Origin of the sequence: Clostridium sp. C8, assembly GCF_001010885.1 — a bacterium.
Lineage (GTDB): Bacteria > Bacillota > Clostridia > Clostridiales > Clostridiaceae > Clostridium > Clostridium sartagoforme.
The window spans coordinates 1-57,671 of the sequence record NZ_LBMX01000102.1 but is presented as its reverse complement, the minus strand read 5'-3'; the positions used below and the strand labels follow the sequence as shown (position 1 = coordinate 57,671).

41 protein-coding genes and 3 pseudogenes (1 of these 44 running past the window's edge) are annotated in these 57,671 nt (G+C 28.8%); 39 read left to right on the top strand and 5 right to left on the bottom strand.

Annotated features, from left to right (window positions below; all coding sequences use genetic code 11):
* The 16 genes and pseudogenes from AAT22_RS16385 to AAT22_RS16315 all read left to right on the top strand — a co-directional run.
* Positions 1–218 carry the final stretch of a CotH kinase family protein gene (locus tag AAT22_RS16385; protein WP_172655031.1) on the top strand. The gene continues 1,387 nt to the left of window position 1, outside the view, so only the last 218 of its 1,605 coding nucleotides appear in the window; its start codon lies off the left edge, out of view; it ends in the stop codon at positions 216–218.
* Between the two features lie 13 nt (positions 219–231).
* Complete coding sequence (locus tag AAT22_RS16380) at positions 232–2,424, top strand: glycosyltransferase family 2 protein (protein WP_047002032.1); 2,193 nt, start codon at positions 232–234, stop codon at positions 2,422–2,424.
* A gap of 264 nt (positions 2,425–2,688) precedes the next feature.
* Entirely contained in the window at positions 2,689–6,750 is a 4,062-nt protein-coding gene (locus AAT22_RS16375; RefSeq protein WP_047002031.1) for an immunoglobulin-like domain-containing protein, read from the top strand.
* 365 nt (positions 6,751–7,115) lie between these two features.
* Entirely contained in the window at positions 7,116–8,060 is a 945-nt protein-coding gene (locus tag AAT22_RS16370) for a conserved phage C-terminal domain-containing protein (protein WP_047002030.1), read from the top strand.
* 196 nt (positions 8,061–8,256) lie between these two features.
* Positions 8,257–8,847, top strand: coding sequence for a hypothetical protein (locus AAT22_RS19480; protein WP_047002029.1), 591 nt, complete (start codon positions 8,257–8,259; stop codon positions 8,845–8,847).
* 121 nt (positions 8,848–8,968) lie between these two features.
* Positions 8,969–9,199, top strand: a complete 231-nt coding sequence (locus AAT22_RS19475; protein ID WP_047002040.1) for a DUF4351 domain-containing protein — start codon at positions 8,969–8,971, stop codon at positions 9,197–9,199.
* Between the two features lie 177 nt (positions 9,200–9,376).
* Positions 9,377–9,514: pseudogene (locus AAT22_RS19605) on the top strand (transposase); the annotation flags it as partial.
* Positions 9,515–9,627: 113 nt separating this feature from the next.
* Entirely contained in the window at positions 9,628–10,413 is a 786-nt protein-coding gene (locus tag AAT22_RS16355; RefSeq protein ID WP_016208854.1) for a MurR/RpiR family transcriptional regulator, read from the top strand.
* A 162-nt stretch (positions 10,414–10,575) separates the two neighbouring features.
* Positions 10,576–11,175: pseudogene (locus tag AAT22_RS16350) on the top strand (PTS transporter subunit EIIC); the annotation flags it as partial.
* A 96-nt stretch (positions 11,176–11,271) separates the two neighbouring features.
* Positions 11,272–12,027, top strand: a pseudogene (locus AAT22_RS16345) (6-phospho-alpha-glucosidase); the annotation flags it as partial.
* Between the two features lie 18 nt (positions 12,028–12,045).
* The gene (locus tag AAT22_RS16340; RefSeq protein ID WP_016208851.1) at positions 12,046–12,522 is read left to right on the top strand and encodes a hypothetical protein; all 477 of its coding nucleotides are present in this window, start codon (positions 12,046–12,048) and stop codon (positions 12,520–12,522) included.
* Between the two features lie 11 nt (positions 12,523–12,533).
* Entirely contained in the window at positions 12,534–13,025 is a 492-nt protein-coding gene (locus AAT22_RS16335; RefSeq protein ID WP_047002028.1) for a PTS glucose transporter subunit IIA, read from the top strand.
* Entirely contained in the window at positions 13,018–14,187 is a 1,170-nt protein-coding gene (locus tag AAT22_RS16330) for an MFS transporter (RefSeq protein WP_047002027.1), read from the top strand. The genes AAT22_RS16335 and AAT22_RS16330 overlap by 8 nt, the downstream gene beginning before the upstream one ends.
* Before the next feature lie 304 nt (positions 14,188–14,491).
* The gene (locus tag AAT22_RS16325) at positions 14,492–15,196 is read left to right on the top strand and encodes an HD domain-containing protein (RefSeq protein WP_047002026.1); all 705 of its coding nucleotides are present in this window, start codon (positions 14,492–14,494) and stop codon (positions 15,194–15,196) included.
* A 332-nt stretch (positions 15,197–15,528) separates the two neighbouring features.
* Positions 15,529–16,698, top strand: a complete 1,170-nt coding sequence (gene nifS / locus AAT22_RS16320; protein WP_047002038.1) for a cysteine desulfurase NifS — start codon at positions 15,529–15,531, stop codon at positions 16,696–16,698.
* A gap of 99 nt (positions 16,699–16,797) precedes the next feature.
* Positions 16,798–17,868 carry an XdhC/CoxI family protein gene (locus AAT22_RS16315; RefSeq protein ID WP_047002025.1) on the top strand — a complete coding sequence of 357 codons (1,071 nt, stop codon included), beginning with the start codon at positions 16,798–16,800 and terminating at the stop codon, positions 17,866–17,868.
* A 115-nt stretch (positions 17,869–17,983) separates the two neighbouring features.
* On the opposite strand, the gene AAT22_RS16310 is transcribed toward AAT22_RS16315, so the two are convergent.
* From AAT22_RS16310 to AAT22_RS16295, 4 genes are all read right to left on the bottom strand, one after another.
* Positions 17,984–18,994: an SIS domain-containing protein gene (locus AAT22_RS16310; protein WP_047002024.1), complete on the bottom strand. Its 1,011-nt coding sequence runs from the start codon at positions 18,992–18,994 to the stop codon at positions 17,984–17,986.
* 63 nt (positions 18,995–19,057) lie between these two features.
* The gene (locus AAT22_RS16305) at positions 19,058–19,915 is read right to left on the bottom strand and encodes a TIM barrel protein (RefSeq protein ID WP_047002023.1); all 858 of its coding nucleotides are present in this window, start codon (positions 19,913–19,915) and stop codon (positions 19,058–19,060) included.
* A 4-nt stretch (positions 19,916–19,919) separates the two neighbouring features.
* Complete coding sequence (locus tag AAT22_RS16300; protein ID WP_047002022.1) at positions 19,920–20,720, bottom strand: HAD-IIB family hydrolase; 801 nt, start codon at positions 20,718–20,720, stop codon at positions 19,920–19,922.
* 276 nt (positions 20,721–20,996) lie between these two features.
* Positions 20,997–22,544, bottom strand: coding sequence for an amidohydrolase family protein (locus AAT22_RS16295; protein ID WP_047002021.1), 1,548 nt, complete (start codon positions 22,542–22,544; stop codon positions 20,997–20,999).
* A gap of 486 nt (positions 22,545–23,030) precedes the next feature.
* Between AAT22_RS16295 and frlD (AAT22_RS16290) the strand changes: the two genes are divergently transcribed.
* From frlD (AAT22_RS16290) to AAT22_RS16240, 11 genes are all read left to right on the top strand, one after another.
* Entirely contained in the window at positions 23,031–23,822 is a 792-nt protein-coding gene (gene frlD, locus AAT22_RS16290; protein WP_047002020.1) for a fructoselysine 6-kinase, read from the top strand.
* A 97-nt stretch (positions 23,823–23,919) separates the two neighbouring features.
* Positions 23,920–24,741: a fructoselysine 3-epimerase gene (gene frlC / locus AAT22_RS16285; RefSeq protein WP_047002019.1), complete on the top strand. Its 822-nt coding sequence runs from the start codon at positions 23,920–23,922 to the stop codon at positions 24,739–24,741.
* A gap of 53 nt (positions 24,742–24,794) precedes the next feature.
* Positions 24,795–25,643: an amidohydrolase family protein gene (locus tag AAT22_RS16280; RefSeq protein ID WP_047002018.1), complete on the top strand. Its 849-nt coding sequence runs from the start codon at positions 24,795–24,797 to the stop codon at positions 25,641–25,643.
* 14 nt (positions 25,644–25,657) lie between these two features.
* Positions 25,658–26,086, top strand: a complete 429-nt coding sequence (locus tag AAT22_RS16275) for a secondary thiamine-phosphate synthase enzyme YjbQ (RefSeq protein WP_047002017.1) — start codon at positions 25,658–25,660, stop codon at positions 26,084–26,086.
* A gap of 188 nt (positions 26,087–26,274) precedes the next feature.
* Positions 26,275–27,627: an amino acid permease gene (locus tag AAT22_RS16270; protein WP_047002016.1), complete on the top strand. Its 1,353-nt coding sequence runs from the start codon at positions 26,275–26,277 to the stop codon at positions 27,625–27,627.
* Positions 27,628–27,807: 180 nt separating this feature from the next.
* The gene (locus tag AAT22_RS16265) at positions 27,808–28,539 is read left to right on the top strand and encodes a GntR family transcriptional regulator (protein ID WP_052953991.1); all 732 of its coding nucleotides are present in this window, start codon (positions 27,808–27,810) and stop codon (positions 28,537–28,539) included.
* A gap of 4 nt (positions 28,540–28,543) precedes the next feature.
* Entirely contained in the window at positions 28,544–29,329 is a 786-nt protein-coding gene (gene frlD / locus AAT22_RS16260) for a fructoselysine 6-kinase (protein ID WP_047002014.1), read from the top strand.
* An 89-nt stretch (positions 29,330–29,418) separates the two neighbouring features.
* Positions 29,419–30,150, top strand: coding sequence for a GntR family transcriptional regulator (locus tag AAT22_RS16255; RefSeq protein ID WP_047002013.1), 732 nt, complete (start codon positions 29,419–29,421; stop codon positions 30,148–30,150).
* Between the two features lie 39 nt (positions 30,151–30,189).
* Positions 30,190–30,990, top strand: a complete 801-nt coding sequence (locus tag AAT22_RS16250) for an alpha/beta hydrolase family protein (protein WP_047002012.1) — start codon at positions 30,190–30,192, stop codon at positions 30,988–30,990.
* A gap of 35 nt (positions 30,991–31,025) precedes the next feature.
* Complete coding sequence (locus AAT22_RS16245) at positions 31,026–31,838, top strand: BtpA/SgcQ family protein (RefSeq protein ID WP_047002011.1); 813 nt, start codon at positions 31,026–31,028, stop codon at positions 31,836–31,838.
* A 154-nt stretch (positions 31,839–31,992) separates the two neighbouring features.
* Positions 31,993–33,510 (top strand): FGGY-family carbohydrate kinase, encoded by a 1,518-nt coding sequence (locus tag AAT22_RS16240; RefSeq protein WP_047002010.1) that lies wholly within the window; start codon positions 31,993–31,995, stop codon positions 33,508–33,510.
* A 54-nt stretch (positions 33,511–33,564) separates the two neighbouring features.
* On the opposite strand, the gene AAT22_RS16235 is transcribed toward AAT22_RS16240, so the two are convergent.
* Positions 33,565–34,350: an N-acetylmuramoyl-L-alanine amidase gene (locus AAT22_RS16235; RefSeq protein WP_052953990.1), complete on the bottom strand. Its 786-nt coding sequence runs from the start codon at positions 34,348–34,350 to the stop codon at positions 33,565–33,567.
* A 400-nt stretch (positions 34,351–34,750) separates the two neighbouring features.
* On the opposite strand from AAT22_RS16235, the gene AAT22_RS16230 reads away from it, so the two are divergent.
* The 12 genes from AAT22_RS16230 (at position 34,751) to AAT22_RS16175 (ending at position 57,482) form a co-directional block, all read left to right on the top strand.
* Positions 34,751–35,470 (top strand): transaldolase, encoded by a 720-nt coding sequence (locus AAT22_RS16230; RefSeq protein WP_047002009.1) that lies wholly within the window; start codon positions 34,751–34,753, stop codon positions 35,468–35,470.
* Positions 35,471–35,518: 48 nt separating this feature from the next.
* The gene (locus tag AAT22_RS16225; protein WP_047002008.1) at positions 35,519–35,977 is read left to right on the top strand and encodes a PTS sugar transporter subunit IIA; all 459 of its coding nucleotides are present in this window, start codon (positions 35,519–35,521) and stop codon (positions 35,975–35,977) included.
* A gap of 16 nt (positions 35,978–35,993) precedes the next feature.
* Positions 35,994–36,275, top strand: a complete 282-nt coding sequence (locus tag AAT22_RS16220; RefSeq protein ID WP_016208842.1) for a PTS sugar transporter subunit IIB — start codon at positions 35,994–35,996, stop codon at positions 36,273–36,275.
* 103 nt (positions 36,276–36,378) lie between these two features.
* A complete protein-coding gene (locus tag AAT22_RS16215) occupies positions 36,379–37,758 on the top strand; it encodes a PTS ascorbate transporter subunit IIC (protein ID WP_047002007.1) in 1,380 nt (459 codons plus the stop codon).
* 127 nt (positions 37,759–37,885) lie between these two features.
* The gene (locus AAT22_RS16210; protein ID WP_047002006.1) at positions 37,886–40,408 is read left to right on the top strand and encodes a PTS sugar transporter subunit IIA; all 2,523 of its coding nucleotides are present in this window, start codon (positions 37,886–37,888) and stop codon (positions 40,406–40,408) included.
* Positions 40,409–40,550: 142 nt separating this feature from the next.
* Positions 40,551–41,255: a transposase gene (locus tag AAT22_RS18650; RefSeq protein WP_052953989.1), complete on the top strand. Its 705-nt coding sequence runs from the start codon at positions 40,551–40,553 to the stop codon at positions 41,253–41,255.
* Between the two features lie 50 nt (positions 41,256–41,305).
* Complete coding sequence (locus AAT22_RS16200; protein ID WP_156174349.1) at positions 41,306–42,136, top strand: MurR/RpiR family transcriptional regulator; 831 nt, start codon at positions 41,306–41,308, stop codon at positions 42,134–42,136.
* A gap of 196 nt (positions 42,137–42,332) precedes the next feature.
* Complete coding sequence (locus tag AAT22_RS16195; protein WP_047002004.1) at positions 42,333–43,961, top strand: PTS transporter subunit EIIC; 1,629 nt, start codon at positions 42,333–42,335, stop codon at positions 43,959–43,961.
* 2 nt (positions 43,962–43,963) lie between these two features.
* Positions 43,964–45,358, top strand: a complete 1,395-nt coding sequence (locus AAT22_RS16190; protein ID WP_052953988.1) for an FAD-dependent oxidoreductase — start codon at positions 43,964–43,966, stop codon at positions 45,356–45,358.
* Positions 45,359–45,363: 5 nt separating this feature from the next.
* Positions 45,364–46,686, top strand: a complete 1,323-nt coding sequence (locus tag AAT22_RS16185; protein WP_047002003.1) for a 6-phospho-alpha-glucosidase — start codon at positions 45,364–45,366, stop codon at positions 46,684–46,686.
* A gap of 213 nt (positions 46,687–46,899) precedes the next feature.
* The gene (locus tag AAT22_RS16180) at positions 46,900–51,948 is read left to right on the top strand and encodes a beta-N-acetylglucosaminidase domain-containing protein (protein ID WP_047002002.1); all 5,049 of its coding nucleotides are present in this window, start codon (positions 46,900–46,902) and stop codon (positions 51,946–51,948) included.
* Positions 51,949–52,079: 131 nt separating this feature from the next.
* Complete coding sequence (locus tag AAT22_RS16175) at positions 52,080–57,482, top strand: glycoside hydrolase family 2 TIM barrel-domain containing protein (RefSeq protein WP_172655030.1); 5,403 nt, start codon at positions 52,080–52,082, stop codon at positions 57,480–57,482.
* The last annotated feature ends 189 nt before the right edge of the window (positions 57,483–57,671 follow it).

Here is a 57,671-nt window from a genome sequence, read left to right as displayed (position 1 = left end):
AAGATAATATTATAAATCATGGTAAGTGGTTAGATGAAGATATAGATTCCTTATATCAGTTTGCTACCTTTACTAAAGATTATAGTATATGGAATGAACTTGGTTATTTTGAAAAAACTATATTGGGAAATAATAAGGAAACTTTTGTTAAAAATATATTAGCTATAATATATATATTTATTTTTATTGCTTCTATTGTATATATTTCTAGAGAATAATAGGAGGTTTTTTATGAATAATAAAAGTTTAACTAACAAGAAGTTACTACTAATTTTAACCACAATAACTACAGTGATTTATATTTTATGGCGTATATTTTTTACTATACCCTTTGAGAGAGGAATAGTATCTTTAATAGCAGGGATAGCACTTGTCCTAGCTGAAACTATTGGTGCTATAGAAGCATTTTCTCATTATAAAAATTTAAGTTCAATAAAATATCCCAAATTACCTAAGATCGAAGAAGATTTATATCCAGAAGTAGATGTTTTTGTAGCTACTCATAGTGAGTCAGTAGAGCTTTTATATAAAACTATAAATGGATGTATTAATATGGATTACCCAGACAAAAGTAAGGTTCATGTATATATTTGTGATGATTCTAATAGGTCAGAAATGAGAAAGTTAGCAGAAAGTTTGAAAGTTGGGTATTTGGGTTTATCTGATAATAAGGATGCAAAGGCTGGGAATATAAATAATGCAATAAAAAATACTAATTCTCCTTTAATTGTAACCTTTGATGCAGATATGATTCCAAGGCGAGACTTTTTGATGGAAACAGTACCTTATTTCTTTTTAAAGGATTCTAATGGGGAATATGAAAAAGTCGGCTTTATTCAAACACCGCAGAGCTTTTATAATCCAGATTTATTTCAATTTAATTTGTATTTAGAAAATAACATCCCTAATGAACAAGATTATTTTTTCAAAGAAGTAAATATAGGACGCAATAGAACTAATACCCCAATTTATGCTGGTTCTAATACTGTTATATCAAGAAGAGCTTTAGAGGATGTAGGAGGAATTACTACAGGAACAATAACGGAAGATTTTGCAACGGGAATAAAAATTCAAGCTAAAGGATATAAGTGTTATTCTATACCAAAGGTTTTAGCAAATGGATTAGCTCCAAATGATTTTAAGAGTTTAATAAAGCAAAGGCAAAGATGGGGAAGAGGATGTGTCCAAACTATAAGAAATAAAGACTTCTTATTTAGTGATTTATCTTTAAGAGGAAAGCTTAGCTATGTGACATGCTTACTTTATTGGTGGACATTCCTAAGGCGATTTATTTATATTTTATCTCCAATTTTGTTTATTGTCTTTGGAATTGTAGTTGTTGAATGTTCATTAAAAGAAATTTTGTTTATTTGGTTACCATCGTATATTTTATATAATATGTCATTAAGAATATTATCAAGTAATATAAGAAATCAAAAATGGAGCAATATAGTTGATACTATAATTTTTCCTTATATGATAATACCAATATTTTTAGAAAGTATAGGTATTAGATTAAATAAGTTTACTGTTACTCCTAAGAACTCATTAATAAAAAGAAATAGTGAAATTAAGTATTCTATTCCTCATTTTATATTAATTATAACAAGTTTAATTGCATTAGTATTTTGCTTTAAGGATGTTGTTATAAATAAAAATGTAGGTAGTATAGTTTTATTATACTGGTTAGTTTTAAATTTATATTTCTTGATTATGGCTGTTTTCTTTATGATAGGTAGAATAAACTTTAGAGATGAAGAGAGGTTTTATTCTAATATTAATGTAAAGATATTATTAGATGAAAATGAAATAGAAGGTATAATATCAGATATATCTGAAAATGGTATGGCAATAATATTAGATAAACCTGAATATATACCTTATGATAAAGAGACATATATTAAGATTGAATATATAGGTGAAAGTATTATTGTTAAAGGTAATGTTTTGCACGTAGATAAAGTAAATAACAAGTGGAAATATGGAATTAAAATTTCTTTTGATTCGAATAGCTATGATGCTGTAGATGATGATATTAGAATGAAATATTATCATTTAGTTTATGATAGGGAACATAGCTTACCTAAAAATCTTACTTCTACAACTATTAAAGAACTATATAATAATATTATAAGAAGAAATAAAAATAATAAACTTTCTAAGAGAAAGCTTCCAAGATTAGAAATTAACAAGATTATAAAAGATTTAAATACTAATGAAGATATTGAAGTTATTAATTACAATTATGAATATATACTTATTAAAAACACAGGAAAAGAGAAGAATGAATTATTAATTAACTTGGGAGAAATTATAAATGATGAAACAAGTAATAATATAATAATGAAGTGTGAAATCTTTAAAAAGAATAAATTAGGAATACTATACAAAACATATCCTGGCACAATTTGTTCTGAAAGATAAAGTATAAATAAAGAAATAACAATATTTGCTCTTTAGCTTAATATGTGGAGTGTCCAAATTTGGGCACTCTTTTTAGTTTGAAAAATAAGAATAAAAAATAGTAAAGTTAAAAATATTTAAAGAAAGTTAAGAATTTATAGTTATTGTTAATAAAGATTTACACTAATTTACATTGGTGTGATATTAGGTAAATTTCTCCTATGATATACTTTTTCACAGGTAGAGTTTTAGAACTGTGATAACAGTATATTAAGGGAGGATATTATGATTAGAAAAAAACTATATAAAAGTAAGTTACTTTCTTTAGGGTTAACAACTCTAATGCTTGCAAAACCAATGGAGGTTATGGCAGCAAGCACAAAGACATTATTAGCAACAGAATATATAGCTGAAGAAAATGTTAAAATAAATGAAATTCAAATTCCAGAGTTATTAATTACAGAAATATTACCAGACTCTAAAAATGTTAATGGCTCTGATGCTTATGAATTTATAGAAGTTTATAATAATTCAAATGTAGAATTAAACTTAAATGACTATAAGTTATATTATAACTATCCTGATAATGGAGATGCTAGTGATACATTATGGGTAGATATTAATAAAGATATTAAAATTCAACCTAAAGCAACCATAGTTTTTTGGATAAAAAATGGTAATAATAATCAACTAACATTAGAGGATTTTAATAATAATTTTAAGACTAATTTAGAACTAAATGTAAATTTATTTGAACTATACAATGGGGGAATGGCAAATAGTGGGGCAAGGGCTCTTAGACTTACTACCAGTATAAAAGAGCAAGTTGATTTTATTTCTTATAATATGAATGGGGTAAAAGATACATCAGCAGACAAATCAATAAAGTATCGATATGATGAAAGTAGTAGTAAAAGTATTATGACTACTAATAAATCAGATCCTGATCCAGGTACTGTTAAAGATAGTGATAAACCTGTACAAGCTAATATCACTATTCTACAAAATGAAGCAGTAACAGAGGATATAACAGCTGGAAACTTTACTATTGAAGATGGTTTAATATTTAAAGTAAAGGCAAGTTCTAATGAAACTAATATTAAAACAGTTAAATTAAGTTATAAAAATAATAAGATGAATGATTATGAAACATATAATTTATTAAAAGGTGATGGAGACATATTTTCAAAGGAAATTTATAAATATGATTTAATAGGAAAAGCTTACTTTGATTATTATTTTGAAGTTAGTGATGGATTTAAAGTAGTAAAAACTAAAGTTAATAGGATTACAAATACTGAAGTTGATACTTCAAATATTAAATTTAATATAGATGAAAATAAGTATTTATCTAAGATAGATAATCTAATAACAACTGGGGATAAGCTTTTCCTAGATGGAGAAGATAAAACTTTTGAAGCTATTCCATCTATAGAAAATAAGGCTAAAATAGTAGTTGATATTAAAGACACAGATACCTTTTTTAAAAATGCAGTTGCAATTGGCGATACTGTACTTGGAATATTCAATGAAGGAACTTATGATAACTGGGATACGATAGCTTATGATGTAGATCCAATTTATTTTAATAAGGGTGAAAAAATTCAAATTGATATTCATGCAGGTAATAAGGCAAATCCATTAGAGCATAACTGGGAAAATAATGATGACTTTGTTGTTAAAAATATTAGATTGATATTACCAGATGGAAGTATATTACGTCCACAAGGATTTGAGAATCCAGAAGAAGTAATAAAAATGGGAGATTCAGCAGGAAAGATTGAAATATTAAATGCTATATTTACCCCAAGTGATGATTTATTTAATGCAATAAGATATAAAATAGATACCACAAAGCTTACAGATGGGGAGCATATGTTAACTGGTAAATTAACTTTATCTAATGAAAGTAAAGATGTTAAGTTTATTGTAGATAATACTGCACCTGAAATAATCACAAATATTAAGGACAATGAAATATACAAAGGAACAAATGAAATTAATGTAGATTTTATTGATAAACTTTCTGGTGTTAAATCTACAGCAGTAAAATTAGATGGCAAAAAGATTGAATTGCCATATACCTTTAGATCATTAGAGTTAACCCCTGGGGTCCATAATTTTACAATTAATGCAATTGATAACTGTAATAATGAATATACAAAAGAAGTTAAATTTATTATTCCAGAAGAAAATGCAAAATTAGGTTTAGAAATTAAGCCAGGTGCTGGAGCAATATTAAATTCAGACCCAATATTTTCAATAGAAGCAAAGGATAGTACAAATGATATTATGACTGTAGCTTTTAAAAGAGGAGAAAGATATATTTTAGGGGATTACAATATATCTAAAACAAAAGGAGTTAGTCAGACTTCAGGAAGTGGTGGACAAGCATTTAGCGAGAATTCTAATAATGGATTTCCTTATGAAGAATTTGATATAGAGTTAAGTGATAAAGTAAATGAAAATTCTATAATTCAAGTGGATTGGAAGGGAAAATCAAATAATTTAAAGACAAAAATGTATGTATATAATTATAAAACAGGTGCTTTTGATGCTGTTAAGGCAGAGATGGAAGAAAATAAAGATGAAATAAAATTAACTGGATCAATTTCTTTAAAGGAACATTTAAAGGATAACAAAGTAAAAGTTATGGTTCAAAATGGAGAAGGATATACTCCAACACAATATGAAGAAGGTACTCCAGCTGTTCCTTCTGCAAATACTAATATTAAAACAAGTAATGAAAATGATATAGATAGAAATTCTTATGATTTTACTTTTGCTATTGAAAGTGATACACAATATTATAATGAAGATACAGCAGATAATCCTAATATTGTTGGAAAGTATGAACATCAATTAAACATACATGATTGGATACTTGCAAATAGACCAAGAATGAATATACAATATTTATTTCATGATGGAGATATTATAGATGATGCAGAAATGATTTCTCAGTGGGAAAATGCAGATGCAGCTTATAAAAAGTTGGATGATGCTAGCTTACCTTATGGAGTACTTGCAGGTAATCATGATGTGGATCATTTAACACAAGATTATACAAATTACAGTACTTACTTTGGACAAAGTAGATTTGAAAAAAATCCATGGTATGGAGAAAGTTATAAGAATAATAGAGCTCATTATGATTTAATAACTGTAGGTGGAATTGACTTTATAATGATGTATGTAGGTTGGGGAGTTGGCGATGAAGAAATAGAGTGGATGAATAATATCCTTAAGAAATATCCAGAAAGAAAAGCTATTTTAAACTTTCATGAATATTTACTTGCAAGTGGAGGCCTTGGAGAAGAGCCACAAAGAATTTTTAATGAAGTAGTTTCTAAGAATTCAAATGTATGTATGGTTTTCTCAGGACATTATCATAATGCACAAACAATAATAAATGAATTTGATGATGATGGCGATGGAGTAAATGATAGAAAAGTTTATCAAATGTTATTTGATTATCAAGGGCTACCTGAAGGTGGTATGGGATATATGAGATTAATGCATTTTGATTTAAAGGGTGAGAAAGTTTTATTTAGAACTTATTCTCCTTCCTTAGATGATTACAATGCAAAAGATACAGTTACAGGTGCAGATACTATTTTAGGAGAAGAAGACTTTGAAATATCCTTTTCCGATTTAGGTATAAAGTCAAGCCAAAAGACAATTGAAACAACTGACTTAAATGTAAATGTCTATAGTGATGAAGTCTTTGGAATAGTAAATAATGTTACTAATGATAGTAATATAGCTTATACATTAAAGAATGCAGAAAATGGTGTATATGGTTGGTATGCAGAAGTTACAGATGAATTTGGTGGATTAGCAAGAACAGATGTAAACTACTTTACAGTAGATAAAGATATTGCAAAGCCAATTATAAAATTACCAGGAAATAATTTAGTTAAATTAGGTACTGATTTTGATCCTATGGATGGAGTAAGTGCAAATGATGATAGAGATGGAGATTTAACTTCTAAAATAATTGTATTAGGAACTATTGATACAGCAAAAGAAGGAGAATACACAATTACCTATAAAGTATCTGATAATGCTGGAAATACAGAAATAGTATCAAGAATTATAGTAGTAAAGAAAATAGGAAATTCTACTGAAGAAAATAATAATAATGATAATAGTGGAAACAATAATAATAATGGTAGCAACAGTAATAACAATGGAAATACAAATACTATAGACAATGGAAATAATTTACCGGAGACTGGAGATGAATCAGTTATATATATTATGGTAGCATCAGTCCTATTAATTATAGCTGGAACACTTTTAATGAAGAAATACAATAAAAAATATAGCAAGCACACCTCTTAATTATATAAAAAGTTAATATGAAGAGTGTCCAATGGATTAGATTGGGCACTCTTTTGGCTTAATATTTTATGTTGCTAACAACTACACATTAATATTTGTTTGTAATCTGCACCTTGTTCCAACACAAATAGATTCACAAGTAGCAATTAAATCAGTACTGTCACTTATGACCTCTCTTACTAAAAATAAGCTATCATTATTTGTGATAGCTAATAACTTCAATTCATCGTCATTTGCATTATACACTTGTATTTTCTGTTTTTGAAAAGTCTAAAAGAAATTTAAAAATATTTTTCTCAAAAAATAAAACTCAGGGGTATTTATTAATTGAAGTACAAAGTATTTATTTTAGGGGGAAAAGGTTTATGCAATATTCATTTTTAGGATTTTCAGTTTCTATGATAAAAAAGTTAAATTTAGATATAAAGGATGTAGCTATTCTTAGATATTTTATTGATTTTAAAGATAGTGGAAGAATGAATTGTGAGATTATTGAGGGCGAAAAGTATTACTGGGTTAGCTATCAAAGTTTTGCTAATGAAATGCCTTATTTAGCTTTAGAAAAAAGATCAATTATGGCTAGAATGCTTAAATTAAGAGATTTAGGAATATTAAATCATTATACCAAAAAAGAAGGAGGCACTTTTTCTTACTTTAAATTAGGTGAAAAGTTTTATGAAGACTTTAAAAATGCTGATGATGAGAATGTTAAGAATAGTGATAAAAATAATGATGCAAAAAATAATGTCCATGGTGTCCTTAAAAATGATGGCTCTAGCAGTAGTTTAGTAGAGGAAAAACATCATTGTGATGAGGTTCACCGTAAAAATGATAATGGGGTATCTACAGAAATGTCCAAGGGTAGTACATTAAAATGTTCAACAAAGACTAATCTATTAAATAACTCATCTACTATAGACACTAATATATATAAATATAAAAGAGAAGTTAATGAAATACTTCAATACCTAAATTCAAAACTTGGAACTAGGTATAAAGAAAATAATAAGATTACCATAATGTTAATTAATAATAAGCTTGAAGAAGGCTATAGTGTTGATGACTTTAAAATTGTTATTGATAAAAAGCTTAAGACTTGGAAAGATACCCAATTTGAGCAGTACTTAAACCCAAAAACTTTATTTGGAGATAAGTTTGAAATTTATTTAAATCAAAATATTATAAAACAAGATAAAAATAACAAAAGCTATGAAAATTACAGAGAGCCTAAGAAATTAAGATTTAATAATTTTAAAGGTCGTGATTATGATTATGATATCCTAGAGAAAAAGCTTTTAGGATGGGCGTAGTTTTGATGGATAATTGATAATGGGTAATTAATAAGGAATTGAAAGTTGTTTTAATTTGGGGGTTGATTTGTTGTTTGTAGATTATAACAGGTTTTCAAAAATATCATAGATAAAAACAAAAGAACGTATATTCGTATAAGGTTTTTTTATTTGGGAATAATAAGTAATAAGAAATAACTAGAAAGAGGAGATACTTATGGATTATAATAAGGTTGAGGATGCTGTTTTAAAAAAGGCTATGGAGTTTTTTAAGGATAACGCCGTAAAGTTTTTTGGTATTGATACTAAAATAATTAGTGCAGCAGAAACTGAAATCAAAAATATAGAAATAAGAACTAATTATACAGACTATTTATTTTATACGGAAGATGGCTCTTATTTGCATTTTGAGTTTCAGACTACTAATAAAAAAGATGATATAAAAAGATTTTTATATTATGATGCATCTTTATATTATAAAGAGAAAAGAAAAGTAAGGACTATTGTTATATATTCTGCTGATATAGAAAATGTAGAAACATACATAGATGCAGGAACAATAAAATATAATATAGAAGCCTTTTATATGAGAAAATTAGATGGGGATGAAAAATTAAAATACTTAAGAAATAAAATCTCGAAGGGTGAAAAACTAACAGGAGAAGATATATTAACTTTAACATTTATTCCTCTAATGGGAAGTAAAGAAAATAGGAGTAAAAGAACGTTAGATAGCATAGAACTTGCAGATAAAATATCTGAGAGTAATGAAAAACTACAATGTTTAACTTTATTATATGCTGCTTAATATGTAACTCCTTCTCATATTCATTGGAAGGAGTAAGTTCCACTAGCTAAATCATAGATTTAGAGTGTCACTTAAATTTGGAGATGAAATATCAAAGGGAAAATTTAAGGAGGTAGTTAGTATGACTGAAATAGGAAAGATGATAAGAGACGAAGCTATAAAAGAAGGAATAAAAGAAGGAATAGCAGAAGGAAAGGCAGAGATTCTTATAAAACAACTTATTAAAAAGTTTAAGTCTGTACCAGATGAATATAAGAAAAAAATAAAGAAATTATCAGAAGAAACTATAGATATAATAGCTACAGATATTTTTGATATAGAAAAAGTTGAAGATGTAGAGAAATATTTTTGAACCTCTCTAAATCATTTACAAATATAAAATAAGTTTAAACATTATATACAATTAATATTTATTAATTTAAAAACAGCAAACAGCCGAAAGGCTGTTTTTGTATTTAGAATACCACAGGTTATACCAAGGGTTCTGGAAAGCTTCTAGAGGTGAGTAAAAATAAAAAAACTTTATTGTAAAGTTATAGAAGCAAAGGCATGTAAAGCTTATATACATATGCTTGTTAGTATATCATAAAAATTAAGTGTTTTATAGTTTATGGGATACTTTAAAGTAAAAAGTTCTGTGATTATATTTGATAGGCATATAAATTTAGCTCTTATAATCAAAATATAAACGATGTACATTAATCTTAAGGAGGGGGAACTATCTTTTCTTATAAAAGTTTGATAAAATAAAAGATATGCAATAAAAAGGGAGTTAATAGTATGCAGCTAGAAGAATTAGTTTATAAAAATTATTCGAGTTTAAATAGCACAGATTTATTTATTTGGAAGTATATTTCTCTAAACAAAAAGGACAGTAGTACTCAAACTATAGATGAATTAGCTTTAAATTGTAATGTATCAAGAACAACAATTACAAGATTCGTAAGAAAGCTTGGATTAAAGGGGTATAGCGAATTTAAGGTATTATTAAGTTGGGAAGTAAAGGAAAAGGATATATTAAGCGATGAAGCATACTATACAGCATGTGATTCTATTATTCACTTTATTGAAAGCCAAAGAGAAAAGGATTACGATAAAATTTGCAAAATGATATATGAATCTACTCACGTTTATGTATATGGATCAGGAGATATACAAAGTTCCGTTGCAAAACAAATAAAGAGAATGTTTTTATCATGCCAAGAAAAAATATATGATTTTGGAGGGACAACCTTTGATAAATCATTCTATAATATGGTTGGAGCAAATGATGTAGTTATATTAATATCATTAAGTGGATCAAGTGAAAAAATAATTAGTATTGCAAGAAATCTAAAGCTTAGAGGATGTAAGATTATTGCAATTACAGAATTAAAGGATAATGAATTATCAAATATAAGTGATGAAGTAATGTACATATCAGCAGCTAAAATATCTATTTTAGAATTACATCCATCATACCAAATGACCATGCTATATTTTGTATTAGCAGAACTACTATTTATTAAGTACAGTATATATAAGAAACATAGAATGTTAAGTGAAGGATTAGAGTGCACGCTCTAATCCTTTTTTATGTGAATTTTTCACATGAGCTGTGCATATTTTTCATCTAATAGTTCAAATTTCTTTAAGGCTTTAAAGCAATTGTAGACTTCTTTTTACTATGCTAATATGAAAATGTCGAAGGCCTTAAGACATATTTTTAATAAGGGGGAAAATAATTTTATGATGAAGAAAATTCAAAGGTTTGGTGGAGCAATGTTTACTCCAACATTATTATTTGCCTTTGCTGGTATTATGGTTGGTTTTTCTATTGTTTTCATGAACGAACAGATTATGGGATCACTTGCTTCTCCTAATAGTTTATGGTATCAAATGTGGGATGTTGTTTCTGCAGGAGCATGGATGGTATTTAGTCAGTTACCATTACTTTTTGCACTAGCGCTACCAATTGCATTAGCAAAAAAACAACAAGCTAGAGCTTGTTTGGAATCTGTTGCAACTTATTTAACATTCAATTATTTCATTGGAAAAATGCTACAACACTGGGGTAGTAATTTTGGAGTTGATTTTGCAGCAGATGTTGTAACAGGAAATGGACTAGCTAATATTGCTGGAATAAAAACCTTAGATACAGGAATGGTAGGAGCATTACTTATTGCAGGGATTGTAATTTGGGCTCATAATCGCTTTTTTGATGCAGAACTTCCAGACATGATAGGAATATTTAGAGGATCATCATTAGTTGTAGCTATATGTTTCTTTATTATGATACCTACTGCATTATTAACATGTATTGTTTGGCCGAAAGTGCAAATAGGAATGACTCATTTGCAAACGTTGTATTTACATTCATGATCAAAAAGTTTGATTTAAAAACGCCAGGTCGTGAATCTGATGATGAAGAAATGAAATTATTCAATTGATGTTAGCTATTATGGATTAAATCATTTTGGATGGTGGACTAGCATAAAGGATAAGGATGGAAAAGATTTAATGCCTGAACTAAAGAAATACTGCTCAGAGCATGGATATGAAGAGTTTACTCCACAAGGACAACACAAAGAAACAAGTTGGCTTGCAACTATGAGAGCAGCTAAAAACTTATTAGAAATAGAACCAGAAACTTTACCTAATACTTACTTAAAGTATTATTTAATGGGTGATGAAACTGTAGAACATGAAAATCCTAATTACACTAGAGCAAATGAAATAATGGATAGAAGAGAAAAAGATACATTTGAAGAATGTGAAAGAATAGCAACTAGTGGAACAGCTAAAGGAACATGGTTTGCCCCAAGTGAGCATAGTAGATTTATTGTAGAATTAGCATGTGCATTAGCATTTAATACTAAGGAAAGATTCTTATTAATTGTAGAAAATAATGGTGCAATAGAAAACTTTGATCCAAGAGCAATGGTAGAGATTCCATGTATTGTAGGAAAAGATAGTGTAGAACCTATAAGTATAGGAAAAATCCCAACATTCCAAAAAGGATTAATGGAACAACAAGTTGCATCTGAAAAGTTAGCAGTTGAAGGATTTATTGAAAATAGCTATCAAAAATTATGGCAATCATTAGCTATGAATAAGACAGTTCCAAGTGTTAAAGTTGCAAAGCTTATCTTAGATGATTTGATTGAAGCTAATAAAGATTTTTGGCCAAATTTAAAATAATATAGTGTGGTGGATATAATGATTAATTTAATGAGTATAAGAAATGATGAAAGTAAGGTATTGAATTGTATTTTAATAATGTTTATTATTCTTCCAATGTTGTATGGAGTTAATATCATTATATTATCAAATTCATTGCAAGTAAATTTTATGAATATATTTACAAGTAGTATAACAGAAACAATAAATTTGATGGTTTATTCAGCATGTTTTCTAGGTGCATATGTAGTTAAAGAATATCAAGGTAATAAAGAATCTTTTGCAAATCGAATATCCCTAGGAATAACTTTAATATCTAATATAATCTTTATGAATTTCTTAGCTAGCATTGCTTTAATATATTATATCCACAAATTTATAGGATTTAAAAATATCTTTGTGAAGGATAAAGTGAAGGAGAAAAAAGAAATTAAAGCTCTTATAGTATCAATACTAATTTTCATTGTTTCACTTATTGTTATTATAACTAAACTTAGATTACAAATTCTATTTTAGAAGGAGAAGTTATGCTATCGATATTTAAGAAAAAAATCAATCAAGAGGAGTTAGTAGCTTATGCATCAGGAGAAGCTATTTCTATAGAAAGTGTAGATGATGCTGTATTTTCAACAAAATCTATGGGAGATGGAATGGCAATTGTGATCTTGGAAAACAAAATTGTAGCACCTGGAAATGCAAAAGTTAATTTTATCTCAGAGACTAATCATGCTATAGGATTAATTTTAGATAATGATATGCAGATATTAATTCATATTGGTCTTGATTCGGCTAAGAATGATAAAAATATATTTAGAGCAGAAGTAAACTTAAATGATAAAGTAAAACAAGGGCAAGAGCTAGTTGTAATTGATGAAAGTTTTTTAGAACGTGAAAAGGAAATAGTTGTGCCATTGGTTATATTAGAAAATCCAAAAAATATTTCTTATTTGTTTAATAACATAGATAGTAAAGTTATTAAAGGAAAGACTTCAATTTTGAGATATAAAAATTATGAATAACATAGCACCTAATAAGTATTTTAGATTATTTTATTTTATATCTTATTTAAGTTTTGCTTTTGTAATGACTAACTATACCCCGTTTTTGTCGGGGTTAGGATATGATGAAATGCAAAGAGGCATATTACTATCTTCTTATGCAATTACTACAATACTTTTTCAAGTGATTTTTGGAGTTATCTCAGACATAAAGCAATCTGTAAAAAGAATAATTATAATTTCAATTGGATTATATACATTGACAGCATGTCTACTATATAATCAGACAGAAAAATTACTTGGATTACATATTTTGTTAATTGCTTTATCAGGGGGATTATTAAATGCAAATTGCGGAATGTTTGACACTTGGGTAATAAATATAAGTGAGGAATATAAAAAATCTTTATCTTTTATTAAAGCATTTGGATCTATAGGCTGGGCTCTAGGAAGTGTAGGCGCTTCATATATAATTAGCATTATAAGTTATAAGGGGATGGCATTAGCACTATTAGCCTTATCAGTTCTTATGTTTTTTAATATGAAGATTCTTCCGGATATAGATAAGGTTGAAAAAAAGAAAAAAGTATCATTAGGTGAAATATTAAAAATATTTTCTAATAAAAAATATACTTTACTTGTATTTATTTTATTGTTAATGTACTCAGTTGTTGTAGCTAACAATTGTACTGTAGTTGATAAGCTTATTAAATTAGGTGCAAGCAGAGGAGAAATTTCATTAAAATGGTTTACTCAATCACTTGTAGAAATACCAACATATATTATGGGAGGAATAATACTAAAAAGATTTAATTCTTATAATATATTAAAAATAAGTTGTTTAGCTATTACTATACAATTCATACTATTTAGTGTTTCTAACAATGTTAGAGATATGATTATATTAAATATTTTTCAATTATTTTCTACTCCTCTAATTCTTATTTCCTCAAAAAAAATTATAGATGAGATAAGTGATAAAAATATAAAGGGAAGTAGTCAATTAATAGCAATGAGTATATTTACTGGGCTATCATCAATGATTGTTCCAGCCATAGCAGGAACTTTAACCATGAAAGTAGGAATAGATTTAACTTTACTTTTAGAAGGATTATTAGGAGTTATTGCTTTTGTTTTGATATATGTACTTAAAAAAATAAATAACAAGCAAGTTTCTGTATAAAATGCTTTCACCTCAGGGGTCCAATTTTTTGGACCCCTGAGGTCCAGAAAACTGGAAATTTTAAAATGCACTACGCAAAAGTAGTGCATTTTTTACTTCAAATTTTTACACAATTTTAATAAGCCTTTAAAATATTCATGTTAATATAATTAATATAAAAAGTTAATAATAAATAAACTGAAACTTATATAAAAGTTAAAACAACAAAGCTATAAAACTATAAAACTACATGCTTTCGACTTTTACATCATATTCAAGTAAGGGTATTAATTTAAATATGTAATATGAAAGGAAAATAAATAATATGACAAACAAAAACACTGAAAATGAAAACATTAGGAATAAGAATATTATTTCATATGAAGATATAAGAAGTAATAAGGAAATTCAAACATATATAAACTCTGCAGATAAAATATTAGGCATTTCAGGATATACAAAACATGATCTAGGACATGTTGGAAAGGTTGCAGAAACGGCTGCATATATTTTAAGGGAGCTTGGCTATGAAGGAAGGGAAATAGAACTTGCTAAAATAGCAGGCTTTATGCACGATATAGGAAATATGATTAATCGTCATGAGCATGCACAAACAGGAGCAGTTCTTGCTTTTAAAATATTAAAAGACATAGGGATGGATCCAGAAGAAATTTTTATGGTAACATCTGCTATTGGAAATCATGATGAGGGAACAGGTCAGCCAGTTAGTAATATTTCTTCAGCCTTAATATTAGCAGATAAAGTAGATGTAAGAAGAAGTCGTGTAAGAAATTCTGATTTTGCTACCTTTGATATTCATGATAGAGTAAATTATGCTGTGGAAAAAGCTGATGTTTATGTTAATAAAGATGAAAAATCAATACAATTAAACTTAACTATTGATACTAAGATATGCTCATTAATGGAGTATTTTGAGATATTTTTAAATAGAATGATGCTTTGTAGAAAAGCTACAGAATTTTTAAATACTAGGTTCGAACTAATTATGAATAATACAAAGGTACTCTAGTAAGTTAATAATATCAAAAATTTAAGCTTATAAAATTAATTTATAGGCTTAAATAATATATACAAATAAATGCAATACATAATATTTATTTGAACTAAATACAATATATGTTAAAATAGACATAAAGGAACTTCCTAAGGTTTAATAATTAATAAAGTTTAAATAGTAATATAATATAGAAATATTTAGAGTATATCAGTAATAAAAATTATCATGATAATTGAAGATATAGGAGTATTGTTAGCAAATGGAATTATAAAATTGGAGGTGAATTTTTGGAAGAACATATTATTGAAGAAGACAATATAAAAAATGATATTTTAGGAAAAAAGATGATATATCTAGATCATGCAGCAACAACAGCTATTAATAAGTATGTACTTAAGGAAATGATGCCTTATCTTATGAATCAGTATGGAAATCCATCTTCTATTTATAGTTTTGGTAGAAAAAGTAGAAAGGCAATAGAAAATTCAAGACAGCAAGTAGCAACTGCTATAAATGCTAAGAAAAGTGAAATCTACTTTACAAGTGGAGGAACAGAAGCTGATAATTGGGCAATTAAAGGTATTGCGCAGTATTATAAAAAGAAGGGTAAGCATATAATTACTACATCTATAGAGCATCATGCAGTTCTTAATAGTTGTAAACGATTAGAAAAAGAGGGCTTTGAAATAAGCTATCTACCAGTTGATAATGATGGAAAAATATCAATTGAAGATTTAAGAAAAGCTATAAGAAGCGACACTATTTTAATAAGCATAATGATGGCAAATAATGAAATTGGAACTTTAGAGCCTATTGCAGAAATAGGAAAAATAGCTAGAGAAAGAAATATAATTTTTCATACAGATGCAATACAAGCTGTAGGATCAATTACTATAGATGTTGAAGAGTTGCAAGTTGATTTACTATCCATATCTGCACATAAATTTTATGGCCCAAAAGGCGTAGGAGCTTTATATATTAAAAAAGGTACAGGCATTAAGGCACTTATGGATGGAGGAGAACAGGAAAAAGGTAAAAGGGCAAGTACAGAAAATGTTTCAGCTATTGTTGGAATGGGAAAAGCTATTGAAATCGCAAATAAAGGTTTAATACAATATCAAAAGCAAATGTGTTATTTGAGAGATAAAGCAATTGAAGAAATTTTAAAAAGTATACCTAATGCTAAACTGAATGGACATGCGGTTGATAGACTACCTGGAAATGTTAATATTGCATTTAATGGAATGGAAGCAGAAGCAATGATATTAAAATTAGATAAAATGGGGTTTGCAGTATCAAGTGGATCAGCATGTGCTTCAGGATCACCAGAACCATCACATGTACTTAAAGCAATAGGGTTATCACATGAAATGGCACAATGCTCACTTAGATTTACCTTTGGAGCAGAAAATAATATAAGGGATGTAGAAGAGCTGGTAAAAGCATTAAAGAAAATTTATTCAGTGCACAGTGAAAGAGGCACAGTTCACAGTTGTTTCTCAGTTGGAAATTGAGAGCTTTGGACGAAATTATTGTGAATTGTGAACTGTGAACTAATAACTGTGAACTGTGAATTGTGAACTGTGAACTGAAAAAAGGATTAGGAGAGAAATATGGTGAATAATTACAAACAACTTATTAATAAATTAGAAGAGAATCATAGCATGGTAATGCTAACAAAGCTTTCGTCTAAAAGTGGAAATAAAATAGAGAAAGAATTAATAGATTTAAATAAAGAAGATTTGTTACATATTGATGAAGAAATGAAAAATGCAATAAATAAATCAATAGATAGAAAACTTCCAGAACTTATTAAAGATAATGAGGGAAAGGAAATTTTAATAGAGTCTTTTTTTCCAGAAGCTAGATTAATAGTTTTTGGAGGAGGAAATATCTCAGAGCATCTTGTTGATTTAGGAGCTAAAATAGGATTTAAGGTTACAGTTATAGACGATAGATTATCTTATGCAAATAAAGAAAGATTCCCATTAGCAACAGAAGTCATATGTGAGAGTTTCGAAAATGTTTTTGAACAAATAAAGGTAAATAAAAATGATTATGTAGTTATTGTTACAAGAGGTCATAAATATGATAAAGAATGTCTTAGAGCAGTTTTAAATATAAAGCCAGAATATTTAGGAATGATAGGTTCCACAAGAAGGGTTAGGGGAATTAAAGAGCAATTTATAGAAGAAGGATATAGTGCAGAGTTATTAGATAAAATATGTTCGCCTATAGGATTTAGAATTGGAGGAATTACACCTTTAGAAATTGCAATATCTATTATTTCTCAAATTATTGCACAAAAAAGGCTTGGTACACCAGATATGATAGCTTGTGCAAATGCTAAAAAGAGAAAAAATTATTCTGATATAGATATTAAGGTTTTAGAAAACCTTGCAAAAGAGGATGAAGAAAAGAAAGCTATTGTTACAGTAACATCTACCAAGGGCTCTACACCAAGGGGGGCAGGAGCAAAAATGATTGTTTGGCCAGATGGAAGAATACTTGGAAGCATAGGTGGCGGTTGCAGTGAAGGGGAAGTAATTCTTGCGGCAAGGGACTTAATGGAGGATGAAGAAGAAAGTTTTATAACAATGCAAGTTGATATGACAGGAGATGTAGCTGAAGATGAAGGTATGGTTTGTGGTGGAGTAATGAATGTACTTGTAGAATTAATATAATTTTAAGCACCCCTGGGGTCCAGAAAAATGGAAATTTTAGTTTCCAATTTTTTGGACCCCAGGGGTGGTTTTAAAAGAGGCCTATTATTGTTGATTTTCCTGTTGAAATAAAGTTTTAATAATCGAATTGACGGTAATAGCGACGAATGTCTAATGAATGTTTTGTGTTATTCTCAAAGTGAGTAGCTAAACGATCTACAAGCAGTGTAGAAGAAATTGTTGGTGCAACAATCCAACGATATTTACTGTCAATACCTTCAAGAGGGTAGTCAACAGTATCGATAACTATTAATTTATCGGTATGCTCTTTTAAAAACTTTTCAGCTCTTTCATCAAGAATTCTACCTTTTCCTTCACCTTTTATTAAATAAACAGGAACATCTTTTTCAACTAGTTCCAAAGTTCCGTGGAAAAATTCAGAAGATGATACAGCTTTTGTTCTAAGCCATTGCATTTCTTCTAATATGCACATAGTAAATAGATAAGTTTCACCCCACATTTCATTTCCACCAACCCAAATCATATATGGCTCTTTATAGTATTTTTTTGCAATTTCAGCAGCTTTAGGATCAAATGATTCTTTTGCTTTAAGTAAGTTTTCAGGTAAAAGCATTAATTGATCTGCAAATTCATTATAATCATCAAAATCACCATTATTTTTTAGAATACGGAAGAATAGCCAAAATAATAACATATACTCATATTCAACTCCATTTTCATGTCTCATTGGAACAACCCAGTTGCTATTTAATCCGAGAGGAGAATTAGAATTTTTAGTTAATGCAACAACTCTTATATTATGTTCTTTACAGTATTTTGCTATTGCAACAGTTTCTTTAGTATCCCCTGACTTAGATAAAGTAACTACTATTGAATCTTTATCAAGATTTTTATTTCCTCTAATTAGTAATTCAGCAGCTTGTTCAATAAACACTGGAATAGTTGTTATTTGTTTAGCTATTTCTCCAATTGCCATCATAGGAGATATGCTTCCTCCAACAGCAGTAAAGAATATATTCTTATAACCTTCTTTAGCAACAGCATCTGCAACAGTTTCAGCTACTTTTCTTGATTCTCTTGTAAGATCAGCTCCATTTTTATATTCATCATAATTAAATTTTAACATAAATCTCTCTCCTTTTTTATTTAAAATACTTAAATACTTTTAATAAGATTAACAATGCTTGTCTTAGTTTTCAGGTAAAAATGATCTCAAATAATCAGCAGAACGTTTTAGTGAAGTATGAGGGTCTTGCCAATATATTGAGTCATTAATTTCTAAATCTATATATGAATTATAATCATACTTTTCTAATGTAGTTATATATTCTTTTAGTGGTAAATTTCCATCACCTAATATATAATGTCCGGAAGGATTACCATCGGCATAATGTATCCATTGGATTGATTCACTATTAAGAGTAGAGTAAAATTGTTCCAAATTATCTTCTACAACTTCCATAGCAACTAAATCAATACATGCTTTTAAATTATCAATATTCACTTCCTTTAACATTCTTGACATATCATTACAAGTAGTTAAAAGATTTGATTCATAAGGTTGCAGCTGTTCTATTATCATTGTTATTCCCTGTTTTTTAGCTCGGTTTGATATTATTTTTATATTTTCAACAGCTCTTTTCCATGAATCCTCTCTTGGAGTGTCTAAGAGTCCACAGCCTGTATTTATAAAAACTCTATTAGTACCTAAAGCTAAAGCATCTTCAAAGGCTTTGTCAAAATAGTCAATAGTTTGATTGCAGATAGCTTTTTCCGAAGATGAAAGGCTGAAAGGATAGGCTAAAGTTTCAGGTGTATAAATAACAACCTTCATGCCTTTATCATCAATTTCCTTTTTTATTTCTTTGATTTTACTTAGAGCTTCTATAGAAGTGGAGTAGTGTAATCTGCAATAATGAGGAGAGCCTCCCCAAAAATCTATATTTCTTATTTTACATTTTTCCATGGAATCTAAAAAATAAGAAAAACTATAGTGGCAGTATTGAACACTCATAACAGAGACTTTATCCATTGTAATCTTTGACATAAAATCACCTCTCAAATATTATGAATTTTTCTAAAACCTCTTTTACTGGATTTTCATTATTATTTGACTTAGTAATATAATTGGCTACATTTTTTAAGTCATCTATAGCATTAGCAACTGCGACACCAATACCAGATTTTTCAATCATTTCTATATCATTGCCGTGATTGCCAACTGAGATAACATCAAGTGGATCAATATCTAAAATGTTTAATATACTTTTTATTGAATCCCATTTACTACAATTTGAAGGAATTATATCAATACAATTATCTTCAGATCGGAAGCAAAAAAAGGGAAGATTTTTATTTTTAATAAATTCAATAGCTGATTCTCCAGTGTTGTTTATCATAAAACCATCAATTATACTTAATGGAATTTCCTCTAAACTAGAATATTGAATTAAATTTAAATTCAAACTATTAGCATATTCAATAGCTGTTGAAGTAATTACATTTATCCCAAGGAAATTTTCACCTGTAACATATAAAAGTATATTGTTATCTAAGCAATAATTTATAAGAAGTTTAGCACTATCAATATTTATAGATATATTTTTTAATATTGAATTATTTGAAATATCAATAATCTTTGAGCCATTATTTAAAATTAGATAATCAACTTTTTCGCAGAATGCCTTAATAGGTGCAATATCTATATCTCGTCTACCAGTAACCAAGCAAACTTTAATTTTATAGGATTTAACTAATTCAATACTTTTTATTATTTCATCAGATATAATTCCAGAGTCATTTGCTATAGTTCCGTCTATATCTAAAGCTAGTAATTTTACAATAACAATCACCTCAACTTATATACATGTTTATTAAAATATATACCACTTATTAATTATTATAACCTTTTAGTAAAGAATGGTCAATAATAAATGCTAAAAAAGTATAATTATTCCAAAGAGTAATAAAGAATCATATATATAGTTAAAAAAAAACAAAATAAAAGGGAAAAGCAATTTATAAATCAATCAATACAAGATTTTTAATACAAGATTTATATACCAATTTCCAGCTGGTAGCCTTTTCTATACTACTTTTCGATTTTAAATTTTCGTTCTAGTTTTTTGTTATAAATTTTTGTAAACTATTTTTCCGTTAACTATAGTTAAACAAACTTTAGTCTCAGATATTAATTCTAATGGGGTGTTGAAAATATTTTTGTTAAGAACCACTATATCAGCTAATTTACCACTTTCCAGTGTGCCTAACTTATTTTCGTTAAAGAGATTGTATTGTCCATTTTTTGTCCAAGATATTAAAAGTTCTGGAATGCTAATAGTATTAGATTTATTAAATGGCTTACCACCATCTTTAAAATATCCACCCACGGAATTATATATAGATTCAGGAATATCTGGAATTAGAAGTGGTAAATCTGTACCACAAGATACAATTACATTAGAATCTATCATTTTTCTTCTGTTCCAATAGTTTTCAGAGCGTAAACCTATTTTCTCATTTATCATTTTTGTTTTATCATCATAGTTAGCTAAAGATTGTATTTGTGGATAAATTTCAGCTATAACACCAAGTTGCCCCATAGTTTTTAAATCCGATGGATCTGAAAACTCTAAATCGGTTATAGCATGTCTATTTATTAATTTCCCATTAGTATCTTGTTTGCAACATTTGTAAATATTAAGAACCTTTTCTATAGCTGCATCACCTTGTGCATGAAGAGAAAATCTGAAATTTTCTTTATCAGCAGCAAGAGTTTCGGTCTTTATAAGTTCATAATCTATAAATTGGTTACAATTTGTATTTTCACAGTTGTATGGACTTTTTAAATCACCACATAATTCTGAAATTGAACCATCAGTCATACGATTATATCCGGAAAATTTTATGAAGTCAGAATTGAATTTTTCGCGCATTTCTTTTCCAAATTCTAAATTTAAAGGATAGCCTACTGGTTGAGACATAAATGAAACACGTAAAGTCAGTTGGTTTTTATCTTCTAATTCTTGAAGAATATCTGTAAATCCGTAAAAATTATCAAATCCCATTTCTTTAATAGCTGTTATTCCATGAGAATTTAACATCTTCATATAATTTTTAAAGTTATTAGTGATTAAAGGTTTATCACTTAATATGTCAATGAACAATTTCCAAATAGCTTCTGGATAACATTTGTTAGGAGTGAACCCATAGTTTTCAATAGCACATGTATTCATCCAACAACTCTCACAGTTAGTTGAAAATAAAACTACAGGTATATTAGGAAAATGATAATCTAGAAAATCCAAGTGATTTGTGTTTAAAAGAGATGTATTTAAATTATGTCCTAAAATAACTTTGGGATTCTTAAGAGATAATGAATATTCTTTAATTAAATTAATAACCTCATCTTTATTTTTAGCATTAAGCAAATCTTGTCCTACAAAATTTAAGTTGTAACCAGTAAAGAAACAGTGTACGTCTACGAAACCAGGACATATTACATTATCATCGAAATCAAAAATTTCAGTATTTTCACCAATATATTTATTTAATAAGTTCAAGTCTTCTATAGCAATAATCTTATTGTCTTTTATAGCTATAAAGCCATTGAATAAATTTTTTGATGTACTGGTAAAGATATTGGTTGATTTTAAAATAATAGATGCATTTGTCATAATAAACCTCCTAAATATAAATTTAAATATTGAATTACTAGGTATAAATCAAAATAGGTAACTTTTAATTAGCTAAAATAGTGGAATATGTTTGTAAATGTTTACTTAAATCATTAAAACAGCTATTATAATACATATACATAAACAATAAAAAATATACCAAATATAAAATTAGCATCTTAACTTTAAATATAGTGTTGATTTTAACATAGAAAAATGTAATTATCAATAAAATTATATGAAAAAAAAGGAAATAAAACTTAATTGTATAAATATATATATAATAAATATGAGATTATCATTAAATCAACCTAATAAAAGATATACCAGTTTTTGAGCCGCAACAAAGGGTGAATTAAGGGAAATATGCCTAAAACAACAAAAAAACATGTAAAAATATTGAATTTATGGATTGACTGGGAAAAATATAAGTGATATATTAAAAGTGGTTTAAAAAATAAAAAACATGTATATGGAGGTGATGAAATGAAGGTTGCTGTAATTGGTGATAATTGTATTGATTACTACAAAAGTTTAAATAGGAGCTATTCAACTGGAAATGTTGTTGATACAGGTGTTAATTTGAAAAAACTTGGTATAGATACTTCTATAATCTCTACTACAGGCTCTGATGAAAATGGAAAGATTATGCTAGATACATTAAATAGAGAAGGTTTGGATACATCGCACTTAAAAATTGGGAATGGACAAACGGCTATAACATATATGGAGTTAGATGGGCTGGAACGTATTCATGGTGAGTATATTGAGGGAGTCCTAGAGAATATTACTTTTGATAAAGAGGATATTGAATTTGCAGCTTCTCATGATTTGGTTCATAGTGCTTTTTGGGGTAAGGCTGATAAGGTTCTAAATAAAATAAAAGAAAAAGGAGCTTTAGTAAGTTTTGATTATGCAACAAAGTATGATTCGGATCTGGTAGATAATACATCGTATTATGTTGATTTTGGTTTTTTTTCTTTTAAAGAAGATAATGATTTTGTAAGAAGTTTTTTAAAAAAGATGGTTACAACGGGAATGAAAATTGCAGTTGCCACTTTTGGTGAAGATGGAAGCTTAGCTTGGGATGGAAAAGAGTTCTATAGGTGTGGAATTTATCAAACAAAGGTTGTAAATACAGTAGGAGCTGGCGATTCTTTTATAGCAGGATTTCTTTATGGGGTTTTATTGGGAAAATCAGTTGATGAATGTTTAAAAGAAGGAGCAAAGATTTCGGCTAAAGTAGTTTCAGTTTTTGAGCCATGGGTAATAGAATGATATTTTATAAAAGATATTTTGGAGTTTGATATAAAAGTTAGTTTATGTTTGACTTTGAGAAATATTATAAGAGTATTTTGAATAAGGGGGAAATAAAGTGAAAATTGGTATGTTCACATCTGGATACCAAAGAAATGAATTAGAAGATATTTTTAGAGATGCTAAAAGATTTGGTTATGATTACATTGAACTTTGGGGAGCAAGACCTCATGCATATCCATTTGATTTAGAAAAAGGAGGAGTAGAGGAAATTAAAAGGTTAATAAAAAAGTATGATATTCCTGTTTTGGGATTTACTCCTGAAATGAATGCTTATCCCTTTAACATGATGATTGGATCTGAAGAAATGAGAAAAGAATCTGTTGAATATGTAAAATTATCAATGGATATGGCAAAGGAAATGGGAGCAGAATTTACATTAATATCTGCAGCACATGCTGGATATAGTGCTACAACACAAGAAATATGGGAAAGATTAATAAAATGCATGAAGGAAATTATAGAATATGCTGATAAAATAAATCACAAAGTTGTATTAGAAGCATTAACACCGTATGAATCAAATGTTGTTAAAAGTGCTAATGATTTAGCAGAATTATTTAGAATTATTCCATCTGATAATTTGCTTGGTATGTGTGATATAGTGCCTCCTTTTGTACAGCATGAAAGTATAATGTCTTATTTTGATAAATTAGGGGATAAGATGTATCATATGCATATTGTTGATAGTGATGCTTCAAGTGATACACATATCATGCCAGGAGAAGGGGTTTTGCCTATGCAGGAGCTACTTCTTGAGCTAAAAGAAATGGATTATAAGGGAACAGCAACAATAGAACTTGTAACAGCATATATAAATGAACCAAGATTTTATGCAAGAAGAGCAATAAATAATGTTAGAGGAATGTTAGAGGAATAGATTACAAATTTAAATTAGTTAATAATATAGGTGAATAAAGAAGGAGATAAATAATGAATATTGACATTCATGTACATCCAGCTTTTTATGAAGCGATAAATAAGGATGCAGATAAAGAAGAATATCGACATAGCGTATTAGATGTTCATAAAAATGGAATAGCATCATTGCAGCATATTTTTAACCAAATGAAGTGCGCTAACTTGGACAAGCTTGTATTATTACCAGAAGATTATACTTCTTGTGAAGGAGATGTGGTTGTATCTAATTATGAAATAAAGTCAATTGTTGATTTAGCACCTGAAAAGTTTATAGGTTTTGCATCGATAGATCCATTTAGAGAAGATGCTTTGGAAGAACTTGAAAAGGCATTTAAGGAATATAACCTTAAGGGGCTAAAATTGCATCTAGGAAGACTAAAAATATATCCTATGAATGAAAGATTAAAGTCCATTTATGAGTTATGTATACGATATAACAAACCTATAATTTTTCACACAGGTTTTTCTTGGGAACCAAATTCAATTAGTAAATATACACATCCTCTTGAATTTGAAGAAGTTGCAATTAATTATCCAAGGCTTAGAATTTGTTTAGCTCATTTTGGATGGCCGTGGGTAAAAGAAACAAGTATGCTTATGTTGAAATATCCAAATGTATATGCAGATACAGGAATATTATATTTTGACTCTGCAAGGGAATTTTATAATCAAGTATTTACTAAAGATATTCCTATTACATGGATTGAGAGGAGTTTGCGTCATCAAATAATGTTTGGTTCTAATAACCCAAGATTCGAACAAATAAGAATGGTTGAAGCCTTAAAAGAACTAGGTTTAAGCAAGAATTCACTAGAGCTTATTATGGGCGAAAATGCAATTAGATTTATAGAAGGCTTATAGTAATAGGAGGACTTATGGTTTATTATGATACTTTTACGATTTTAACTGATAAGTATAATAAGTTTATACTAATAACTGATCAGATTATTGATATAGTGAAAAAAAGTGGTATAAGCAATGGAATAGTTATAACTATGTCTAAACACACTACAACAGGAATAACGGTTAATGAGTCACTGGAATGTTTGGAAACTGATTTGGATAACTTTTTGAAAAGATTAGTTCCAGAAGATTTTCCTTATAATCATGCAAGAATGCTTAGAGATTATGGCTCTACAGCAGGAAATCCAACAGGGCATTTAAAGTCACATATTACAGGCAATAATTGTATTTTTCCTATAGCTAATGGAGAAGTGATAAGAGGAGGAGCACAGGAAGTATATTTTTGTGAATTTGACGGACCAGCAAGTAGAACAATTTCGGTGTCAATTATAGGTGAATGATAAAGAACAGATAAAAACATAGATAATAGTAGAGCTAAAACTACCAAAATACACCTCTTTATGTAAACGATATAATATAATTTTATATTGTAATGATAAGAAATAACAAATGATATATTACTTGTTAAATTAGGGTTTTATCAAGTAAATATGTATTAAAAAATATTAGAGAAAGAAGGGTGAGGTTTATGTCAACAAATTTAGTTCAAGGCGAAGAACACGTACAATTAAAAAGAAAATTAGGGTTAAGTGCAGCAATTGCATTAGGAGTTGGGACCACTGTTGGATCAGGAATATTTTCTTCAGTAGGAGAGGTTTCATCAGCAGCAGGATGTGCCATATTTACTATTTTAGCATTTTTCATTGGGGGTATAATTAATATTCCAGCAAATTTAGTTTATGCAGAACTTGCTACAGCATATCCAGAAGATGGAGGACAATATATATATTTTAAAGAAGCAGGTTCAAAACCTTTAGCATTCTTATGTGGATGGATAAGCTTCTGGGCAACTGATCCTCCATCAATTTCAATTATGGCTTTAGCAATAGCTAACTATTTAGCATTCTTTACTGGATTTTCAGGAATAGTAGTTAAATTAGTTGCTACAGCATTAGTTTTAATATTCATGATGGTTCATTTACGCTCTGTTGAAGGAGGTGGAAAGTTCCAAACATTTATAACTGCATTTAAAATAATTCCTTTCATAATATTAATAGGAATAGGATTGTTTTATATGAAAGGGGATCTAATAGCAACTCCAGCACTTCAAGCAGCTCCAACTGGAATTATGGCATTACTTGCAGGTATTTCGGCAACTACATGGTCTTATGATGGAATGGGTGCTGTATGTTATATGACAGGAGAAATTAAAGAACCTAAAAAAACAATGCCTAGAGCACTAATTGCAACAGTTTTAATAGTTATTGTTTTATATACTGCATTAACATTTGTAATAACAGGATTATTACCATTTGAAACCCTAATGTCTTCAGAAGCACCAGTTGCAGAGGCTGCATCTATGATCCCACTAATAGGAAATGCAGCAGGTAAGTTAACAGCAATAATGGCAATTATAGTAATTATAGGTTCTTTATCTAGCTGTATAATGTTCCAACCTCGTATAGAATATGCTATGGCAAAGGATGGGTTATTCTTTAAACAATTTGCAAAAGTTCATCCAAAATGGGAAACACCGTATTTCTCAATATTAGTTCAATGTGCTGTTGCAATTGTATTGATTTTTGCTTCTAATATAAGTGATTTATTAGGATACTTTACATTAGTTGCTTTGGTTAAAAATTTCTTAACATTTGGAACAGTATTTGTACATCGTAAAAAAGCTACTTATAATCCTTTATGGAAGATGCCTTGTTGGAGATTAATGGCGTCAGTAGCAATGTTTATGACATTTACATTAATTGTTTCTACTTTTCTATGGGCACCAATACAAGGTATAGTTTGTGCAGTAATTATAGTAGGTACAGGATTACCAGTATATCATTTCTGGAATAAAAAGAATCAACAAAAGCAAGTAAGTTAACAACATCAATAATTGTTCATTTTTAATTATCAATTTTTAATTAGGCTGTCTTTGCGACAGCCCCATTTAAATTATGGATATATAGGTGTTTATTGTTATTTATGTAATATGATATACTTATATTTAAAATCAGCTTTAAAATTATAATAAAATTGACTTTAAAATATAGGGGGAATTTCTTTGAATAACAATAAAAATCGCTCTCGTGGAGAAGCTGTTGAAGAAATAGAATATTATATACTTAAAAATAAATTACCAGCTCATACAAAGTTACCTTCAGAAAGAACAATGTCTGAAATGTGGGGATTTAATAGAATTACATTAAGATCTGCTATACAAAGACTTATTCTGGAGGGAAAGCTATATAATAAAAGAGGTTCAGGGACTTATGTAGCGAATGAAAAAATAGAGAGAAATTTGCAAGATCTTGAATCACCTACAAAATTTATAAGCAATCTTGGAAAATCATTAAAAAATAAGATTATTTCAGCAAAAATAATAGAAAGTAATAAACAAACTACACAAAAGCTACATTTACCACTAGGGCATAAGATAGCACTTTTTGAACGTATAAGATTTATTGAAGATGAACCAGTAATGTTAGAAACTAGCTTTTTAAATTATAATTTGTTTACTGAAATTGAAAAACATAATTTTGAGTTAGAATCTTTATATGAAGTTATAGAAAAGCAATATGGATATAAAATTTTAAAAGGGGAACAAAATATTAGCATTGCATATGCAACAAGTTATGAAGCAGAACTACTGCATATTAACGAAGGAGATGAAGTATTTTACGTATCTGGAACTGTATATAATGAAAAAGAAGTTCCAATGGAATATTTTAAATCTATATGTAGAGCTGATAAAATGCGATTTGTAAGCATTCTAAAACGGGGAAAGGTGGAATGAGATTATGAGAATAGCAACAGTTGGAGATAATTGTATAGATGTATATGAAAATTTAGGTGAAGCATTTCCAGGTGGAAATCCTGTAAATGTTGCAGTATATTTAGTTAGGTTAGGAGAACAAGCATCCTATACAGGTGTGGTAGGGAACGATAAGTATGGAGATGTTATGATAGATTCACTCAATAACAAAGGAGTAGATACTTCTCATATAAAAAAAGTTCATGGAAACACTGCAATAACAAAAGTAGAATTAGTTAATGGAGAACGTGTTTTTGGTGATTATGATGAAGGAGTGTTAGCGCATTTTAAATTAACTCAAGACGATATTGATTTTTTATCTACACATGATTTAGTAGTAACTGGGCTATGGGGAAAAATAGAAAGTGACCTCTGGAAAATTAAAGCTAATAAAGTTCCAATAGCATTTGATTTTGCAACAAAATTTGATGATCCAGTAGTTAATATAGCAATTTCAAATGTAGATTATGCATTTTTTGCATACGATGAAGAAGAATCAGAAAGTTTGAGGTCCTTTATGAAAGAAATGCATAGTAAAGGCCCTAAGATGGTTGTAATAACCTTAGGTGAAAAAGGAAGTATTTGTTATGATGGAAAAGATTTTCATAGATATGGTATTGTAAATTGTAATGTGGTAGATACCATGGGAGCTGGGGATTCATATATAGCTGGGTTTTTAAGAGGAATTATTATGGGAAAAAAAATAGATGAATGTATGAGATTAGGAGCAGAAAATTCATCAGTTACACTACAATATAAAGGTGCATGGTAAAATGAGTAAGGTATCTATGGTATATTGAAGTAAAGAAAACGTTTATGAGATGGTAAAATAATAAAAGATTATTATATGGAGGTAAAAAAGTGCAAGAAGGAAAAATTGATTATCAATCACCAATATATTTGCAACTTAGAGAAGTTATTAGAAATAAAATTGAAGATGGGGAGTATCTTCCTGGAACGGCAATTCCTTCTGAAAATGAACTATCAGAAAAATATAAAATTAATAGGATGACAGTCAGGAATGCAATAGATGTATTAGTAAAAGAAGGTACATTAATTAGAGTTGCTGGAAAAGGAGTTTTTGTTGTTGGTAAAAGAGTAGAACGTGATTTAGAAGTTTTAAACGGATTTACTCAAGTCATGGTTGAAAAAAAATTAAAGCCATCGATAAAAGTTCTAAATAAATTAGTAAGAAAAGCCGGTGAAAAATATGCACTGATTTTTGATATAAATCCTGATGATGAAATTCACTATATAAAAAGGTTGTGCTTAGCAGGAGGGGAACCAATAGCAATAGAAGAAATTTATATACCAAAAGATATTATCCCAGAGTTAGTGGATGTTGATTTGGGTGTATTTTCCCTATTTGAAGTATATAATTTTTATAATATAAATATGGTGAAAGCTAGGCAAACTATTGATTTAGTAAGGCTTGGTGCAAAAGAAGCAAAATTATTAAATATTGAACAGAATAGAGCAGTGATGTTATTTGAATGTATAAGTTATGATGATAATAATAAAGTTATGGAAGTATCAAGAAGTTATACACGTGGAGATAAATGCTCATTTAATGTTCACTTTAATGCAAACTAATACAAATAAAAAATGTAGTAAGGTAGTGAGAGGTAAAATATGGGAGTGTTTAGTGGAGAGTTTTATTCGAAGAATCTTGATATGACAACACATATTAATATTATCTTTCCTGATATATCAAATGATGTAACACCTATAATTTATGGAGAGCCAAAGGTTTTATATCTTTTACATGGATTATCGGCAAATTCAGGAGAGTGGCTAAGATTTTCTAAAATAGAATATTATGCAAAAAAATATAATTTCATTGTAATCATGCCTGAAGTACAAAGAAGTTTTTATACAAATACTGCTTATGGAGTAAAATACTTTGACTATATTGCAGAGGAGCTATCAGAAATATGCAATAAGTGGTTTAATATACCACAAGATAAAAATAATACTTTTATTTGTGGAGAATCCATGGGGGGATACGGAGCTGTAAAGGTAGCCTTAAATTACCCAGATAAATTTGAAGGTGTAGGAACATTATCAGGAGTATTAGATATTCAAAGGTTAATTGATAGTGTTTTAGAAGGAAAAGAAAATCTAATTGCAGTAAAAGAAATAATTAGTATATTTGGAGAAAATAAAAAAGTAGATGATAAATGTAATCTAATAAAGTTAATTAAAGAAGTAGCTAAAAAAGATAATAAACCTAAACTGATTCAAATTTGTGGATTAGATGATTTTTTATACCAAGATAATTTAAAATTTAAAAGCGTTGCTGAATATTCAGGGTATGGTCACACATATATGGAGTGGAGCGGAGATCATGAATGGCCATTTTGGGATGTTGCAATACAAAAAGTGTTTCAGTTTTTTTGTAATATGGATATAAATAAGAGTACTATTTTTTAATAAATTTAAAAATATTTTATGGAGGGGGGAATTTTATGTTATGGACTGAGGAAATGTTTGGTGTAAAAAAGCCAATTATAGCGATGCTACATCTTAAACCTTTACCAGGAGATCCTATGTTTAAAAAGGGAGATACTGTGAAGTCTATTGTAAATCAAGCAAGAAAAGATTTAAAAGCTTTACAAGATGGTGGAGTAGATGGAATATTGATTAGTAATGAGTTTAGCTTACCATATGAAAGAAATATGAGTTTTGTTACACCTGCAACAATGGCCCGTGTGATAGGAGAGTTAATGAGTGATATTAGAGTTCCATTTGGAGTTGATTGTATTTCAGATGGACGTGCAACTATAGAGTTAGCAGCAGCAGTAGAAGCTGACTTTGTAAGAGGAACTTTTTGTGGAGTTTATGTAGGAGATGGAGGATTATATAATAATGACTTTTCTAAGCTATTAAGAAGAAAAGCAGAGCTTCAATTAGACAATTTAAAAATGCTTTATTTTATAAATCCAGAATCTGATAGAAACCTAGATACACGGCCTTTAGTAGATATAGCAAAATCTGTAATATTTAAAGCTCATCCATCTGGTTTATGTATATCAGCAGCTGGAGCAGGATTAGATGTTGATAATGAACTAATTAATAGTGTAAAATCAGGAGCTCCGGAAGTAGTAGTTTTATGCAATACAGGTTGTAGAGTAGATACAATAGAAGAAAAATTAAACTATTCAGATGCAGCAATAGTTGGAACAACATTTAAAGAAAATGGAGATTTTTATAAGTATATAGATAAGAATAGAGTACAAAAGTTTATGGAAGTAGTAAAAAAATACAGAGATAAAATTTAAAAACAAGATATAAAGATAAGGTTTGAAAATAGAATCTAAAAATAAAATAATAGATATAATAAAAACTCAGTATAGACATAATTTAGTTATAAAACAACTATTCAAAATTTGCTTATACTGAGTTTTTATATTAAAGTTTGTGAGGGTGGTTATAATGAATAAGAAATTTTTTATGGGTATAGATACTGGAACTTTTGAAAGTAAGGGTGTTATAATTGATACTTTAGGAAATATAATTACCACTTATGCAGTAGCACATGGAATAGAAAATCCAAGGCCAAATTACTTTGAACATGATGCGGAAGAAGTATGGTGGAAGGATTTTTGTGAAATAAGCAATAAATTAGTTACAAAGAGTGGGATTGATCCAGAGGATATTTTAGCTATTGGAGCAAGTGCTTTAGGAGCTGATTGCCTACCTGTGGATAAGGAATGTAAACCATTGCGAAAAGCTATACTATATGGTATAGATGCAAGAGCAGTAGAAGAAATGAAGTGGCTTACAGAATACTATGGAGAAGAACAAATAAAAAAATGGTATGGTAGACCTCTTTGTTCTTCAGATATAATGCCTAAAATTCTTTGGATTAAAAATAATGAGCCAGAAGTATATAAAAAAACATATAAATTCTTAACAGGTTCTAGTTATATAACTGCAAAATTAACAGGAAATTACACAGTAGATAGATTTTTAGGTTTAGCAAGTTTTAATCCATTATATAATAAGGATGGAAGTGCAAATGAATTGACTTGTAAACCTATATGCAGACCAGATCAACTTGCACATGTTATGAATACAATAGATATAGCAGGATATGTAACAAAGCGAGCTTCTTGTGAGACAGGATTAAAAGAAGGAACCCCGGTTATAGTAGGTACAGATGATTCGGGAGCTGAAGCTATAAGCACTGGAGTTTTACAACCTGGAGATATGATGTTGCAAATTGGATCATCTGTCTATATGATTTTATGTACTGATAAATTAATAGATGATGATAGAATATGGAGAGAGGAATTTATAATTCCTGAGACATATGATGTTTCAGCAGGAACAAATACTGCAGGTACATTAACAAAATGGTATAGAGATAATATTTTTAGAGAATGTGTTGAATTACAAGGTAAAAGCGGTATAAATGCATACACTAATATGATGGACGGTATTGAAGATATAGAAGTTGGTAGTGAAGGATTAATTACGTTGCCATACTTTGCAGGAGAAAGAACACCTATAAATGATCCTTTAGCAAAAGGAATGATATTTGGATTAACACTTTCTCATAATAAAAAACATTTATATAAATCAGCATTAGAAGGTGTAGGATATTCTATTAATCAGCATTTTAATATCTTTGAAGAGAATAATATTAAAATAAATAAAATTATGGCTGTAGGTGGAGGAACTAAGAATTCAATATGGATGCAGATAATAGCGGATATTACAGGAAGAGCAATATGTACATCAGATATTACTATAGGAGCTAGTTTTGGAGATGCACTGATGGCAGCAATGGGAATAAAGTACTATAATAATTTTGATGAAATATCCCAAATAATAAAACAAGGAACTTGTTATACTCCTAATATGGAAAATCATAAAAAGTATAAAAAGTATCAAAAGATTTTTGATGAACTTTATAAAATAAATAAAGATTTAATGCATAAATTATAAAAAATACTTATTGATCTTAACACATCACCCCTGGGGTCCAGAAAAATGGAAATTTTAGTTTCCAATTTTTTGGACCTCAGGGGTGCTTATTATTTTAGACCAATCAAATAGTGATCCAGGATCAGTTTTTTCAGGATTGTATTCATCATGACCTATTATATGTTCCCTATCTTTTTGTATAAAAACATGTCTATTAAGAATATCATCTATTAATAAATTTAATGATTCATATTGAGCATCTGTATATCCTAATAATGAAGGATCTATTAAGTTAAATCTTTCAGCTGTAATAATAGGGATCATTTCTTCTTTTGTGCCCATAGCAAGTATCTCTATTCCTATTGAATAATTATTTAGCTTGTTTTCATATTTAGGATAATTAGAAAGTTTTCCTGATCCTGCATGATAAGCAATTCTATCTTCAGGTGTGAAAAGATATATCTCACCATCTCTTCCAATAGCATAATGTGCAGATAATTTATATTCTTTCAAAATTGAATATATATCATTAATTTCATATGGATTTTTTTGATCATTATAAGCATTACTTATAAAGTGTAAAACAATATGAGTAGGCAGCTCATGTCTTGGTTTTGAGTTTTTATTCGGCAAAAGCATATCAATTGTATTAAGGTCTGAATTCCAGTTTATTTTTGGCTTATTACCAATTTCAACTTCCTCTGATTTAGAAGCATATATACTATCTTTTGTGGCACTATCAATATAATTTAATATAGTTAAGGTTAAAAAGATAATCAATGCTGAAAGTATAATTAAGATCCAATTATAAGAGTTTAGAAAATTAATTTTTTTAAAATTGTTCATTATATTTTTTATCATATGATCTCCTAGTTAAGTTTTAAAGTCAAAAATTTATATGATATTTTAATAGTAAGTATAAAATTGTTTATAGTTAAATTTCTATAAAATAGTATTTTCTTATTTTATAGTATATATTTATTTTTTTCTATACTTTTTATCATTGGAATAAAATTGGTTATCTTTTTTCAATTGTTTTTGAGGTTTAATTATTTCCTTTTCAAAGGGAAATAATCAGATATTCTTTAAAAGAGATTCTTATTATATTATTATATTAAGAACAGAAGAGAAGTAAGACCAATAAAGAAAATGAGTAAGAAAATCAAGAAAAAAGGATAAGTAAGGTTATGAGTCAGGTAAAGTGTTAATGTAAGAAGAGTTATAAGCTAATAATAAAAAATAACATAAAGGGGAGAGAGAAATGGTACAAGATTTAAAAGTAAAAATTTATGCAGATGGGGCAGATTTAGGTTCAATGCTTAAGGAGTATGAAAAGGGAATAGTTAGTGGTTTTACTACAAACCCTTCATTAATGAAGATTGCAGGAATAAAGAGTTATAAGGCGTTTGGAAAAGAGGTTTTAGAAAACATTAAGGATATGCCAATTTCTTTTGAGGTTTTTGGTGATGATAAAGAAACAATGTTAGAAGAAGCTAGAGAAATTTATACCTGGGGTGAAAACGTTTATGTAAAGATTCCTGTGGTTAATACAAAAGGCGAATTAAACAGAGAAGTCATTAAAGAGTTAGCAGATAGCAATGTAAAACTTAATATAACAGCAATTTTCACTATCAATCAAGTAAAAGATGTTTTAGAATCTTTAAATAAAGAAACTCCAGCAATTATATCAATTTTTGCAGGAAGAATAGCAGATGCAGGAGTAGATCCAATAGAAATAGTAGAAGAAGCAGTAGAGATAGCTCGAGAATATCCAAATGTAGAAATACTATGGGCAAGTTGCAGAGAACTTTATAATATAGTTCAAGCGGATAAAATAGGTTGTCACATAATAACTGTACAAAATAGCATATTAAACAAAATGAACTTGTTTGGAAAGGATTTAACACAATATTCAATAGAAACAGTTAGAGATTTCTTTAAGGATGCAAAAAGCTTAGGATTTTCAATTCTAAATTCTTAAATATTATGTGTGTTTAAATCAGTAAATATATTTGGAGAGGTTAAGACTATGATAGAACAATTATTAACTGAAGAATTAGTAGATGTAAAGGTCAAAGCAAGTAATTGGGAAGAAGCTGTAATGTCAGCAGGAAAGATATTATTAAAAAATAAAAAAATTGAAGAAAGATATATACAAGCTATGATAGAAACTGTAAAGGACATGGGACCTTATATAGTTATGGCTCCAGGAATAGCAATGCCTCATGGTAGACCAAGTTGTGGTGTTAATGAAATTGGTGTTGCAGTTATATCATTAGAGTCACCTGTAGAATTTGGAAGTGAAGAGTTTGATCCTGTAAAAGTAATAATTGCTATATGTTCAAAGGAAAATAAAGCTCATATAGATATGCTTCAGGATTTAACTTACATTCTTAATGATGAAGAGCTTATAGAAAAGGTTGATTCATGTAACAATAAAAAAGAATTATTAAATTTAATTTTAGATAGTTACAAAAATAATAAATAGAAGGGAAGGTTGTTTCATGAAAATAATAACAGTTTGTGGTAATGGTATAGGCAGTAGTTTAATGCTTGCTATGAAGATACAAGAATTATGTGATGAGGAGGGGATAAAAGCAGAAGTAGAATCTTGTGATGTAAGTGCAGCTGTAGGGAAAAATTGTGATTTATTCGTTACAGTAAAAGAACTGGCACCAAACTTCAATAAGGATAAAACTCTTATAGTAAGAAGTTATATAAACAAGAAGAAGATAAAAGAAGATATACTAGAGAAGATAAAAGACAAATATGCACAATTAAAGTAGTACACAATTAAGATTCAAATGGTTAATACGAGAAATTTTATTTAGTAAGATTAAATTAAGGTTTCATTTTAAATTATTATTATTATAAAGGGGAAATGGTATTATGGAAGGTATTTTAGCGTTTTTTAGAGATTTCTTAAAAGAACCAGCATTATTAATGGGATTAATGGCTTTTGTAGGATTAGTAGCTTTGAGAAAACCAGCACATAAAGTTATGTCAGGAACATTAAAGCCTATTTTAGGATATTTAATGCTTGGAGCAGGAGCAGATTTTATAGTTTCTAACTTAAATCCATTAGGAGAAATGATTCAAAAAGGATTTAATATAAGTGGAGTTATACCAAACAATGAAGCAATAGTTTCAGTAGCTCAAAAGGTTTTAGGCGTTGAAACAATGTCTATACTTGTTGTAGGACTTATTGCCAATCTTTTAGTAGCTAGATTTACTAAATTTAAGTATATATTCTTAACAGGACATCATAGCTTTTTCATGGCATGCCTATTATCAGCAGTATTACAAACAGCAGGATTTGAAGGATGGACATTAATACTTATTGGTGGAGCGTTCTTAGGATTAATAAGTGCAATATTACCAGCAATAGGTCAAAAATATACATTAAAGGTTACTGATGGTGACGAAGTTGCAATGGGTCACTTTGGAAGTTTAGCATATTATGCTTCAGCTTGGATAGGTGGAAAAGTTGGTAATCCAGATAATAGTACAGAAAAGATGGAGATTCCAGAAAAATGGAGCTTCTTAAGAGATACAACTATATCAACAGCACTAACTATGATGGTATTTTATTTAATTGCAGCTATAGCATCAGGATCAGAGTTCGTTGCAACTTTATCTGGTGGACAAAACATGATATTATTTGCACTAATGTCAGCAATGAAATTTGCAGTAGGAGTTACTGTAGTTTATGCAGGTGTTAGAATGATTTTAGGAGATTTATTACCAGCATTCCAAGGTATAGCAACAAAAGTTATACCAGATGCAATTCCAGCAGTTGATTGTGCAGTGTTCTTCACATATGCTCCAACAGCAGTAGTTATAGGATTTGTATCTAGCTTTATTGGAGGAGTAATTGGTATGTTACTTTTAGGGGTAGCAGGTGGAGTTCTAATTATACCAGGACTTGTACCGCATTTCTTCTGTGGAGCAACAGCAGGTATTTATGGTAATGCAACAGGTGGAAAGAGGGGAGCTGCAGTAGGTGCTTTTGTAAATGGATTATTAATAACATTTATCCCAGCATTATTACTTCCTGTACTTGGAGATTTAGGTTTCCAAAATACTACCTTTGGTGACTTTGATTTTGGTATAATAGGTATAGCAATAGGAAAATTATATGAATTCTTAGGTAGCACTGGAGTAATTGCTTTATTAGCATTATTAGTGATAGCAGTAATAGTTCCAAGTCTTATGAAAACCAAATCAAAGGTTATAAATAATGCCTATGATGATGGAGAAGCAATGTAATATAATATGATTTATTCTCCTCTGGGGTTCAAATAATTGACCCCAGAGGTTAATTAAATTTTGTGTAGCTGCCTTAGACAGCTTCATTTTTCATGGTGCGACAGCACTTTAATAGGGGGGCGTTTTTTTGAACACAAGATGTGTTGAAATCTTAAATTTATTTATAAATTCTAATGGGGAACAAAATGTTGAAGATTTAGCAAAAAGATTTAATATTTCAAAGAGAATGATTAGATATGATATTGATGAAATAAATAGTTTCTTAAAAGAAAATAAGGTTAAAGAAATAGATAAAAAGCCTAACTCTCCATTAAGATTCATTTTAAATGAAAAGGAAAAATCAACTATAAATAAGCTTATAAGTAATATGAATACGGGAAATTATATTTTTTCCACAGAGGAAAGGGTAGGAATTTTATTATATGAATTATTAAGCTCAACTAAAGAGTGTAATTATAATGTCTTACAAGAAAAATTGCTTATAAGTAAGACAACATTAGTAAATGATATAAGAAAGGTAAAGCTTTGGCTAAGTAAATTTGATATAAGTATTATAAAGGTTTCTAACAAGGGTTTTAAAATTCAAGCAGAAGAAATTAATATTAGAAAAGCAATGACGAATTTACTTATAGAAAATAATAAATATAATATTATAGAAACTTTAGAAAAAATATATAATAATGAAAATAAAAAAATAATAAGTAATATAAAAAAATTTAGTATAAATAAAGAAAATATGGCTTATATAAAAGAATTAATAAAAGATGTTGAAAAAGAGTTCGGAATATTTTCGGAAGAAGATTTTATGAATTTAGTTATAGATGTTCTTGTAATAGTAAATAGGGCTTCAAAAAATGGTAATAAAGATTATAAGGAAGATATGTATAAAAATTATATTGAAGATGAACAAAGGGACAAGAATCATGAGGAAAGTATACAATTGGATAAGAATTATGATTTCCTCAAATCTTTAGAAAGAATTCCTTTAAAACCAGCTGAAACTAAATCATCACAATTAGTGAAAGAAGTATTTTCACAGGGGCGAGAATCACAAAAAGAATTTTTAATAAAAAAATTAATTAAGGATTCTTTAGAAAAGAAATATGAAGAGAAATATCCTAAAAATAAATTAAATATTAATGTTGAATTTAATAAAGTATCTTTAAATGGAAATAAACTAAGTAGTAATAATCTAAAGGAAGTATATAAAAAAGAATATAATGCAGCTGTAAAACTTTCAAATAAATTAAAAGATAAGTATTTCATTGATATAATGGATGATGAAATAAATATTATAGCAAGCAGAATTTTATCTGGTAGTAAAAATGACAACGATATTTTTGATTCAATAGATTATTTTGATGCTTGTTATATTGCAGATAAATTAATTGAAAATGCAAAAAGTACTTTAAATAAGGACTTTAAAATGGATAATAAATTGTTTGAGGGCTTAATAAATCATCTTAAAAGTTTAATATTTAGGCTTAAATACAAAATTGTTAGTGAAAATCCTATATTAGAAACTATAATAAATAATTATAAAAATGAGTTTGCATTAGTTAAAAAGTCAGCTGAATTTATTGGAGAGAAATTTAGTTGTGAATTAAGTGATGATGAAATAGGATATTTAGTCATGTATATAGAAGCATTTATAGAAAAAAGCAAAGAGGAAGAAAAGGATAAAGTAAAAGATATATTAATAGTTTGTTCAGCAGGCTTTGCAACAGGAAGAATGCTTGAAGCTAAAATAAAAAATTCCTTTATAGTAAATGTTGTTGGAGTAACCTCTGTTCATAATATAAGTAGATATATAAAAAATACTAAAAGTAAATTAAATGACAAGCTATATGTAGATTACATTATTTCATCAGTTGATATAGAAGAAGAATATAATATTCCAACTATAAAAGTTTCCCCTATATTAAAAGAAGAAGATTTAAAAAGACTAAAAGGGATATTTCCACAAAGGCAATCTTTAAATTTAGAAGAGGATCATAGAGAAAAAGAAATAAAAAATACAAAATCACAAAACAAATTAAATAAAAGATATACAGAAGATAATTTAACTATAGAATCAGAAAGTTATACGTCATCAATTTCCTCTATACATAATAGTATTTCTAGGAGGAACGCTGATCTTACTAGTAATGTCAATGCTATTGTAGATATTAATAATCTGATAGAAATCATTGAGAAAAACTGTGAAATATTGAATAAGGAAACTTTAATTAATGATTTAGAAGGGTATCTTAATATTAATAAAAAAGAAGAAAATGATATTTATGAATATATTAAGCCAGAAAATATACAACTTGATTTAGAAGCTAGTAATTGGCAGGAAGCAATAAGTCTTAGTGCAATGCCACTACTTAAAAGTGGTGATATTACTGAAGAATATGTAAAAGCAATGATTGATAATGTAAATAAATTTGGGGCTTATATTGTAGTAGATGATGGAATAGCAATACCACATGCCAAACCAGGAGATTATGTTAAAAGTTTCGGAATAACAATAAGTACTTTCAAAACTCCAATTACAATAGGAGAGCATAAGGATATTAAGATTTTTATAACTATAGCAAGTGTTGATAGTAAAAAACATATTGAAATGATAACACAAATAATGAAATTAATAGATGGAATAGTATAAAAAAATGAGCCCAAAAGGCTCATTTTTATTTCCAGTTTTTACACCCCTGGGGTCCAATTATTTTCCAATTCATATGAGTAAGATATACAGTAGTTGGTTATACTTTCAGATAAAATAAAAGAGTTTTAAGGAGATTATTATTATGCCAACACCTAAAATAATATGGCAGGAGGGGGCCATATATCATATTACAACAAGAGGAAATCACAAAGAAGCTATCTTCAAGGATGAAGATGATTTTGAAGCATATTTAGAACATATTGATGAGAATTTAAGGTATTACAGTCATTTAAATTATGAATTAATTGCTTATTGTTTGATGAGTAATCATGTGCATCTTATGATTAAAACAGAGAAAGAGCCATTAACAAGTATAATGAGAAGATTGAACTCAAAATATACTAAATATTTTAATAAGAAGTATGATTATGTAGGACATTTATTTCAAGGAAGATATTTTGCCGAAATAATAAATAATCGTGAGCATTTGTTAGATGTAAGCAGATATATTCATTTAAATCCAGTAAAAGCTAAAATAGTAAGTAATCCAAAAGACTACAAGTGGTCCAGTTATTCTAGATTTGTAGAAACTTATGATAATAGAAATAATGAAAATAAAGATAGAAATACTGATGATAAAAATAAAGGTAGATATGGTGATAAAAAATATAAGGATGATGTAATCAAATATAAAAGCAATGAAGTTAAGGATAAAAATATTACAAAGAAGGGCCAGAACAGTAATATTAAATTAAATAAAAATAATATAGTAAATCCCAATATAGTTCTAGATTATTTTTCTTGCAAGGAAAGATATAAGGAATTTGTAGAGCTTTCACTTAAATAAAATTAAGTATATAATAAGAGAGAGTACCCCTGGGGTCCAAAAAATTGGAAATGGGAGCAAGTAAATTAATGATGTCTAATAAAAAACTTTTTTTAAAGAAAATATTAATGGAATTGGACGAAGATATCAATGATTCAGAATATAATATTTTAAATGACTTAATAGATAATATTGATATAATACAGAAATACAGCATAAGAGAGGCTGCAAAAAATAATTTTATTTCAACTGCTAGTATTTCTAGACTTTGCTATAAATTTGGATTGAGTGGATATAGTGAGCTGAAATTTTTTCTTAAATCAGAATATGAAAAATTTATAGAAAAAACTTATAACGATAATCTATCATTAAAAAATAAATTATATTTAATTATTAATTCTTTTGAAGATAATTATAAAAAGACAATTGATTATATTAACGAAAATGAATTAAAGGAATTTTTAAAATTGATTTATGAAAACAAGGGAATTTCTGTTTGTGGAAGTGGTTTATCAGAAGTTATGGCTATGTATTTTTCTCAAAGATTCCAGATGGCTGGCAAAAGGGTAAACTTTATTAATCTTAATGCTCCAAGTGAAATTTATGTAAATCAATTAAAGGAAAGTTCATCAATAATAGTTTTTTCGAAATCAGGGAATATGCAAAATATAAGTAATAAGCTTAATATTGCAAGAAAAAATAATGTTAAGGTGATTTTAATTACTAGTCAAAAAAAATCAAAGATTTTGGATGAAGCTGATATAACAATAGAGATTTATGGGAATAATAAAAGCAGAGATAAGAATGATAAGATATCATCATACAATTCAAATGTAATTATTCTTATAGATATATTAGTAGAATTATATATTGAAAATATTAAGGAACAAGCAATAGATTAATGTCAAGTAATTTATTGCTTGTTTAATTTTTTGTAACATGTTACAGATAAAATTTGTCTGTGTAAACATTTTCTAAGATTTGCAGTGTTGATTATTTTAGGTGATATTATAATCTTAGTTAATAAATATATATTTATAGCACAAGAAATTATTATTGTCATCAAAATTATTATTAGAAAATTAGGGGGAAAAACTTATGAAAAGCAAAGTTCAAAATTATTTTTCTAATTTAGGTAAGTCTTTTATTCCAGGTGTAGCAGTGATGTCCTTTTTTGGATTATTACTATCTTTAGGAGCTGTACTTAAAAATCCAAACTTTGTTTCAAAATCAGCCATATTACAAAATCAAGTAGTTCAATTTATAGCAAATGTACTAAATCAATCAGGATTGGTAGTAATTAATTTTATGCCATTAGTATTTTGCGTATCTATAGCTATGGGAATGGCTGATAAGGGCAAAAAGGAAACAGCAGCATTTTCATCTATAATAGGTTATTTATTTATGCTAGTTTTTTCAGGGTTAATTCTTAATCTTTTTGGAATGGCATTAGCACCAAATGTTTCAGTAAATGATAAGAATTTAGTAAGTATTTCTCAAACACTAGATATGAGAAAAGCAATGCAGAATTTTATCTTAGGAATACAAACAGTAGATACAGGTGTTCTAGGTGGCGTTATTATAGGTACATTATCAGCAGCTATTACAAATAGATTTAGTAAAAAATCTTTACCTCTTATATTTAGCTTTTACCAAGGAAAACATCTTCCACCAATTTTATCAGGATTAGCTGGACTTGTTTTGGGTGTAATAATACCTTTCATATGGCCATATATAGGTGGAGGAATTTATAGTGCAGCAGAAATTGTAACAGGAGCTGGTGTAGTAGGATCTTTCTTATTTGGATTTATAGAGAGATTACTTATCCCAACAGGTTTACATCATATTTGGTATTCTTTAGCACACTTTACTCCAGTTGGAGGAACATTAGAAATTGGAGGCCAAGTTTATGTTGGTACAAAGGCAATAACAACAGCAGCTTTAGGAAATCCAGATTTTACAGATAATATTTCACAAATAACTAGAGTATGGTTAGGACAAGGCGCTACACCAATAAAGGTATTTGGTATAGTTGGGGCATTAGTTGGAATGTATCTAGCAGCTAAAGATAAAAATAGAGCTAAGGTTGTAGCAATAGCAGCAGCAACTGCATCAATCTTTGCAGGGGTAACAGAACCTTTCGAATTCATGTTTATGTTCTTAGCTCCTCCACTATTTTTAATACACTCAGCTTTATCAGGTTTGTCTTTTGCAATATTAGATATAGTTAATGCTTCTTATTTAGGTGGAAATAACATTATAGAACTTATATTTAATGGAGTACTACAAGGACATAAATCTACATGGATACCAATAGTATTAGTAGGTATAGGAATGTTCTTTGCTTACATGATAATCTTTAAGTGGTATATAGAAAAGTTTAATGTAATGACACCAGGTAGAGAAAGTTTAGAAGATACAGATGAAGCAAAAAGAGCAGAAATAGAAGCTTCAAAGTTATTAAGACAAAAAGCTAATAAAGAAGACGTAGCCAAAGAAATATTAGAAAAAGTTGGTGGGAAAGAAAATATTAAAGATTATACTAACTGTATATCAAGACTTAGAATATTTGTAAAAGATCCAGATAAGGTTGATAAAATTGGAATAAAACATATTACAGATTCTTTAGGAGTAGCTAACCCATCAGCAGAAGAATATCACATTGTATTTGGTATTAAAGTTTCAGAATATAGAGATGCTTTTGATCAGGTAGTAGAAGGTGAATAGTAGTGAAGGAAATAATATATAACAAAAGAAAAATTCAGTTACTTGAGGATTATGACTGTTGTGTTATAGGGGGAGGAACATCAGGATCTATTGCAGGAATAGCTTCAGCAAAGCAAAAACTAAAAACTATTGTCATTGAAAAATACAGTATATTAGGAGGAACTGCAACTGCAGGACTTGTTACTCCAATGATGCCCTCTTATGTAGATGAAATGGAAATTGAAAAGGAAATAAATTTAGAATTACAAAAACATGGAGACAAATTATATTCTCCAGAGTACAAGGAATTAGAAAATTATAGTAAAGAAGACAGGCCAGAAGAGCCAATTTCTTTAACATGGTTTGATCCAGATAAATTAGCTGTGGTTTTAGAAAAAACATTATTAAAGTATGGTGGGGAAATTCTTTATGATGGAACATTATGTGATGTTTTAATTGAAGACAAAAAGATTAAGTATGTAATTATAATGACTTCAGAAGGACTAATTGCCATTGAAAGTAAATGTTTTGTAGATGCAAGTGGTGATGCACTTTTATCAAGACTTGCAGGAGTAGAAGTTTATACTGGTGATGAAAATAATAAAAATCAGCCTGTTTCTCTTAGATTTGAGTTAGGAGGAATAAATTTAGAAAAGTTTTATAATTATATGATATCTCTAGGAGATGATTATTGTAGATCAAAGCTTCCATATTATACTTTCATGGTTACTCATCAAGGACGTAAACAAGTGTTAGAGCCAGTTTTAAAAAAGGCTTTAGAAGATGGTGTAATAACCAAAGATGAATATATATGGCTTCAGGGATTTACAATACCATCAAAGCCAGGTCATATAGCATTTAATTGTCCAAGAATTCCAACAAACAATAATTCTACAGATATATTTGTGAGATCTAATGCTTATGTAGTTGGAAGAGAAATGATAGATAGATACTATAAATTTATGAAAAATTATGTTAAAGGATTTGAAAATTCTTATATAAGTAAAGTTGCAATCCAGTTAGGAGTAAGGGAATCTTATAGAATAAAGGGTAGAAAAGAATTATCCTTTAAGGATTATATAAATAGAAAAAAATCTAATGATGCTATTGTAAAAGGAGATTGGTGGATTGATATTCACAAGGACAAGCATGATGTAGATGAAGAATACACCTATAAATATAAGGAATATTATGAAATACCTTATGAGTGCATGGTAACAAATGAGATAAGCAATTTAATAGTTGCAGGAAGATGTATTTCAAGTGACTTTAGAGCACAAGCATCTTTAAGAATACAACATCAATGTAGAAGTTTGGGAGAAGTGGCAGGATATGCTTGCAAATATTCAATAGAAAAAGATGTAGAACTAAACGAAGTATTAGGAAAAGAACTTAAGAACTATATGCAGAAAGGATGATAATAATGAAGAACTTTAAAATTGTATTAGCAGGTGGAGGAAGTACTTATACTCCAGGAATAGTTAAAGCACTTATGCTTAAAAAAGATGAATTTAATGTAACAGAAATTAGACTTTATGATATTGATAATGAAAGACAAAGAAAAGTAGCATTAGTTTGTAAGGAAGTTGCTAAGGAATTCAATAGCAATGTTAAAATACTAGAAACAACAGATCCAGAAGAAGCTTTCAAAGACGTAGATTTTGTATTTGCTCAATTAAGAGTTGGAAAATATAAGATGAGGGAGTTAGATGAAAAAATTCCACTAAAACACGATGTTGTTGGACAAGAAACTTGTGGACCTGGTGGAATGGCTTATGGACTTAGAACAATATATCCTATGATTGAAATTTGTGATTTTACTTTAAAATATTCACCTAAAGCATGGATTATAAATTATTCTAATCCAGCAGCTATAGTTGCTGAAGCTATAAGAAAACTAAGACCTAATGTAAATATATTAAATATTTGTGATATGCCAATTGGAATGATGCTTAGAATGGCCGAAATATTAGGTTGTGAAGAAAATGAAATAGAAGTGGATTACTTTGGATTAAATCATTTTGGATGGTTTACTAAGGTTTATGTTAAAGGAGAAGACAGAACAGATGAACTAAAGGGATATTTGCTTGAACATGGACTAGTTACTCCAGCACAAAGCAATGATATTCAACATAGTGATGCTGATTGGATAAAGAGTCATACTAATATCAAACATATGCTAAGTATGTTCCCAGATTACATTCCAAGTACTTATCTTCAATATTATTTAATACCAAAAGCAGTTGTTAAAAAGACAAATAAAGACTATACAAGAGCCAATATTGTTATGGATAATAGAGAAAAGAACTTATTTAATTCCATAAAGAATTTTGAAGAAACAGGAAAATTTGAAGAAGGATTTAATGTAGGTGTTCATGGAACTTTTATAGTAGATGTAGCAATGTCAATTGCTTATGATAAGAGAGATAGATATATTGTAATTGTTGAGAATAATGGGGCTATTCCAAATCTTCCAAGCGATGCAATGGTAGAGATTCCAGCATACCTTACATCAAGAGGACCAGAACCAATAAGACTACAACCAATACCGCTATTTTATAAAGGTTTAATAGAGCAACAAGTAGCATCAGAAAAATTAGCTGTTGAAGCTGCAATAGAAAATTCTTATAACAAAGCACTTCAAGCTTTTGCTTTAAACAAAACAATACCTTCAGCAGAAATAGCAAAAGAAATTTTAGACGAAATGATAGAAGCAAATAAAGGATATTGGCCTGAATTAAAATAAGAGATAAAAGCTTATGACAACTAAGTCATAGGCTTTTTTAATTTCTTAGCTCTTTCACTTATTCCGATTTTGGGGTTCCCAAAATTGCGAAATAGTACTTAGAGAAAAAAACAATATTATTACAATTTATACCAATTTTACTAAACTATTAAATGAATTTATATACTAAAATATATGTATATATGAAAATGTATACATATAAGGAGGGATATTATGATAAGGAAATCGAAAAGATATTTGTCAGCAATACTTACAGGAGCTATATTATTGTCTAATTTGTCAGGCTCAATTAGCATATCAGCTGAAACTCTATCTAATGATTCTAATGTAGTTGAAGTTACTACATTAGAAAATACTGATTATGAAATTTATCCAGCACCCCAAAAGATAGAATACCAAGATGGGAATTTTAATTTTGGAAGTAGTGTAAACATTATTTATGATTCTGGTATAGACGACTATACTAAAATTAGACTTGAAAATGAGATATTAAAAGCTAACAGTATTGGGTATGAAGTTTCAGTATCTAAGGACATTATAGAGGGAAAGACTAATATTTTAGTAGGTATTGAGGGATCTGGTGAAGTTGTTGATGTGTATGCAGATAAATATACTTTGTCAACAGAAAATCTTTTCAGTAAAACAGATGCTTATTTTTTAGCAGTAGATAATAATATTATAACTATTCTTGGGAAAGATACAGACTCAGCATTTTATGGATTAACTACTTTATATCATGTAGTTAATCAATTAGATTCAAATCATACTATAAGAAACTTTAAAGTCGAAGATTATGCAAATGTTGTAACTCGTGGATTTATAGAAGGATATTATGGAAATCCATGGTCAGTTCAAGATAGGGCAGATCTTATGACTTATGGTGGATATTATAAGTTAAATGCTTACTTCTATGCACCAAAAGATGACCCTAAGCACAGGGTTCAATGGCGTACTCTTTATACTGAGGAAGAACTTAAATGGGTTAAAAAGTTAGCAGATGCAGGTAATGCTTCTAAAACTAGATTTGTTTATGCACTTCATCCATTCCCTGGTGGAGACAACCTAGGAATAGGTAAAAATGAAGCTGGATACCAAAAAGATTTAGCAGATTTGAAAGCTAAATTTAAGCAAGTTATTGATCAAGGAGTTAGACAAATTGCTATACTTGCAGATGACTTTTCTAATCCAGGTGGAGCACTAGGTCTTAGATTAGTTAATGACATAACTACTTGGTTACAAACAGAAGTAAAAGCGCAATATCCTGACATGAAGGATACATTACCATATGTTCCTTATGACTATATGGGAAATGGATCAGGTGTTGAATTCAATGATTTAAGACAAGCACCATCAAATGTTCAATTAGTTCAAACAGGAGGAAGAATATGGGGAGAAGTAACTCAAAGCTTTTCACAAACATTTAAAAATAATGTAGGAAGACCACCTTATTATTGGATTAACTGGCCATGTTCAGATAACTCAAAGAAGCACTTAATTATGGGGGGAAATGATACATTTCTACATCCAGGAGTAGATCCAACACTTATAGAAGGTATAATGTTAAACCCAATGCAACAATCAGAAGCAAATAAATCAGCATTATTTGCAGTTGCAGATTATTCCTGGAATATATGGGAAACAAAGTCTCAAGCTGATGAAAACTGGTATGATTCCTTTAAATATATGGATCATAACAGTGCAATAGAAAATGAAGCATCAACTGCTTTACGTGAAATAAGTAAGCACATGATTAACCAAAACATGGACAGTCGTGTTAGAGCATTAGAAGAATCTTTAGAGTTAGCTCCTAAGCTAAATGCCTTTAAGACCAAATATGAAAGTGGAGCTAATGTAAAAGAAGATGCACAAGCTTTAATAGAAGAATTTACAAAGATTAAAGATGCAGCAGATTATTATAAAAATAATCCTGGAAACTCAAAAACTAGAGATCAAATTATTTATTGGTTAAATTGCTTTGAAGATACAACAACAGCAGCGATCTCATATTTGAAAGCAGTTATTTCAAATGAAGAAGGAAATAATAATGAAGTTTGGACAAACTATTCAAATGCACAAACAGCTTTTGAAAAATCAAAAACATATGGATTTAATTATGTAGATCATACTGAATATGCAGAAGTTGGAGTTCAGCATATTGTGCCATTTATTAAGGCTTTAGAAGGATATTTATCACCTATTGTTTCAGGCATAGTTGATCCAAGTAAAATTGTAACAACAGTTATTACTAATAGAACAGATACACCAGCAGGCAATTTAAGTAATATTCTAGATAATAATGTATCAACAGAAGTTGTTTATAAGAATCCTTCTAGTATAGCAACAGGAACTTATATTGGTGTTAAGTATAATAGGGTCATAAAAATAAAAGAAGTTGAATTCTTATTAGGTGCTATTGCGAATTCAGCTGATACAATGGAAGAGGCAAAGGTTCAATATACAGTTGATGGCAAGGAATGGATAGATTTAGAGCCAGGAAAAGTATATGCGACACCAAATAAAATTACAATAGAAGATTTAAACTTAGATGCAATGGGAGTTAGAGTTATTGCAACTAAAGACAGAACAAATAAATGGTTTGGAGTTAAAGATATTACTATTAATAAAAGTGATTTACCTAAACCAGAAACATCAATAAATGCTACAGTTATAAGAACAGCATCATGGAAAATTTACTCTGGAAGCCAAGCAAATTTATTAGATGGAAATGATAGCAGTGATATTTGGTATCAAACAAATACTGGAGACTTAACTCTTGTTGGGGATTATATAGGGCTAGATTTAGGAGCCGTAATTCCAGTAGGAAAGGTTAGATTTGTTTTAGGTAGAAATGGTTCATCAGATAAATGGACAAATTATAGATTAGAATACTCAAAAGATAATAGCAATTGGACTACTTATAAAGAATATACAGGTAAAACTTCTGGGCAGGATATCGTAGATGAGAACCTTAACGGTATAGAAGCAAGGTATGTTAGAATAACAAATACAAAACAATTAAATAAATGGGTTATTTTCTCGGAACTTAAAGTAGAAAAGTTTGGCTCATTAGAATCAACTAAGAATATTTATACAAATACTGATATTCAAATTAAATCAATATATCAAAGTGAGGAATTAACTAAGTTAGTCCCACAAAATAATATAACATTAAAAGCTAATGATTATATTGGTATAAAGCTAGATCGTATTAAGGACTTAAAAGAAATTGCTTTAGAAGTATCTAATATGGATGGATTAACATTACAAACATCTATGAATGAAGTAGAATGGATTAACGTTGATGATACGCAAAACCTAAAAGATGCTAGATATATTAGATTAATAGCAAGTAAAGATGTTACTTTTAATTTAAGTAAATTTGAAGTGAAGTCTACTGAAATTTATCCAATTTCAGTACAATCATCATTTGTACCTATTAATGGTAGCGTTGCAAATATTTTTGATAAAAATTTTAATACATCAGCATCATTTAGTTCTTTCCCTGTAAAAGATAAAAGCATAGTACTTAACTTAGGTCAAACTATGAATATAAAGAATCTTACTTATGCAGTATTAGATACAGAATTGGATTATCTAAGAGATGCTAAATTTCAAGTATCTTTAGATGGAGAGGATTGGACAGATGTAATTACAATTGGTGATGGTATAGAAAATGATGATAGTGACGTTAATTCTAAACCAGTTGATGCAGGATATATTCATGGAGATAGCACAACTATAGTTCCAATTTCTCATGCATTTATGAAGGGAGAATTAGATACACCTAAGGAAGCTAGATATTTAAGAATTTTATTTACTGCAAATTATATTAGTAGATGGGTTAGAATAAGTGAAATTTTAATAAATGATGGAGAATACTTTCCAAGTGTTAATAATCCAACATTTACTTCTAATCCAATGGAAGTGGAAGGATTTACAACATCAAATATTATAGATGGAAATTTAACTACATCATATAAACCAAATACTAATAATGGAGAAATAAAATCTGGAAGTTTAACATACAGATTATCAGGAAATACAGATGTTAAAAAGATTAATATTGTTCAAGGTGGTAATGATATCTCAAATGCTAAGGTAATGGTTAGAACAGGATATAACGAAAGCGGAGAGGAAGTTTGGAATCAAATTGGAACATTAAGCAAGAGTTTAAATGAACTTATAAATGCTAAATATGATAATATTTACGAAATAAAGATTGAATGGGAGGGAATAGCGCCTACCATTTATGAAATAGTTACAATTAATAACTATAATGTACCAAATATAACTGATTTAGATGCATTAGTAGCATCTTCAAAGGATTATGCAAAGGAAAGCTATACAGCTGGAAGTTTTGCTAAATTCACAGAAGCTTTAGATGCTGCAAAATCTATATTAGATGATTTGGCAAGTGCAAACCAAGATAAGATTAATAATGCAAAAGAAAATTTATCAAGTGCAATTACTGAATTAGTTAGTATAGAAGAATTAGCTGATATTATTAACGAAGCTAATGATATTAAGAATAATGGTGAAAAGTATACCGAAGAATCTTTAGGTGGTCTTAATATGGCTTTAGAAACTGCAAATGTAGTATTAAATAATTCAGAAGCAACAAAAGAAATGGTAAGTAGTGCAGTAGATAATATAAGAAATGCAATAGCTTCTTTAGTTAAAGAAAATCAGACCCCTACAGAAGTTGATAAAACAGAGCTTATAAAACTTGTTGAAATAATAAATGCTTTAGATGAAAGTAAATATATATCTTCAACTTGGGTAGTACTACAAGCTGAACTTAAAAATGCTAATATAGTAATAGGAGATGAAAATGCAATAGAAAAGGAAATAGCTGAAGCTTACAATAAGTTAGTAAAGGCATACCTTGATTTAAGATTAACTCCTAATAAGTCTAAGCTTGAAGATTTGATAAATAAAGCAGAAGCTATAGATTTATCTAAATATACTAGAGCAAGCGTTTATAGATTAAATTCACATGTAGCTAATGTAAAGGCTGTTTTAAAAAATGAAGAAGCTACTCAAGAAGAAGTAAATAAAGCAGCAGAAGGATTAGAATTAGCTTTAGCTAGCTTAGAAGAAAAACAAGTTAACAATGATAGCAGTAACAATTCTGAAAATAAGGATGATAATAAAAAGGATGATAACAAATTACCTTCAACAGGAGGAACTTCATCAGCAGCTCTAACAGTAATAGCATTACTAATGACTGGCGCAGGTGTAGTTTTAAGAAGAAAAAGATAGTAAATTTTATATGAATTAAGGTTCTAGAGATGTATTTCTCTAGAACCTTACCATTTATAAAGAAAATATATCAAAATTCTTAACTAAATCTATAAAATTCTATTCAATTTTAATAATAAGGAGGATTATTTATGAAAGTATTTCAAAAAAGAATTTGTGCTTTTTTAGTAGGAGCATCGGTAATGACAAGTTTAATTCCTGCAACAGTTAAAGCAGATACGAATCAAGTACAAAATGCAGAAACAGTTTATGTGGGTTTTATTAAAGATGGAGAAAGATCTACATTATTTAATCAGGATTGGAAATTTTACAAGGGAGATGAAAGAGGAGCAGAAGCTATTGATTTCAATGATTCATCTTGGAGAACTTTAAGCTTACCACATGATTGGAGTATTGAAGAAGACTTTACTGTTCAAGGAGAAGCAGAAAGTGGATTTCTACTTGGGGGTACTGGATGGTATCGTAAGCATTTTGTTATTCCAGAAAAATACCAAGGAAAAGAGTTTACTATAAACTTTGATGGAATTTATATGAATTCTGAGGTTTATGTAAATGGTAAATTACTTGGCCAGCATAATTATGGATATACTGCTTTTGCTTTTGATATTACTGATGAACTTATATGTGATGGAGAAACTGAAAATATAATAGCAGTTAAAGTGAAGAATCCTGTGCCAACTAGTAGATGGTATTCAGGAAGTGGTATATACAGAGACGTTACTTTAACAGTTACAGATTCTATTCACGTTTCACATTTAGGAACAACTGTTAGTACACCAGAAATTGAAGCACAAAAGGGTGGAAATGTTGATGTGGAAGTAAAAACAGTTGTGGAAAATGAATCAAATAATACTAGTGATATTAAACTTAAAACTACTATTTTAAATTCAGATGGGCAAGATATTAGTACTTCTGTAGAAAGAACTGAAAATATAGCTGCAAATGGAAGTTTCACTTTTGAGCAAACTGCAGTTGTAAATAATCCAGATTTATGGTCAGTTGATTCTCCAAATATGTATAAAGTAAAAAATGAAGTTATAGTGAATGATAAAGTAGTTGATACTTACTATACAAATTTTGGATTTAGATATTTTAATTTTGATAGAGATACAGGTTTCTCGCTAAATGGAGAAAATATGAAGCTTAAAGGTGTTTGTATGCACCATGACCAAGGGGCTTTAGGAGCAGCTTCTTATTATAGAGCAGTTGAACGTCAAATGGAAATAATGAAGGACATGGGTGTAAATGCAATTCGTGTTACTCATAATCCTGCAAGTGAAATGTTATTAGAAATTTGTGATAGATTAGGTCTTTTAGTTATAAATGAAGCATTCGATACATGGACAAACTCTAAGAATGGAAATGTAAATGATTTCGCTAAGTTTTTTAATGCTTCAATAGGAGAAGATAACAAAATAATTAATGGTGAAGTAGGAATGTCTTGGGGTGAATTTGAAGCTAGATCAATGGTTAAGACTTCAATAAATAGTCCATCAGTTATTATGTGGTCAATAGGAAATGAGGTTTTAGAAGGGATAGGTGGAAATTCATCTAACTATCCTACAATTGCACAAAATATAATTGATTGGATTCAAGATGAAGATACAACTAGACCTGTTACTATTGGTGATAATAAGAGCAAGGGGGGACTTGGTAATACCAATGCTGTAGCTATTTCAGATGTTGTTTCAAATAATGGTGGTATAGTTGGATTCAACTATGCTAATGAAGGCCAATTTAATAGTTTGAGGAATAGCAAAACTAATTGGATATTATATGGTTCAGAAACAAGTAGTGCAGTTCATAGTAGAGGATATTATAAATCCATAAACAGAACAGCTCAAAGTAATTCAGATTTACAAATACCAGAGTTTGATAATAACTCTAATAAAGTTGGATGGGGCCATTCAGCAAGTGATGCATGGAAATATACAATAAAATATGATTATAATGCAGGTGAATTTGTATGGACAGGGTTTGATTATATTGGAGAGCCTACACCTTGGAATGGAACTGGAACAGGAAGTGTTTCAGGTGGAAACCCAGCTCCTAAATCAAGCTACTTTGGTATAGTTGACACAGCTGGATTTGAAAAAGATGTTTATTATTTATATCAAAGCCAATGGAATGATTATGTAAATACTCTACACATATTACCAACATGGAATAGAGAAGATATTCCAGTTACAAATGGAAATGTACAAGTTGATGTATTTACAGATGCTTATAAAGTTGAATTATATTTAAATAATAGATTAATTGGAACTAAAACAGCAACTGAAAATTTAACAGCAGCAGGATATAAATATTATACTTTTGAAAATGGTTCATTATATCCAAGCTTTAGCGTTCCATATGAAACTGGTACAATAAGCGCTAAAGGATATGATAAGAATGGAAATTTATTAACTAACACAGAAGGTAGAGCTTTAATTAACACATATGGAGAAGTATCCACTGTAGAATTAAGCGCTGACAAAACAACTATAAGTGCAGATGAATACGATTTATCTTATATTACTGTTGATTTAGTAGATGAAGAAGGAAATATGGCTTATGGAGCTAATAATAGGTTAAATTATACTTTGGAGGGAAATGGTAAAATAGTTGGCTTAGATAATGGTAATGCTGCAGATACAGATAGATATAAACCAGAAACTGATAAGTCAGGAACTAGAAATGCATTTAATGGTAAAGCTTTAGTAATTGTTCAATCAACTAAAGATGCTGGAGAAATGACTTTAACTGTTTCAGGAGAAGGTTTAGAATCTAAGTCCATAAATATTAATACAGTAAATAATGTAGGAGATAATAAATATATAGAATCTTATAATATTGTTAAAGACTACTATGTTTCTTTAGAAGAAAAACCATTGCTACCAACTACAGTTTCAGCTAGATATAGTGATGGTACAACTGAAACTTTAAATATTAATTGGAATGAGTATGATGAATCTAAATTAAATACTCCACAAATATTTAAAGTTACTGGTAAATTAGAAGGTACAGATATAGCTGTAGTTGTAAATGTTCATGTAGTTGGTAATGTAGTGGATTTTGAAAATTACTCTACATTTACTTATGCAGGAACAACACCAAATTTACCAAAGACAGCTAAGGCATATTTAGATAATGGCTCTGAAGGCGAAGATTTTATTGTTAATTGGAACTTTGAAGGATTAGATTTTTCAAAGGAAAACACTAATGTTATAGTTCCAGGAAGTATAGAAGTTTTAGGAAAAGTTTATGATGTTGAAGCTAGTGTTCGTATAGTACCAGCATTAAAAACAGCTAAAAATGTAGCAATGGCAGGAATAATAGGATTATCACAAAGCTGTACAACAGCATCTGATAATTTAAATTCAATTATAAATGGAGTAACTAATAATGGAACTAGCTCTCAAGAAAGATGGACAAATTGGTATGAAAGAAATTTAACTAATAGTAGTGGTGAGCCAAAGGGGGCTTATGTTCAATTAAACCTTGATAAGAAATATGATGTTAACAAATTAGAGATGTGGATATACACAGACTCAGGTGTTAAGTTACCTAAAAAAATAGAAGTAAGCTATAAAAATAATAGTGGTGAATATATAGTTATTCCACATACAAATTCCACTTTAGTTCCATACAATCAAGGCTCAAATACACTTATGTTAAATGAAACTGTAAGTACTGATAGTATTAGAATATATATGCAACAACCACAAGTAGGAGATAGTATTGGTTTAACAGAAGTTAAGATATATGAAAATGGTTCTGATAAATCAATACAAGAAACTTCAGATAAGGCTAATCTATCACAAAGTTGCATAACTATATCAGATAGTTTAGCATCAATTACTAATGGAATTACAAACGGTGGAGAAAATACTCAAGAGCGTTGGACAAATTGGAATGAAAGAAACTTAGCTAATGAAAATGGAGAACCAAAGGGGGCTTATGTTCAATTTGATTGGAATAATAAGTATTATATAGATCGTTTAGATTTATGGCTATTTACAGATAATGCTAGTGCAAGAATTCCTAAAAAAGTTGAAATTAGCTATTTAAATGAAAATGGTGAATATGTTATAGCTACACATACAAATACTACAGAGGTATCTCATTCAGCAGGTGAAACAACGTATTTCTTAGATAATGTTATAAATACAAATAGCATTAGAATATACATGCAACAAACTCAATTAGGTAATTGTATAGGACTTTCAGAAGTAAAAGTTTATGAATATGTGCCAAAAGAAAATTTAAAAACTACTAATACTTTAAAAGAAATAAAAATAGATGGAAAAGTCTTAGAAAACTTTAACCCAGCTATTAATGAGTATTCAATTAATGTAGAAGAATTACCTAAATTAGTGGAAACATCACAAGAAGATAATGTAGCAGTAACTGTATTACCAGTTTATAACAATAAATCAGTTATAGTTGTTCGTGCAGAAGACGGTAGCAAAAACATATATAATATAAACTATATATTACCTGAACCAAGCAAATATACAATTACAGTTAACAAAACAGAAGGTGGCTCAATTGCAGGATCTGGTGAGTATTTAGAAGGTCAAGAAGCTACGTTAATTGCAACAGCAGATAAAGGATATGAATTTGTAGGTTGGTTTGATGAAGATGATAATGAAGTTAGTAAGAATACGACTTACAGATTTACAGTTGAAGTAGATTTAATACTAACTGCAAGATTTAAAGAAAGTACTCAAACTCCAATAGATGTTGATAAGACTATTTTAAGAATGTCTATAGAATATGCTGAAGAAGCAAAATCAAATGGAGCTCTTGAAAATGTTGTTCCAGCAGTAGTTCAAGAATTTGAAGGGGCATTAAAAAATGCAAAAGCTATTTTAGTAAATGCAAAAGCTACAGAATCTGAAATAGATGAAGCTGCCAAAAGATTAATAGATGCAATTCATATGCTAGAATTTAAAAAAGGTGATAAGGCAGAACTTGAGAAATTAGTTAAAATAATAAATGCTTTGGATGAAAGCAAATATAAGATATCAACTTGGGATACACTTAAAGCTGAACTTGAAAAATCTAATGCAGTAATAGTCGATGAAAATGCAATGGAGGAAGAAGTAAAAGATGCATATAATAGATTAGTTAAAGCTTATTTAGATTTAAGATTAATACCAGACAAATCTAAACTTGAAGAATTAATAAATAAGGCTGAAGCAATAGATACATCTAAATATACAGTAAAGAGTGTTAATTTATTAAATAAAAAGCTACAAGAAGTTAAAGTAGTTTTAAGTAATGAAGAAGCTACTCAAGATGAAATTAATAAATCAGTAGATGAATTAGAATTAGCTTTAGCTGGATTAGAATTAGCCAAAGGCAATGATAATGGAAATGCTGGAGAAAATAACAACAATAATAATGATGATAATACTGGAAAAGCGGAAAATAATTTACCTGCAACTGGATCAGTAGTATCAAGCATCCAAGTAATTGTATTAGCTTTAGTATTATTATCAGTAGGAATAATAACGTTAAGAAAGAGGAGATATGACCTAAAATAATATAGATACAACTAAAGATAAACAAGAATAATGGAAAAAGGGGCTGTCGCACTAATAATTAGTGCACAGTCCCTTTTTGTGCAAAAAAATAAATCCTAGACTCCATGAGTTTAGGATTTATGATAAAATATTTTTATGCACAAAGAAAATATTTTACAAAAGAATTATACATTAAACCAAAAGTTTTAT

Excerpts from the sequence above, each read along its gene's own strand:
- AAT22_RS16380 (WP_047002032.1), top strand. The coding sequence starts at position 232 with ATGAATAATAAAAGTTTAACTAACAAGAAGTTACTACTAATTTTAACC.
- AAT22_RS16375 (WP_047002031.1), top strand. The coding sequence starts at position 2,689 with ATGATTAGAAAAAAACTATATAAAAGTAAGTTACTTTCTTTAGGGTTA.
- AAT22_RS16370 (WP_047002030.1), top strand. The coding sequence starts at position 7,116 with ATGCAATATTCATTTTTAGGATTTTCAGTTTCTATGATAAAAAAGTTA.
- AAT22_RS19480 (WP_047002029.1), top strand. The coding sequence starts at position 8,257 with ATGGATTATAATAAGGTTGAGGATGCTGTTTTAAAAAAGGCTATGGAG.
- AAT22_RS19475 (WP_047002040.1), top strand. The coding sequence starts at position 8,969 with ATGACTGAAATAGGAAAGATGATAAGAGACGAAGCTATAAAAGAAGGA.
- AAT22_RS16355 (WP_016208854.1), top strand. The coding sequence starts at position 9,628 with ATGCAGCTAGAAGAATTAGTTTATAAAAATTATTCGAGTTTAAATAGC.
- AAT22_RS16340 (WP_016208851.1), top strand. The coding sequence starts at position 12,046 with ATGATTAATTTAATGAGTATAAGAAATGATGAAAGTAAGGTATTGAAT.
- AAT22_RS16335 (WP_047002028.1), top strand. The coding sequence starts at position 12,534 with ATGCTATCGATATTTAAGAAAAAAATCAATCAAGAGGAGTTAGTAGCT.
- AAT22_RS16330 (WP_047002027.1), top strand. The coding sequence starts at position 13,018 with ATGAATAACATAGCACCTAATAAGTATTTTAGATTATTTTATTTTATA.
- AAT22_RS16325 (WP_047002026.1), top strand. The coding sequence starts at position 14,492 with ATGACAAACAAAAACACTGAAAATGAAAACATTAGGAATAAGAATATT.
- nifS (WP_047002038.1), top strand. The coding sequence starts at position 15,529 with ATGATATATCTAGATCATGCAGCAACAACAGCTATTAATAAGTATGTA.
- AAT22_RS16315 (WP_047002025.1), top strand. The coding sequence starts at position 16,798 with ATGGTGAATAATTACAAACAACTTATTAATAAATTAGAAGAGAATCAT.
- AAT22_RS16310 (WP_047002024.1), bottom strand. The coding sequence starts at position 18,994 with ATGTTAAAATTTAATTATGATGAATATAAAAATGGAGCTGATCTTACA.
- AAT22_RS16305 (WP_047002023.1), bottom strand. The coding sequence starts at position 19,915 with ATGTCAAAGATTACAATGGATAAAGTCTCTGTTATGAGTGTTCAATAC.
- AAT22_RS16295 (WP_047002021.1), bottom strand. The coding sequence starts at position 22,544 with ATGACAAATGCATCTATTATTTTAAAATCAACCAATATCTTTACCAGT.
- frlD (WP_047002020.1), top strand. The coding sequence starts at position 23,031 with ATGAAGGTTGCTGTAATTGGTGATAATTGTATTGATTACTACAAAAGT.
- AAT22_RS16280 (WP_047002018.1), top strand. The coding sequence starts at position 24,795 with ATGAATATTGACATTCATGTACATCCAGCTTTTTATGAAGCGATAAAT.
- AAT22_RS16275 (WP_047002017.1), top strand. The coding sequence starts at position 25,658 with ATGGTTTATTATGATACTTTTACGATTTTAACTGATAAGTATAATAAG.
- AAT22_RS16270 (WP_047002016.1), top strand. The coding sequence starts at position 26,275 with ATGTCAACAAATTTAGTTCAAGGCGAAGAACACGTACAATTAAAAAGA.
- frlD (WP_047002014.1), top strand. The coding sequence starts at position 28,544 with ATGAGAATAGCAACAGTTGGAGATAATTGTATAGATGTATATGAAAAT.
- AAT22_RS16250 (WP_047002012.1), top strand. The coding sequence starts at position 30,190 with ATGGGAGTGTTTAGTGGAGAGTTTTATTCGAAGAATCTTGATATGACA.
- AAT22_RS16245 (WP_047002011.1), top strand. The coding sequence starts at position 31,026 with ATGTTATGGACTGAGGAAATGTTTGGTGTAAAAAAGCCAATTATAGCG.
- AAT22_RS16240 (WP_047002010.1), top strand. The coding sequence starts at position 31,993 with ATGAATAAGAAATTTTTTATGGGTATAGATACTGGAACTTTTGAAAGT.
- AAT22_RS16235 (WP_052953990.1), bottom strand. The coding sequence starts at position 34,350 with ATGATAAAAAATATAATGAACAATTTTAAAAAAATTAATTTTCTAAAC.
- AAT22_RS16230 (WP_047002009.1), top strand. The coding sequence starts at position 34,751 with ATGGTACAAGATTTAAAAGTAAAAATTTATGCAGATGGGGCAGATTTA.
- AAT22_RS16225 (WP_047002008.1), top strand. The coding sequence starts at position 35,519 with ATGATAGAACAATTATTAACTGAAGAATTAGTAGATGTAAAGGTCAAA.
- AAT22_RS16220 (WP_016208842.1), top strand. The coding sequence starts at position 35,994 with ATGAAAATAATAACAGTTTGTGGTAATGGTATAGGCAGTAGTTTAATG.
- AAT22_RS16215 (WP_047002007.1), top strand. The coding sequence starts at position 36,379 with ATGGAAGGTATTTTAGCGTTTTTTAGAGATTTCTTAAAAGAACCAGCA.
- AAT22_RS18650 (WP_052953989.1), top strand. The coding sequence starts at position 40,551 with ATGCCAACACCTAAAATAATATGGCAGGAGGGGGCCATATATCATATT.
- AAT22_RS16200 (WP_156174349.1), top strand. The coding sequence starts at position 41,306 with ATGGGAGCAAGTAAATTAATGATGTCTAATAAAAAACTTTTTTTAAAG.
- AAT22_RS16195 (WP_047002004.1), top strand. The coding sequence starts at position 42,333 with ATGAAAAGCAAAGTTCAAAATTATTTTTCTAATTTAGGTAAGTCTTTT.
- AAT22_RS16185 (WP_047002003.1), top strand. The coding sequence starts at position 45,364 with ATGAAGAACTTTAAAATTGTATTAGCAGGTGGAGGAAGTACTTATACT.
- AAT22_RS16180 (WP_047002002.1), top strand. The coding sequence starts at position 46,900 with ATGATAAGGAAATCGAAAAGATATTTGTCAGCAATACTTACAGGAGCT.
- AAT22_RS16175 (WP_172655030.1), top strand. The coding sequence starts at position 52,080 with ATGAAAGTATTTCAAAAAAGAATTTGTGCTTTTTTAGTAGGAGCATCG.